The sequence below is a fragment of the Paenibacillus sp. 102 genome (assembly GCF_039549175.1).
Taxonomy (GTDB): Bacteria; Bacillota; Bacilli; order Bacillales; family Bacillaceae_G; genus Bacillus_A.
Map to the genome: position 1 here is coordinate 1 of NZ_JBCGHT010000003.1, position 55,976 is coordinate 55,976.

General features: G+C 34.5%; 64 protein-coding genes and 3 pseudogenes (1 of these 67 running past the window's edge). 46 read left to right on the forward strand and 21 right to left on the reverse strand.

The window, feature by feature from the left end; translation table 11 throughout:
* Positions 1–167, reverse strand: a 167-nt coding sequence (locus AAIE21_RS29575; RefSeq protein WP_481858675.1) for a transposase, incomplete at its 3' end; no start/stop codon positions are given.
* Between the two features lie 165 nt (positions 168–332).
* On the opposite strand from AAIE21_RS29575, the gene AAIE21_RS09120 reads away from it, so the two are divergent.
* Together AAIE21_RS09120 and AAIE21_RS09125 are read left to right on the forward strand one after the other, a co-directional pair.
* Complete coding sequence (locus tag AAIE21_RS09120) at positions 333–536, forward strand: DUF4083 domain-containing protein (RefSeq protein WP_343266486.1); 204 nt, start codon at positions 333–335, stop codon at positions 534–536.
* A 58-nt stretch (positions 537–594) separates the two neighbouring features.
* A pseudogene (locus AAIE21_RS09125) lies at positions 595–795 on the forward strand (zinc ribbon domain-containing protein); the annotation flags it as partial.
* A 251-nt stretch (positions 796–1,046) separates the two neighbouring features.
* Here the strand turns inward: AAIE21_RS09125 and nadE are convergent.
* Complete coding sequence (gene nadE, locus AAIE21_RS09130) at positions 1,047–1,865, reverse strand: ammonia-dependent NAD(+) synthetase (protein ID WP_343266987.1); 819 nt, start codon at positions 1,863–1,865, stop codon at positions 1,047–1,049.
* A 270-nt stretch (positions 1,866–2,135) separates the two neighbouring features.
* On the opposite strand from nadE, the gene AAIE21_RS09135 reads away from it, so the two are divergent.
* The 3 genes from AAIE21_RS09135 to AAIE21_RS09145 all read left to right on the forward strand — a co-directional run bounded on the left by AAIE21_RS09135 (position 2,136) and on the right by AAIE21_RS09145 (position 5,388).
* Complete coding sequence (locus AAIE21_RS09135) at positions 2,136–4,016, forward strand: ABC transporter permease (protein ID WP_343266487.1); 1,881 nt, start codon at positions 2,136–2,138, stop codon at positions 4,014–4,016.
* 43 nt (positions 4,017–4,059) lie between these two features.
* Positions 4,060–4,164 (forward strand): MMPL family transporter, encoded by a 105-nt coding sequence (locus tag AAIE21_RS09140; protein WP_343266488.1) that lies wholly within the window; start codon positions 4,060–4,062, stop codon positions 4,162–4,164.
* 273 nt (positions 4,165–4,437) lie between these two features.
* Complete coding sequence (locus tag AAIE21_RS09145) at positions 4,438–5,388, forward strand: S8 family peptidase (protein WP_343266489.1); 951 nt, start codon at positions 4,438–4,440, stop codon at positions 5,386–5,388.
* A 40-nt stretch (positions 5,389–5,428) separates the two neighbouring features.
* Here AAIE21_RS09145 and AAIE21_RS09150 read toward each other — a convergent pair whose 3' ends face one another.
* On the reverse strand, positions 5,429–5,737 hold the full coding sequence (locus tag AAIE21_RS09150; RefSeq protein ID WP_343266490.1) for an ArsR/SmtB family transcription factor: 309 nt from the start codon (positions 5,735–5,737) through the stop codon (positions 5,429–5,431).
* Between the two features lie 106 nt (positions 5,738–5,843).
* Here AAIE21_RS09150 and AAIE21_RS09155 point away from each other — a divergent pair, with 106 nt between their 5' ends.
* Positions 5,844–6,779 carry an aldo/keto reductase gene (locus AAIE21_RS09155; protein WP_343266491.1) on the forward strand — a complete coding sequence of 312 codons (936 nt, stop codon included), beginning with the start codon at positions 5,844–5,846 and terminating at the stop codon, positions 6,777–6,779.
* A gap of 58 nt (positions 6,780–6,837) precedes the next feature.
* Positions 6,838–8,022: an MFS transporter gene (locus AAIE21_RS09160; protein ID WP_343266492.1), complete on the forward strand. Its 1,185-nt coding sequence runs from the start codon at positions 6,838–6,840 to the stop codon at positions 8,020–8,022.
* A 63-nt stretch (positions 8,023–8,085) separates the two neighbouring features.
* Here the strand turns inward: AAIE21_RS09160 and AAIE21_RS09165 are convergent, their stop codons facing one another.
* Together AAIE21_RS09165 and AAIE21_RS09170 are read right to left on the reverse strand one after the other, a co-directional pair.
* Entirely contained in the window at positions 8,086–8,310 is a 225-nt protein-coding gene (locus AAIE21_RS09165) for a hypothetical protein (protein WP_343266493.1), read from the reverse strand.
* 85 nt (positions 8,311–8,395) lie between these two features.
* Positions 8,396–8,743, reverse strand: coding sequence for a DUF4257 domain-containing protein (locus AAIE21_RS09170; protein WP_343266494.1), 348 nt, complete (start codon positions 8,741–8,743; stop codon positions 8,396–8,398).
* A gap of 199 nt (positions 8,744–8,942) precedes the next feature.
* Here AAIE21_RS09170 and AAIE21_RS09175 point away from each other — a divergent pair, with 199 nt between their 5' ends.
* The 4 genes from AAIE21_RS09175 (at position 8,943) to AAIE21_RS09190 (ending at position 11,716) form a co-directional block, all read left to right on the forward strand.
* Positions 8,943–9,470 (forward strand): DinB family protein, encoded by a 528-nt coding sequence (locus tag AAIE21_RS09175; RefSeq protein WP_343266495.1) that lies wholly within the window; start codon positions 8,943–8,945, stop codon positions 9,468–9,470.
* A 179-nt stretch (positions 9,471–9,649) separates the two neighbouring features.
* Entirely contained in the window at positions 9,650–10,699 is a 1,050-nt protein-coding gene (gene rsgA, locus AAIE21_RS09180) for a ribosome small subunit-dependent GTPase A (RefSeq protein WP_343266496.1), read from the forward strand.
* A 150-nt stretch (positions 10,700–10,849) separates the two neighbouring features.
* Entirely contained in the window at positions 10,850–11,164 is a 315-nt protein-coding gene (locus tag AAIE21_RS09185) for a hypothetical protein (protein ID WP_343266497.1), read from the forward strand.
* 183 nt (positions 11,165–11,347) lie between these two features.
* Positions 11,348–11,716 (forward strand): DUF3979 family protein, encoded by a 369-nt coding sequence (locus tag AAIE21_RS09190; protein WP_343266498.1) that lies wholly within the window; start codon positions 11,348–11,350, stop codon positions 11,714–11,716.
* Between the two features lie 32 nt (positions 11,717–11,748).
* Here AAIE21_RS09190 and AAIE21_RS09195 read toward each other — a convergent pair whose 3' ends face one another.
* Entirely contained in the window at positions 11,749–12,789 is a 1,041-nt protein-coding gene (locus AAIE21_RS09195; RefSeq protein ID WP_343266499.1) for a YkvI family membrane protein, read from the reverse strand.
* Positions 12,790–13,030: 241 nt separating this feature from the next.
* Between AAIE21_RS09195 and AAIE21_RS09200 the strand changes: the two genes are divergently transcribed.
* The 3 genes from AAIE21_RS09200 to AAIE21_RS09210 all read left to right on the forward strand — a co-directional run bounded on the left by AAIE21_RS09200 (position 13,031) and on the right by AAIE21_RS09210 (position 15,283).
* Complete coding sequence (locus AAIE21_RS09200; RefSeq protein ID WP_343266500.1) at positions 13,031–13,474, forward strand: Dps family protein; 444 nt, start codon at positions 13,031–13,033, stop codon at positions 13,472–13,474.
* A 96-nt stretch (positions 13,475–13,570) separates the two neighbouring features.
* A complete protein-coding gene (locus tag AAIE21_RS09205) occupies positions 13,571–14,026 on the forward strand; it encodes a DUF3939 domain-containing protein (protein WP_343266501.1) in 456 nt (151 codons plus the stop codon).
* A gap of 306 nt (positions 14,027–14,332) precedes the next feature.
* On the forward strand, positions 14,333–15,283 hold the full coding sequence (locus tag AAIE21_RS09210; protein ID WP_343266502.1) for an alpha/beta hydrolase: 951 nt from the start codon (positions 14,333–14,335) through the stop codon (positions 15,281–15,283).
* Positions 15,284–15,339: 56 nt separating this feature from the next.
* Here AAIE21_RS09210 and AAIE21_RS09215 read toward each other — a convergent pair whose 3' ends face one another.
* Together AAIE21_RS09215 and AAIE21_RS09220 are read right to left on the reverse strand one after the other, a co-directional pair.
* Entirely contained in the window at positions 15,340–16,341 is a 1,002-nt protein-coding gene (locus AAIE21_RS09215) for an LLM class flavin-dependent oxidoreductase (protein ID WP_343266503.1), read from the reverse strand.
* 92 nt (positions 16,342–16,433) lie between these two features.
* A complete protein-coding gene (locus tag AAIE21_RS09220; protein ID WP_000831893.1) occupies positions 16,434–16,637 on the reverse strand; it encodes a DUF3896 family protein in 204 nt (67 codons plus the stop codon).
* 184 nt (positions 16,638–16,821) lie between these two features.
* On the opposite strand from AAIE21_RS09220, the gene AAIE21_RS09225 reads away from it, so the two are divergent.
* Positions 16,822–18,294 carry a flavin monoamine oxidase family protein gene (locus AAIE21_RS09225; protein ID WP_343266504.1) on the forward strand — a complete coding sequence of 491 codons (1,473 nt, stop codon included), beginning with the start codon at positions 16,822–16,824 and terminating at the stop codon, positions 18,292–18,294.
* A gap of 146 nt (positions 18,295–18,440) precedes the next feature.
* Positions 18,441–19,025: a GNAT family N-acetyltransferase gene (locus AAIE21_RS09230; protein ID WP_343266505.1), complete on the forward strand. Its 585-nt coding sequence runs from the start codon at positions 18,441–18,443 to the stop codon at positions 19,023–19,025.
* 37 nt (positions 19,026–19,062) lie between these two features.
* Here the strand turns inward: AAIE21_RS09230 and AAIE21_RS09235 are convergent, their stop codons facing one another.
* Positions 19,063–19,965 (reverse strand): aldo/keto reductase, encoded by a 903-nt coding sequence (locus AAIE21_RS09235; protein ID WP_343266506.1) that lies wholly within the window; start codon positions 19,963–19,965, stop codon positions 19,063–19,065.
* A gap of 258 nt (positions 19,966–20,223) precedes the next feature.
* On the opposite strand from AAIE21_RS09235, the gene AAIE21_RS09240 reads away from it, so the two are divergent.
* Positions 20,224–21,174, forward strand: a complete 951-nt coding sequence (locus AAIE21_RS09240; RefSeq protein WP_343266507.1) for a CobW family GTP-binding protein — start codon at positions 20,224–20,226, stop codon at positions 21,172–21,174.
* Between the two features lie 5 nt (positions 21,175–21,179).
* Here the strand turns inward: AAIE21_RS09240 and AAIE21_RS09245 are convergent, their stop codons facing one another.
* A complete protein-coding gene (locus AAIE21_RS09245; protein WP_343266508.1) occupies positions 21,180–21,656 on the reverse strand; it encodes a GNAT family N-acetyltransferase in 477 nt (158 codons plus the stop codon).
* A gap of 187 nt (positions 21,657–21,843) precedes the next feature.
* Entirely contained in the window at positions 21,844–22,794 is a 951-nt protein-coding gene (locus AAIE21_RS09250; RefSeq protein ID WP_343266509.1) for a metal ABC transporter substrate-binding protein, read from the reverse strand.
* Positions 22,795–23,341: 547 nt separating this feature from the next.
* Between AAIE21_RS09250 and AAIE21_RS09260 the strand changes: the two genes are divergently transcribed.
* Complete coding sequence (locus AAIE21_RS09260; RefSeq protein ID WP_343266510.1) at positions 23,342–24,001, forward strand: oxidoreductase; 660 nt, start codon at positions 23,342–23,344, stop codon at positions 23,999–24,001.
* A 41-nt stretch (positions 24,002–24,042) separates the two neighbouring features.
* Here the strand turns inward: AAIE21_RS09260 and namA are convergent, their stop codons facing one another.
* Complete coding sequence (gene namA, locus AAIE21_RS09265) at positions 24,043–25,083, reverse strand: NADPH dehydrogenase NamA (RefSeq protein ID WP_343266511.1); 1,041 nt, start codon at positions 25,081–25,083, stop codon at positions 24,043–24,045.
* Positions 25,084–25,215: 132 nt separating this feature from the next.
* Between namA and AAIE21_RS09270 the strand changes: the two genes are divergently transcribed.
* The 6 genes and pseudogenes from AAIE21_RS09270 (at position 25,216) to AAIE21_RS09295 (ending at position 29,817) form a co-directional block, all read left to right on the forward strand.
* Positions 25,216–25,668: a methylated-DNA--[protein]-cysteine S-methyltransferase gene (locus AAIE21_RS09270; RefSeq protein WP_343266512.1), complete on the forward strand. Its 453-nt coding sequence runs from the start codon at positions 25,216–25,218 to the stop codon at positions 25,666–25,668.
* A gap of 148 nt (positions 25,669–25,816) precedes the next feature.
* Entirely contained in the window at positions 25,817–26,761 is a 945-nt protein-coding gene (locus AAIE21_RS09275) for a DUF2628 domain-containing protein (RefSeq protein WP_343266513.1), read from the forward strand.
* A 147-nt stretch (positions 26,762–26,908) separates the two neighbouring features.
* Positions 26,909–28,570, forward strand: a complete 1,662-nt coding sequence (locus AAIE21_RS09280) for a peptide ABC transporter substrate-binding protein (protein WP_343266514.1) — start codon at positions 26,909–26,911, stop codon at positions 28,568–28,570.
* A gap of 54 nt (positions 28,571–28,624) precedes the next feature.
* The gene (fosB, locus tag AAIE21_RS09285) at positions 28,625–29,044 is read left to right on the forward strand and encodes a FosB/FosD family fosfomycin resistance bacillithiol transferase (RefSeq protein ID WP_481858668.1); all 420 of its coding nucleotides are present in this window, start codon (positions 28,625–28,627) and stop codon (positions 29,042–29,044) included.
* Positions 29,029–29,181 (forward strand): annotated as a pseudogene (locus AAIE21_RS09290) (short-chain dehydrogenase); the annotation flags it as partial. The gene fosB and the pseudogene AAIE21_RS09290, both read left to right, overlap by 16 nt.
* Positions 29,182–29,199: 18 nt before the next feature.
* Positions 29,200–29,817, forward strand: coding sequence for a phosphoserine phosphatase 1 (locus tag AAIE21_RS09295; protein WP_343266515.1), 618 nt, complete (start codon positions 29,200–29,202; stop codon positions 29,815–29,817).
* Between the two features lie 55 nt (positions 29,818–29,872).
* Here the strand turns inward: AAIE21_RS09295 and AAIE21_RS09300 are convergent, their stop codons facing one another.
* Positions 29,873–30,328, reverse strand: coding sequence for a CotG/ExsB N-terminal domain-containing protein (locus AAIE21_RS09300; protein WP_336453706.1), 456 nt, complete (start codon positions 30,326–30,328; stop codon positions 29,873–29,875).
* Between the two features lie 200 nt (positions 30,329–30,528).
* Here AAIE21_RS09300 and AAIE21_RS09305 point away from each other — a divergent pair, with 200 nt between their 5' ends.
* The 8 genes from AAIE21_RS09305 to AAIE21_RS09340 all read left to right on the forward strand — a co-directional run bounded on the left by AAIE21_RS09305 (position 30,529) and on the right by AAIE21_RS09340 (position 38,675).
* The gene (locus tag AAIE21_RS09305; RefSeq protein ID WP_343266516.1) at positions 30,529–31,605 is read left to right on the forward strand and encodes a CotH kinase family protein; all 1,077 of its coding nucleotides are present in this window, start codon (positions 30,529–30,531) and stop codon (positions 31,603–31,605) included.
* Between the two features lie 362 nt (positions 31,606–31,967).
* A complete protein-coding gene (locus tag AAIE21_RS09310) occupies positions 31,968–32,585 on the forward strand; it encodes an NUDIX hydrolase N-terminal domain-containing protein (protein WP_343266517.1) in 618 nt (205 codons plus the stop codon).
* A gap of 192 nt (positions 32,586–32,777) precedes the next feature.
* Positions 32,778–33,380: an undecaprenyl phosphate transporter UptA gene (gene uptA, locus AAIE21_RS09315; protein ID WP_343266518.1), complete on the forward strand. Its 603-nt coding sequence runs from the start codon at positions 32,778–32,780 to the stop codon at positions 33,378–33,380.
* Positions 33,381–33,476: 96 nt separating this feature from the next.
* Positions 33,477–34,856, forward strand: coding sequence for a putative polysaccharide biosynthesis protein (locus AAIE21_RS09320; protein ID WP_343266519.1), 1,380 nt, complete (start codon positions 33,477–33,479; stop codon positions 34,854–34,856).
* 184 nt (positions 34,857–35,040) lie between these two features.
* On the forward strand, positions 35,041–35,982 hold the full coding sequence (locus tag AAIE21_RS09325; protein WP_336453704.1) for a magnesium transporter CorA family protein: 942 nt from the start codon (positions 35,041–35,043) through the stop codon (positions 35,980–35,982).
* A 199-nt stretch (positions 35,983–36,181) separates the two neighbouring features.
* On the forward strand, positions 36,182–37,078 hold the full coding sequence (locus AAIE21_RS09330) for a permease (protein WP_343266520.1): 897 nt from the start codon (positions 36,182–36,184) through the stop codon (positions 37,076–37,078).
* A gap of 3 nt (positions 37,079–37,081) precedes the next feature.
* Positions 37,082–37,951 carry a TIGR03943 family putative permease subunit gene (locus tag AAIE21_RS09335; RefSeq protein WP_343266521.1) on the forward strand — a complete coding sequence of 290 codons (870 nt, stop codon included), beginning with the start codon at positions 37,082–37,084 and terminating at the stop codon, positions 37,949–37,951.
* Positions 37,952–38,168: 217 nt separating this feature from the next.
* Entirely contained in the window at positions 38,169–38,675 is a 507-nt protein-coding gene (locus AAIE21_RS09340) for an acyl-CoA thioesterase (protein ID WP_343266522.1), read from the forward strand.
* Between the two features lie 85 nt (positions 38,676–38,760).
* Here AAIE21_RS09340 and AAIE21_RS09345 read toward each other — a convergent pair whose 3' ends face one another.
* Positions 38,761–38,847 carry a YjcZ family sporulation protein gene (locus tag AAIE21_RS09345; RefSeq protein ID WP_343266989.1) on the reverse strand — a complete coding sequence of 29 codons (87 nt, stop codon included), beginning with the start codon at positions 38,845–38,847 and terminating at the stop codon, positions 38,761–38,763.
* A 160-nt stretch (positions 38,848–39,007) separates the two neighbouring features.
* On the opposite strand from AAIE21_RS09345, the gene cls reads away from it, so the two are divergent.
* Together cls and AAIE21_RS09355 are read left to right on the forward strand one after the other, a co-directional pair.
* Positions 39,008–40,192, forward strand: coding sequence for a cardiolipin synthase (gene cls, locus AAIE21_RS09350; RefSeq protein WP_343266523.1), 1,185 nt, complete (start codon positions 39,008–39,010; stop codon positions 40,190–40,192).
* 33 nt (positions 40,193–40,225) lie between these two features.
* Positions 40,226–40,684 (forward strand): spore coat protein, encoded by a 459-nt coding sequence (locus tag AAIE21_RS09355; RefSeq protein ID WP_343266524.1) that lies wholly within the window; start codon positions 40,226–40,228, stop codon positions 40,682–40,684.
* A gap of 46 nt (positions 40,685–40,730) precedes the next feature.
* Here the strand turns inward: AAIE21_RS09355 and AAIE21_RS09360 are convergent, their stop codons facing one another.
* Positions 40,731–41,516 (reverse strand): SDR family oxidoreductase, encoded by a 786-nt coding sequence (locus AAIE21_RS09360; RefSeq protein WP_343266525.1) that lies wholly within the window; start codon positions 41,514–41,516, stop codon positions 40,731–40,733.
* A 188-nt stretch (positions 41,517–41,704) separates the two neighbouring features.
* Between AAIE21_RS09360 and AAIE21_RS09365 the strand changes: the two genes are divergently transcribed.
* Positions 41,705–41,884 (forward strand): hypothetical protein, encoded by a 180-nt coding sequence (locus AAIE21_RS09365; protein WP_343266526.1) that lies wholly within the window; start codon positions 41,705–41,707, stop codon positions 41,882–41,884.
* A 111-nt stretch (positions 41,885–41,995) separates the two neighbouring features.
* A complete protein-coding gene (locus tag AAIE21_RS09370) occupies positions 41,996–42,616 on the forward strand; it encodes an NAD(P)-dependent oxidoreductase (RefSeq protein WP_343266527.1) in 621 nt (206 codons plus the stop codon).
* A gap of 24 nt (positions 42,617–42,640) precedes the next feature.
* Here AAIE21_RS09370 and AAIE21_RS09375 read toward each other — a convergent pair whose 3' ends face one another.
* From AAIE21_RS09375 to AAIE21_RS09385, 3 genes are all read right to left on the reverse strand, one after another.
* Entirely contained in the window at positions 42,641–43,123 is a 483-nt protein-coding gene (locus tag AAIE21_RS09375) for a DUF456 domain-containing protein (protein ID WP_343266528.1), read from the reverse strand.
* 1 nt (position 43,124) lies between these two features.
* A complete protein-coding gene (locus AAIE21_RS09380; protein ID WP_343266529.1) occupies positions 43,125–44,432 on the reverse strand; it encodes a hemolysin family protein in 1,308 nt (435 codons plus the stop codon).
* 277 nt (positions 44,433–44,709) lie between these two features.
* Positions 44,710–45,597, reverse strand: a complete 888-nt coding sequence (locus tag AAIE21_RS09385) for a hypothetical protein (RefSeq protein WP_343266530.1) — start codon at positions 45,595–45,597, stop codon at positions 44,710–44,712.
* Between the two features lie 422 nt (positions 45,598–46,019).
* Here AAIE21_RS09385 and cbpA point away from each other — a divergent pair, with 422 nt between their 5' ends.
* From cbpA to AAIE21_RS09405, 4 genes and pseudogenes are all read left to right on the forward strand, one after another.
* Positions 46,020–46,667: a cyclic di-AMP binding protein CbpA gene (gene cbpA, locus AAIE21_RS09390; RefSeq protein WP_343266531.1), complete on the forward strand. Its 648-nt coding sequence runs from the start codon at positions 46,020–46,022 to the stop codon at positions 46,665–46,667.
* A gap of 457 nt (positions 46,668–47,124) precedes the next feature.
* Positions 47,125–48,462 (forward strand): branched-chain amino acid transport system II carrier protein BrnQ4, encoded by a 1,338-nt coding sequence (gene brnQ4, locus AAIE21_RS09395; RefSeq protein ID WP_343266532.1) that lies wholly within the window; start codon positions 47,125–47,127, stop codon positions 48,460–48,462.
* Between the two features lie 67 nt (positions 48,463–48,529).
* Positions 48,530–48,700 (forward strand): annotated as a pseudogene (locus AAIE21_RS09400) (tRNA-binding protein); the annotation flags it as partial.
* Between the two features lie 89 nt (positions 48,701–48,789).
* Positions 48,790–49,305, forward strand: a complete 516-nt coding sequence (locus tag AAIE21_RS09405; protein WP_343266533.1) for a DUF1572 family protein — start codon at positions 48,790–48,792, stop codon at positions 49,303–49,305.
* On the opposite strand, the gene AAIE21_RS09410 is transcribed toward AAIE21_RS09405, so the two are convergent.
* Both AAIE21_RS09410 and AAIE21_RS09415 read right to left on the reverse strand, forming a co-directional pair.
* Positions 49,293–49,592: a permease gene (locus tag AAIE21_RS09410; RefSeq protein WP_343266534.1), complete on the reverse strand. Its 300-nt coding sequence runs from the start codon at positions 49,590–49,592 to the stop codon at positions 49,293–49,295. The genes AAIE21_RS09405 and AAIE21_RS09410 overlap by 13 nt on opposite strands.
* Positions 49,593–49,618: 26 nt before the next feature.
* Positions 49,619–49,912, reverse strand: a complete 294-nt coding sequence (locus AAIE21_RS09415) for a hypothetical protein (RefSeq protein ID WP_343266535.1) — start codon at positions 49,910–49,912, stop codon at positions 49,619–49,621.
* An 89-nt stretch (positions 49,913–50,001) separates the two neighbouring features.
* Here AAIE21_RS09415 and spoIIP point away from each other — a divergent pair, with 89 nt between their 5' ends.
* From spoIIP to AAIE21_RS09435, 4 genes are all read left to right on the forward strand, one after another.
* Entirely contained in the window at positions 50,002–51,156 is a 1,155-nt protein-coding gene (gene spoIIP, locus AAIE21_RS09420; RefSeq protein ID WP_343266536.1) for a stage II sporulation protein P, read from the forward strand.
* 212 nt (positions 51,157–51,368) lie between these two features.
* Positions 51,369–51,866 (forward strand): GNAT family N-acetyltransferase, encoded by a 498-nt coding sequence (locus tag AAIE21_RS09425; RefSeq protein WP_343266537.1) that lies wholly within the window; start codon positions 51,369–51,371, stop codon positions 51,864–51,866.
* Between the two features lie 11 nt (positions 51,867–51,877).
* On the forward strand, positions 51,878–52,618 hold the full coding sequence (locus AAIE21_RS09430) for a M15 family metallopeptidase (protein WP_343266538.1): 741 nt from the start codon (positions 51,878–51,880) through the stop codon (positions 52,616–52,618).
* 23 nt (positions 52,619–52,641) lie between these two features.
* Positions 52,642–53,088: an NUDIX hydrolase gene (locus AAIE21_RS09435; RefSeq protein WP_343266539.1), complete on the forward strand. Its 447-nt coding sequence runs from the start codon at positions 52,642–52,644 to the stop codon at positions 53,086–53,088.
* 114 nt (positions 53,089–53,202) lie between these two features.
* Here AAIE21_RS09435 and AAIE21_RS09440 read toward each other — a convergent pair whose 3' ends face one another.
* On the reverse strand, positions 53,203–54,420 hold the full coding sequence (locus tag AAIE21_RS09440) for an MFS transporter (RefSeq protein ID WP_343266540.1): 1,218 nt from the start codon (positions 54,418–54,420) through the stop codon (positions 53,203–53,205).
* Between the two features lie 277 nt (positions 54,421–54,697).
* On the opposite strand from AAIE21_RS09440, the gene AAIE21_RS09445 reads away from it, so the two are divergent.
* Positions 54,698–55,129, forward strand: coding sequence for an NfeD family protein (locus tag AAIE21_RS09445; protein ID WP_174102159.1), 432 nt, complete (start codon positions 54,698–54,700; stop codon positions 55,127–55,129).
* On the forward strand, positions 55,129–55,976 hold the 5' portion of the coding sequence (locus AAIE21_RS09450) for an SPFH domain-containing protein (RefSeq protein WP_343266541.1). Its footprint extends 121 nt past the window's final position; 848 of the gene's 969 nt are visible here — the first part of the coding sequence; the start codon lies at positions 55,129–55,131; its stop codon lies off the right edge, out of view. Before AAIE21_RS09445 ends, AAIE21_RS09450 begins: the two co-directional genes overlap by 1 nt.

Consider the following 55,976-nt stretch of genomic DNA (forward strand, 5'->3'; position numbering starts at 1 on the left):
TATGTCTTTTGAAGACCTGCCAATCCATGTTCCCGAAACTTAGCTACCCATTTTTTTAACATCGTCATATCTACACAATGCTTTTGAGCTATATCTTTAAAGGATTCTACACTGTTAAGATAATCGGCAACGGCAGATAACTTGGTTTCTAAAGAGTATTTCGTCATAAAAAACTACACCTCCAATTGTTAGACTGTGTCTAACAATTGGGGTGCAGTTCATAACAGGTGCTCTTTTTGTATTTGTGTGTGGACTGTTCGTGATGATTAGACAGGAATCAGTTATAGTTAAAATATGGTAAAATAATCAAAAACAAAAGGTGGGAGTGTTGAATGTCTTTGTTTGAAAATGATATATTTGCAATCGCTTACCTATGTGTGATAATCGGACTAATTGTTTTGTTTTGTATCTCATTGACTTTGTTTATAAAAAGGTTATTTTTAAACACGTCTATAAACAAAGGTCGTTCTAGAAATATAGAAGAAAAGCTTGATAAAATTATTGAATTACTTGAAAGAGACAAAGAACAACCATAAATAAGTTGGGGAGGAAGAAGATGGCTAATTATATTAAAGAAATACGAAAAAAGGTAAACACTACATCGTTGCGGATCCGTATTTTGCATCGAGTAAATTATGCAGTGCGTGTCATCACAAAAAAGATACATTGAAGTTGTCGGAAAGAATCTATACGTATGACAATTGTTGCACGAAAATCGATAGAGATTACAATGCGGGTCGGAATCTAAAATATTATGGCATTCGCGTTCTACAAGAACAAGGTTTACTCGCATAGTTTGTATCGATTTTAGTAGCGGTAGGGACGCCGCGAATATAAGGCTTTGGACATGAGCTAGTAGGCTTGTGGATGAATTAGCAATAAAAGAGAAAGTCTTTTGACTTTTGAAGCCCTCACTTCAAACAAACTGTAAGGTCGTTAAGTGATGGGTAGTTCACAGGAATAGTTTTATTAATGAGACATTAAGGTTTTAAGGAGGTCCGATAAAAAAGAAGCTAAATGATATTAGCTTCTTTTTTATCGGACTCTTATTTCCACCAATCATCAAACATCGATGCTGGAACATGTCTTTTATGTTCACTTACTGTATAACGTTTTTCGATTTTTTCGGCAACGTCTTCAGGAACTGTTTTTCCTTCTAAGTAATCATCTAGTTGATCGTATGTAATACCTAATTCTGTTTCGTCAGCTTGGCCTGGTTTTTCATCTAATAAATCAGCTGTTGGCATTTTTAAGTAAAGACGTTCTTCAGCACCTAATTCTTGTAATAAAGCACGTCCTTGACGTTTTGTTAAGCCTGTAAGCGGTAAAAGATCAGCGCCGCCATCTCCGAATTTTGTAAAGAAACCTGTTACAGCTTCAGCAGCGTGATCTGTTCCGATAACAAGTAAACCTTGTTGTCCCCCAATTGCATATTGTGTAACCATACGAATACGAGCTTTGACGTTTCCTTTATTGAAGTCTGTTAATGACTCTCCTAATAAATCTGTATATTGATTTGAAAAGGCATCGACTGTTGATGCGATATCAAAAGCGACAGATTGATCTGGTTTAATAAATTGAAGCGCTAATTGTGCATCAACTTCATCTTTTTGTACTTTATAAGGAAGACGTACAGCAATAAATGTTGCATTGTCTCCTTCATTGCGAACTTCTTCAACTGCAAGTTGTGCTAGTCGGCCAGCAAGCGTCGAATCTTGCCCACCACTAATTCCAAGTACGAATCCTTTTGCACCTGTTTTTATTAAATAGTCTTTTAAGAAGTCAATTCGCTTACGAATCTCTGTTTTTGGATCGATTACAGGTTGAACATGTAATGCTTTCATAATCTGTTCTTGTAATGTCATCATGTTTTCCTCCTATTCATTTTGAACAAGCAATACGTTTATATGTACTGATTCATATAGCTCCATCCTTATTATTTCGCAAAATTAACGAATATACAATAGGATGAACGTATGAATATGAATGTAGTCATTATAAAAAACCTACGTTGTTTAATCAATTTTTCTGTAACCTTTCAAAACTGTAAGGTTTTTGTCATTTGAATCGATGGAAGATATTTCTTCGCTTTATTATGATAGCGATATAGTTATTGAAAGAGCGGAGGGTGCAACATGAATATTAGAGAATTAGCGTTTCGAAATGTAACGCGAAATAGACGAACTTACTCAGCCTACTTTTTAAGTAGTGCATTTGCCATTATGGCGTTTTTTGTTTATTCATTTTTTGCGTTTCATCCAGCATTAAGTGCTAGTCAGTTAGGTCAATATGTGTTTGTAAGTATGTCGTTTGCACAAGTTATTATTTACCTCTTTACATTTTTCTTTATTTTATATTCAATGGGAATGTTTTTGAAAACAAGAAAGCGTGAATTAGGAATTTTGATGATGCTAGGTATGACAAAACTTCAATTAAGACGTCTTATCTTTTTTGAAAATGTGATGATTGGGATGGCGGCCATTATTACGGGTATTATTTGTGGAATGATATTTTCAGGAATATTGATTGTGGTGGCACCATTATTGTTAAAGCTAGATTTACCTTTATCATACTATGTACCAACGACAGCAATTGCTGTAACGAGCGTTATGTTTTGTATCTTATTTATTATCATTTCTTTCTTTAGTGCAGGATTAATTCGTAAAAATCAAATTATGAAATTATTTAGAGGTTCGGTAAAAGCAAAACCTGAACCCAAAGCATCTATTATTTCCTCAATAATAGCTGTATTATTGCTTGGTGCGGGATATATAGGTGCGTTAACTTCACATGGTGTCATGGTGTTCATTATGTTGATTCCTGTAACGACTGTTGTCATTATTGGCACATATTTACTGTATAAGCAGCTCAGCGTATTTATTGTTCGGGCTTGCAAGAAGAGTAAACGTTTCTATTGGACAAGAACAAATATTATTACTCTTTCAGATTTAGCGTATCGAATGAGGGATAATGCAAGAATGTTCTTTATTGTGACGATTATTTCAACTGTGGCATTTTCTGCTATTGGTACGTTAGTCGGCTTTGCTTCTATGACAAAGGGAATCATGAATCAACCAATTTCCTTTCAATATCACTCTAAACAAGGGAATGAAAATGAATCACAGCATGTACAAGCCATTGAGCAAACATTGAAGAAACATCATATATCTGCTGAAAAAATAGATATGGTATCAAAGCAAACTGAAAATAAACCACTAAGAGATGCTACGTTTATAAGAGAATCGGATTATAAAAAGTATGCAAAGTTAACGGGAGAGCCAGTTGATGTATTAACTGAAAATGCAGTACTATTTTTATCAATAGAAATACCCGGTCCACCGAAAAAAGAGAGAACAACAATTGAATTACCGAATGATAACAAATCGTTGCAAGTGAAAAAAGTAGATACATCTTCTCTAGGTAAAGTACTTACTGGGAATATATATGTAGTTTCAGAAGCTCAATATAATGTATTGCAAGATGAATTTAAAGAAGTGAAAAATTACATGTATAAAACAAAGAAAACAAAAAATGAAGTGGAAGCCGGAAAAGAACTTACAAATCAAATAAAACCTGATCAAGAACATTCAAGATTTAGTGCGGCAGAATATGATGAAAATCAGGCTTTACAATTTGCTGGACCTATCTTTTTTGTAGGATTCTTTATTGGTATTGTATTCTTTGTTTGTGCAGGTAGTTTTCTATATTTTCGTCTATTCTCTGATTTAGAAGAGGACTATCGTCTATTTGATTCCGTTCGAAAAGTAGGTTTAACAAGAGGGGAGTTATCAAAAGTAGTAACTATTCGATTGGCGTTATTATTTTTTGTTCCAATCGGTGTTGCAACGTTACATGGTGCGGTTGCGTTAACAGCTTTAGGACAAATGTTTGAGTATTCGCTTTTTGAAGAAAATACCATTGTACTCAGTATCTTTGTAGGGATTCAAATTGTATATTTCATTATGATACGATCTCGTTATTTAAAGCAATTGAAAGAAAGATTGAGAATGAACTAAACATAATATTAAAACGACCCCTTAGCATTTATCAGTGGAGATAGTGTTAGGGGTTATTATCGATACGTTTTTTGTACGGACATTACTTGTTCCAGCAATTATGCTTTTATTAAAGAAATGGAGTTTGTGGCCGCGAAAAATAAAGTAATATAACATTTATCCTGTATGAACAGATAGTAAGACTTTCACCTCAAGATTATAGGGAAACAAGTAAGATGGGTAGGAGGTAATTGCACGTACAGATCTGATTTCAATTTATCGACGTCTTTTTCTTCATTTTATTTGAAGAAAAAGACGTTTTTGTATTGAGAAAACTCTTGGAAGCAGGAAAATAAGACTGAGAAAACGAATGTTTTTATAGTGTAAGCGTATTCAACTTGAATCTTCAAGTAACCACAATATATTTTTAGGAGGGATTAAGATGAATAGTAGTACAGCGAATAAACAAAAAGGTATTCAATTAATTCCGTTTACGGTAGATAAAGTAGTTGAGCAAGTAAACGAAATTCCACCGGGTGTACAACTGATTCATGCTCCTGAGATTTGGGAAAAGAGTGTAAAAGGAAAAGATATTGTCGTGGCAGTATTAGATACAGGCTGTGATATAAATCATGTAGATTTAAAAGATCGGATTATTGGTGGGAGAAACTTCACTGAGGATTATGAAGGAAACCCAAATGTTTATCTTGATAATAATGGGCATGGTACCCACGTTGCAGGAACAATTGCTGCAACAGAAAATGGGGTTGGTGTTCTAGGCGTTGCACCGCTTGCTAAATTACTAGTATTAAAGGTGTTGTCTGGAGACGGTTCCGGGAACTATCAACATATTATTGAGGCGATTGATTATGCAGTGCGCTGGAGAGGACCTAACCAAGAACGAGTACGAATTATTTCGATGTCACTTGGAGGGCCACAAGATGTTCCGGAGTTACATGAGGTCATCCAACATGCAGTGAAACAAGATGTGCTTGTTGTATGCGCTGCAGGAAATAATGGGGATTGCAGTGATAAAACGGAAGAATTAGATTTTCCAGGTGCTTATTCAGAAGTAATTGAAGTAGGAGCTGTAAATTTAGAAAGGAAACTTGCTTGCTTTAGTAATTCAAATCAAGAAATTGATTTAGTTGCACCAGGAGAAGGGGTCCTCTCTACTTATCCAGAAGGAAAATATGCAGTATTAAGCGGAACATCGATGGCGACACCGCACATTGCCGGAGCATTAGCATTGCTTATTAAACAATGTGAGAGAGAGTACGGTAGAAAGTTAACAGAGCCAGAAATTTATGCACAGCTTATTAAGCGTACTGTACCTTTAGGATATGAGCGGACATCAGAAGGAAATGGTTTAATAGATTTATTAAAAGAATAGTTGGTACTAAAAAACATCTCATATTGATATGAGATGTTTTTTAGTAAGGTTCTGTTGCCTGCAAGACAGCATCTAATAATCCTGGAAATCTAGCATGTAAATCTTCTGTTCGAATCGAGATAAAGCGTTGTGTTCCTTCTAGACGAGTGTACATAACACCGGATTCTCGTAAAACTTTAAAATGATGGGATAAGGTAGATTTTGCAACAGGAATATTTAGTGAGCCACATGATTGTTCATTTTGTTCCATTAGCATGTTTACAATTTGTAAACGAATTTGGTCACTGAGAGCATATAAAACAGAAGAAAGTTGAATTTCTTCTCGATTTGGATGGTATAGTGTTCGCATCATTTCACCTACTTTTATAAGTTCTTTCAGTTGCACTATAACATATAAAGTGATATATTTCTATTGTTCGAATATATTAGAACAATAGAAATATAGGGGGATGAAAATGAATTATACAAAATTGCAAAAGGCAGGATTACAAGTTTCTCAAATTGGTTTAGGAACAAATGCAGTAGGGGGCCACAACTTATTTTCGAATGTGAATGAACAAGAAGGTATGAAAATGATTGAGGAAGCTATAAGGCAAGGAAGTACATTTATAGATACAGCGGATGCATATGGTTTTGGAAGATCTGAAGAATTAATAGGGGAAACAATTAAAGGAAAGCGACAAGATCTTGTACTTGCTACAAAAGGAGGAATACAGCCTTTATTTAAGGGATCTACTTGCATTAACAATGAACCCAATTATTTAAGAAGTGCAGTAGAAAATAGTTTGCAAAGACTACAGACAGATTATATAGATTTATATTATTTACATTTTACGAATCCAGAAACGATGTACATAGATTCGATTGGAGAACTTGTTCGTTTAAAAGAAGAAGGGAAAATTCGTTCAATCGGAATATCGAATGTAAATTTAACTCAGTTAAAAGAGGCAAATCAGTTTGGGGATATTGATGTACTCCAGTCACCCTATAATATGTTAGATCGTACAGCAGAGAAAGAACTTTTACCATATTGTATAGAAAAAGGGATTTCATTTATTCCATATGGACCTCTTGCTTTTGGAATTTTAGGTGGTAAATATACGGAAGATTTGAGGTTAGATGAAAAAGATTGGCGACACGGTGTTTCATTATTTGAAGAACATACATATAAGAAGAACTTTATGAAAGTTGAAAAATTAAAAGATTTTGCTAGAAAAAAAGATACAACGTTATCTAATATGGCACTAGCTTGGCTTCTCAATCAAAGAGGAATTGATACAGTCATTCCAGGTGGTAAACGTGCAGAGCAAGTAATAGAAAATGTTAAGGCAGTAGATGTCTCATTAAATAAGAGTGATTTGGAATATGTACAATCTATTTTAGAAGACTAATTTAATAAAGAGGGGTGAAACGTCTCCCCCTTCCTTACCATTTAAGGAGATAGAAACGATGAATAACGTTATGATTATATTTTTTGTCATCATGTTTATGATTGGAACAGATACTTTTTTGATTTCACCACTTTTACCAACATTACAAACGGTATACGGGGTTCCAACAGAAATTTCGGGATGGATGGTAAGTGCGTACGCATTAGGGTATGCTGTATTCGCACTTATTGCCGGCCCTATTTCTGATGGGTTAAATCGGAAGAGGGTAATGCTAGGAGGCATGAGCTTTTTTGCGATTAGTACGTTTTTATGTGGAGTAGCACCGAGTTTTTGGTGGATGCTAACATTTCGTTTTTGCGCAGGGGTAAGTGCAGCGTTTGTATCTCCGCAAGTGTGGGCATCTATTCCACTCCTTGTGCAAAAAAATCAAATTGTGAAATCAATTGGAATCGCAACGGCAGGATTGTCGTTAGCACAAGTGCTTGGTTTACCTATTGGAGCGTATTTAGCAACAATACACTATACAACACCTTTCTTTACAATTGGTATTTGCTCAGCAGTACTTGTAATTTTTATTTATGTTATACTGCCTGAAATACAACCACTACAAATAGAACAAAAGCATCAATCTATTATAAGTCGCTATCAACAACTATTGGGGAATTGGAAGGTTTCGCTTTCTTATTTTGCATATTTTCTCTTTCAAACTGGTAATTTTGCAGCATTCTCGTTCTTTGGAGTGTGGTTGGCCACTCAATTTGGATTACGAGTAAACGAAGTAGGGATCGCAATGCTTGTACTGGGATTAGGAAATTTAGTGGGGAATATTCTGGGGCCTAGACTTGTTAAAAAACTAGGGTATACTTCCGTTTTTTATGGTGGAATTCTTGTTATAGCAGGTTTATACGTTATTTTACCGCATTTGAAACAAATTCTATTGGTGGAGTTATTTTTCTTTATCTTATTTTTTATTACAGGAATTTTATTTGTATTAATGATGAGTCATTTGCAAGAGATGTCTAGCGCAGCTAGAGGAACAGGAGCAGCATTAGCAAACGCTTCTATGTATATTGGGCAAACGATTGGAGCAGCAGTAGCAGGGATGTTATTTGCAGCGTTTCATAGTTTTACATCAATTGGATATTTTACAGCCTTTATATATATAGTTGCACTATTAGTGTTTAGAAAAAGTGATCGACATATAAAGAAAGAAATAAGAGAAAGGCAGAGTGCTGTTTCATAGTTTAATAAATCATAAAAATATTATGTAAACAAAATAACAAAAAGCACTGTTTTAGACACATTACTAAAACAGTGCTTTTCGTTTAGCTTGAACGGTTGCAGCATTTTCATCCTTTATTCCTGCTTCTTCAATAATTCGCTTTTTCGCTTTATCTAATAGGTGATTTACAGATTCACCAAAATGGTTAGCTTCGCGCTTTGTGCGGGCTGCTCGTAAACATTTGTAGTTTTCTATCAGTTCCTCTTTTTCAGAGTCTGTTAAGAAATCTTCTATTTTCTTTTTTGTCATACGAAACACCCTTTCTTCTGACAGAGGACACCATTCAGAAAGATTTATTTTTCATTATAGCAATATTTTATAAAGAAAGTATAGATTAACGGCGTAATAATTTGTCAATTTCTTGAATTTTCTCATCCGCTTTACCAATCTGTGTATTTTTTGCTTGTTCACCGCCGAGGGCTTGATGAAGTAAGAAAGTTTGCCCAGAAATGGCAGTGACAATGGAAACTTTAATAATCTCTTTTATTGTTACCGCATCAAATAAAACGAGACCTAGAAGTGCAGCAAGACTACCAGTTAATATATCAGTGAAAAATCCAAGATGAAAAAATGTTTTTAAGCGGCGTGGAAGCAATAACTTGCCTTGGTTATTGATCAGATGGGAAACGAAACCAGTAACGCCACCAACGAGAACAGCAGTTAGCCATTGATACATCTCCATCAAATCCACTCCTTTTAGTGAATAAGATTCGTTTCATTACATATGTATCCCTTTTTCAATTTTATATAAGCATATTGAGAAAATTTGTTTTGGCTACATGCATGTTCATTTTTATTATAACAGAAAATTCTGGTATATTTTAGTCTATTATATCACGTTCCTTTTCATTATCATAAATCTAGAGAAGGAGGATGAGAAAATGCAAATAGATTACCGAATAAGCATTGTAGAGAATTATACGCCCAATATTGGACAACTTGTTAGTATGCTTGAGCATACAAGAGCGGTTACATTGCAAGAAATAAAAGATTTAACAGTAGAACATTTAGATTTTATCCTGGTCAATGGTGGCAATTCTATCGGCGCCTTATTAAAACATATTGCTGCAATAGAAAAAGTTCATCAGCTTATTTCCTTCCAAAATCGTGATTTTACAAAAGAGGAGTTGAAGGTCTGGAATGATGCTCTTTTCTTAGGAGAAGCAGGAAGAGAAATTTATGGGCATGAAGTACAATACTACGTACAACTTTTAAATAAAGTTCGAGAAGAATCGTTGCGATACTTAAAAGAACAAGATGATGATTGGTTAATGTCAGAAGGACGATGGGAAAACGGAGTTGTATATAATCAGTACTATTTGTGGTTCCATGTACTAGAAGATGAGATCAGCCATCGTGGACAAATAAGAATGATAAAAAAATATATGTCTGAAAATTTAGTTAAATAAAGTAGCTTTTCAAAATAATATTTCATATAATGAGATTAACTAAAAGAAGAACGGAGTGATGTATTATGGCGATGATTTATATAGATGTTAAAGCGAATACAAAGGTGGACGGAAAGAGCGAGACTTTGTAAGGAATCGCGCTATCCTTCCACTGGGCTCAAAATAGGGAGGATATAAATTTGAACCAAAATTATTTAGAATTATTTGGATGGGATTCTTTTTTTGAGGAACAATCGTTAGAAAAGTATGAGATAGGTCGAATTTTACTTGAACATAAGCACATGTATCGTATTATTTGTGATGATGGTGAATATATAGCAGAGCTATCTGGAAAGTTTCGTCATGAAGCTTTCGTTAAAAGTGATTATCCAGCAGTTGGCGATTGGGTGCATATAAAGAAAATAGAAGAGGAAAGCAAGGCAATAATTCATCGTGTGTTTCAAAGAAGAAGTTCCTTTTCTAGACAAGCAGCTGGCGAAAGAACGGATGAACAAATTGTGGCAGCGAACGTTGATTATTTATTCTTAGTAAATGCGCTTAATCATGATTTTAACGTAAGGAGAATCGAACGTTATTTATTATTAGCTTATGAAAGTGGGGCAATGCCTGTTATTGTTTTGACGAAAAGTGGTCTATGTGAAGATGTGGAGCAAAAGATATTGGAAACAGAGGCGGTAGCTATTGGTGTTCCAATCTTTGCAGTGGATAGTCTGCAGCAAGCGGGAATTGAATCCTTGCAACAATTTGTCGCTCTTGGTAAAACGATTGCTCTTGTTGGTTCATCTGGTGCGGGGAAATCCACTTTGCTAAATGCATTAATAGGAAGTGAAGTTGCAAAAACAGGTGGTATTCGCGAAGAGGATAGTAAAGGAAGACATACTACGACTCATCGTGAGTTGTTCCAGTTACCGAGTGGTGGTTTAGTGATTGATACGCCAGGAATGAGAGAGCTTCAACTGTGGGAAGGAAGCGAAGCGATCCATGCTACGTTTTCTGATATTGAGAAAATTGCGGAAGAGTGCCGTTTCCGTGATTGTGAGCATGAAAATGAACCTGGATGTGCAGTTCAAGCCGCCATTGATGAAGGCATTTTAGCAGCAAACCGTTTGCGGAATTATAAAAAGCTGCAAAAAGAGATTGCATATGCAATGAGAAAACAAGACCCAGTGCTTGCACGTGCTGAGCGGGGGAAATGGAAAAAAATAACGAAACAGAATCGGAAAAAGTAGAATAGTATGAAAAACCAAAAGCCAATAGAATGCTTTTGGTTTTTTGTCGTATATTCTATAAAAAACAGGGGATTATAGTCGAAAAATAAAGGGATTTGTTATATGTGTGTATAATTATTGAAAAGTAGACTATTTATAAAGGAGAAGCGTATGGGAGTGTATTGGGGAACAAAAAGGCATTCTTGGCTGAGTTATGTTTCATTTTGGGTAAGTATTTCATTTTTTCTTATCTTTTTAATTGAAGTGTTTGTATTTAGAACACTTTTTAATAGCTCGAGTGGTACAATGCAAATTATTAAATATTTTTATTTCATATTTGTGCCATTAAATATCATTATTAGTTTAAGACTATTGTTTAAAAAGAATGAAAAGAAAACATTACCAATTTTTAGTTTTATTATATCATTACTCTTTGCAAGTTTAATAGCGGTATTAGCTTTAGCTGCGACAGGAAAAGTATTTTAATGGAAAACAGGGATGATAAACGTCATTCCTGTTTTGTTTTTGTGAATTCCTATTATAGCGGGAAAGTTATTAGGCAGATGAATAAGGAAAGAGAAGAGATGTATGGTACAATAACCTTGATAGTGATAGAGAAAAAGGGTATATAAAATACTCATTGTTTTTTAGTAAGAGAGGGGTTATCTTATGCTATACGAGGATTTGATGTCATTATTTCAAGCTGCTCCAATGGAAGATGGAAAAAATGGCTGGAAATATATAATCCAAGAAGAAGATGGTAAGTATTCAATTGTTAATAGTGTATCAACAGAACATATGAGTGTAGAATTATTTTTTAATGAATATGACGAGTTACGAATTACTTTATATAAAGAGGGTCAACCAATTACAACCATACAACGAATCGCAATTTTAAAAAACGAGTTAGAAGAAGATGAAGACGGAATTCAATTTATTTTAGAGCGTATGCCGAGTCGAATGATTCGATTACAATTAAAACCATTTCTCGCAGTAGAAATGGGTCTATATTGGGAAGTCTGCGAAGATTGTGAGTGAAAAAGCATCCGTTATGTACGGATGCTTTTTCACTATGTTTTTTCTAGTTGTTTATATGCGATTATTGGAAGCAGAATGATACTCACCCATCCGATTATTGGATACAAGATGTGAAGAAGTTCACTGTAACCAATATAGCTAAAACAATAGCTAATTAGTAAAATAAAATAAATAATATTGTTGTTCTTCCAACCGGTGATAGATTGCATTTGTTTTGTCATCCCAAATACATTTCCAACTAAAGTTGTAAATACTTCTCCAAAAATAATAAGAACAAAGAAGAAATGGAAAGTAGCATTAAATCTTCTTACTACTTCAGCCATAGGGATGTTATATTGATAAAATTGATCAACAGATAAAATGGCTAAATGGCTACATAATAAAATAAAACATAGTCCAGCTCCTCCTAAAATTCCACCCCATAGAATGGCTTTTCGATCTTTTACTTCACTTGCTAGTGGTACGAGAACACTTTGGGCGAGAGAAAGATTTAAGGCGACATATGTAAGTGGGCTTGTTACCCATTTCATATTCCAATTTTCTGTAGGAACAGTGTTAAGGATAGGTGTTGTGCCGTGGATAAAAGTTGTAATGGCAAGTCCGATAATGAAAATCATCATAATTGGTACGACAAGTGTATTCACTTCAAATACACCTTGTAATCCTCGGCTACCAATAATAATACATGCGATAATTGTAATGAAAATACCGAGTTGTCGCGGTAGACGAAGTTGTTCTTCGAATACAGCACCAGCACCTGATAGCATAACACTGGTTACACCAAAAAGTACGAGTAATAACAAAGTGTTTATCACATTTCCAAATACATCACCAAACAAATATCTGTTAAATTCCTGAGCAGAAAATGCACCAATTTGTGAAGATAGTAACATCATCTTTGTACCTAGCCAAATAAAAAAAATTCCACTTATACATATTCCGATTGTTCCATATAATCCGTTAATCGTAAAAAATTCAACAATTTCGCGCCCTGTTGCAAATCCAGCCCCGACGACAGTCCCGATATAAGTAGCAGCAACTTTTTTAGCTACTTGCCATTGTTGATTATCCATGTAACCCCTCTTTCTACTAGGATGAGCTTGACTTACTATTATGCATATGTATGAGCTTGGACAATTAGACATATGAAGTAAAAGAAAGGAGGCATGGATTTTTCAACATTTGGGAATGATTAAAGTTGTTGCAACTTTGTTACATATAAACGGATGGTTTGGATGAGTAGGGAATTTATGGTACAATAAGAATGTGTTATTAAAAGAGAATAATTCTAAAATAGTAAGAGGAGTGGATTGAATGAGTACGAAAACAAATGTTGTTGCAGTATTAAACAAGCAGGTAGCAAACTGGAATGTGTTATATGTAAAGCTCCATAACTATCACTGGTATGTGACAGGCCCACACTTCTTTACATTACATGAAAAATTTGAAGAATTTTATAATGAAGCAGCAACGTATATTGATGAACTAGCAGAGCGAATTTTGGCGTTAGAAGGAAAACCATTAGCAACAATGAAAGAGTACTTAGAAACATCGACAGTACATGAAGGTTCAAGTAAGGAATCAGCTGAAGAAATGGTACAAACATTAGTAAATGATTTTTCAGCAATTATTCAAGAATTAAAAGAAGGTATGGAAGTAGCGGATGAAGCTGGTGATGAAACATCAGCAGATATGCTATTAGCGATTCATACAACATTAGAACAACACGTTTGGATGTTAAGTGCATTCTTAAAATAAGATATCAAAAACCTATTGAAAATTCTTTCAATAGGTTTTTTTATGATTTTTAGGTATTTTTTTTATGGTATAATATAGTAAAAAGGAGGCGGTGCAATGTTTCGCTTTTTTAAAAGTGGAAAAGAGGAGAGGTCAATTACGAAAGATGAATTAGAGCAGGCGATGGCTCAATTTCTAGAAAAAAATGCAAATATTGTTTATACAGTATTAGTTAATGAAGACTATACAGTGAATTATGATTTGTTAAAGCCGTATTTACCAGCATTTCCTACAAATACGTTCATTATAACGAAGGAAACACTTGAGGTATTTGATCATACAGTAGAAAATTTGGAGCTTGTAAAAGAGATTGATCTTGTGCAAAGAGCAGTGGATCAATATGTGACAGAAAAGGAAATGTTTCCGATCGTAGAAAAAGATGATGATCGTCTCATATGTGGATTGAAACTAGCACCATATTTAGATCATGTATTAAAAAGAAATTTATATATTTCAGAGAAACATTATTTAGTTTCAAGTAAACCAGATAAGAGTAAAAAGAATATTGTTTAACATGAAAACAACAATGTATATATTGTTGTCTTTTTTTGTTTTTAAGAAATTCAAATGGAATTATATACCGATAAAAAGATTGAACATTCTGTTAAATGATGATTAAATGATAAGGGAGTAGCAGAAAGGAGTGATGTGTAATGAAAAATTATAATCTAATTAACAAATGGTGCCCTAAGGATGGGGAGGGTTACTATTAATAGATAGCTAGACTATAATAGTGCTCATCTGCTGAAACCTTAGGATGATAAGAAAGCTTTTAGAGAAGTTTATATTCTTAAAAAAGGTTACGGGAGGTAATGATGGATGAGTAACATTACTTATATTAGTTTGTTAAATGGAACATTAGAATGTTATGCAAAGAATGGTAGTTTGGAAGCGTATCATTATATTACAAAAAATGCTGAAAATGTAGTTGGGAATCAAGCTCAAATATATAATTTTAAATATGCATTAGCAAGCGCATCTGGGCTTGAGAAAGAAGCTTTACATATAATGAAAGAAGCGATTGTAGAAAATGAGTTTTGGTATGGTTATGAGTATTTAATGACAGATGATGATTTGAAACCCCTTCATAGATATGAAGAATTTCATCAGATGATTCGGCTATGTAAAAAAAGAGAAGAAGTAGCAAAGAAATCTGAACAAGTTCATTTGAAAGTTATACAAGGAAATAGTGGTAGTCATAACAAGTTAATCCTTGCATTGCATGGAGATCAAGAAAATATGAAGATAGCAGAACCATATTGGGAATCGGTTGTGTCTCAAGGTTATTTGTTAGCATTACCGCAATCTTCTCAAATTCAATTTTCAGAAGGATATGTATGGGATAATATAGAAAAGGGATCCCGTGAGTTAAAGGAACACTATGAAAGTATTGTAGCTAGTAACCATGGTGATATAGAGCATGTAATTATTGGAGGGTTTTCCGCTGGAGCAAGAGTTGCATTACATGCAATCTTAAACGAACATATTATTGTAAAAGGCTTTGTTTTTGTAGCACCATGGATTCCTGAGATTGAAGAGTGGGAAGACTTGCTGAATCAATTGAAGGATAAAGGCATGAAGGGATATATTGTTTGTGGAGATCAGGATGAAGATTGCTTTGAATGTACACAGAAGTTTGTGAAGCTATTGGAAACGAAAAATATAAATTATGAGTATAAAGTTATATCTAACTTAAATCATGATTACCCTGAAAACTTCGAAGAAATATTACAAGAAGCAGTTGAATATATTGCAGATACAGATTTATAAAAAAAGATAAGATAAGAAAAGAGTGCATCACATAGGATGATACACTCTTTTTTGTATTACAAATGAAAAGCTTCTGCTAATAAACGATACGATTTTAATTTATCCGCAAATTGATGGGTGATGGTTACAATCATAAATTCTTCAGTATTATATACCTTACTAAGTTTTAAAATCTGCTCTTTCACGTGTGTCTGATCTCCAACAATCATACGTTGCCGATTTTCTTTAATTCGGAATCGATCATAGGTGCTATAGGCATAATTTTGTGCTGTTTCAATGGAAGGAGTACCAGTTGTGCGTTTTCCTTGTTCTAATAATAGAATTGATAAATCTAGACTAGATGCGATTTTCTCAGCTTCTTCAGTTGTTTCTCCACAAACAACAAAAATGGAAACAATTGATTTTGGTTTGTCCCCTAAGAAAGATGGCTGGAATTGTTCTTGATAAGCTTTCATCACCTCAGGGCCACCATAGCCGTTAATAAACTGAGCGAAAGCAAAGGCTGTTCCTTGTTTTGCTGCAACCATGGCGCTTTCTCCGCTTGATCCAAGCATCCATATTTCAGGTGCAGTAGGAATAACAGGTGAGGCCTTTAGGTTAGCATATTGATGATTTTCAGGTACTTTGTCATATAGGTACATTGCCACATCTTGAATTTGTTCAGGATATTGATCGAGCGAAACTAGTTTTCCTTCTTGTAACGCACGAGTTGCAATAGGCATACCGCCAGGTGCTCTGCCTACTCCAAGATCGATTCGATTTGGATAAAGTGCTTCTAGCACACGGAAATTCTCAGCTACTTTGTATGAGCTATAGTGAGGAAGCATAACGCCACCAGAGCCAACACGGATACGATTTGTTTTTGCTGCAATATGAGATATGAGCACTTCCGGGCTTGAACCAGCTAAACTTATAGAATTATGATGTTCAGATACCCAAAAACGAGTGAAACCTAGCTTTTCCACTTCTTGAGCAAGCGTTACAGTATTGGAAAAAGCTTCAGTTGCTGTACTGCCATCAGAAATAGGTGATTGATCTAATACGCTTAATTTTATCATAGAATATACCTCTCTATCTTAATGTACATTCTATTATATATTTACTTACGAAAAATGCGTAAAGAAATGCTCAAAGAAACAAGCGAATGTTTTCACATCCGCTTGTTATGAGAAATTCCTCGTTCATAATGATTCATGTCCACTAAAGTTAAAATATAGTCGTAGTTATCGATCTCCATCTTAATTTGATTTCGATCCTCTTCAGTTAAATTTACATTTAATAATTTTTTACATAATAGTTGTTTTTTCAATTCTAAATGTTTTTTTGTTTCAAGATAGTCGTAAGTACGTTTCATTTGAATCAATCCTTTCCTTACATTTCCTATCTATATTTTCATTATATGATAAGAAAGATGGAATGAGAGCAAATCTCTGTGAATTATTAGTGAATATTCAGAAATATAATGTGTTGTTCTACTATGCTTGTGAATACAATTCAGAGAATCACTGTTTTGTATTTTTAAAGTAAGGGGTGGAATGATGCGAGTGCATACACAATCCCATGTTGTAACTGATGAAATGCTGAAAATTATTGATAAAGGACTACCGAAAACAGTAGAGCCAAAACAAATCATTATAATTGGTGCTGGAATGGCTGGTTTAGTATCAGCATCGTTACTTGAGAGTGCAGGACATCATGTGAAAATCTTAGAAGCGAATAATCGTATAGGAGGCCGAATTGAGACTATTAGAATGGAGGATACTGGGTTATATTTAGATGTTGGAGCAATGCGTATTCCTTATATACATACACTAACGATGGCTTATATAAGAAAATTCGGACTACAAGTAACTCCTTTTATTAATCGAAATGAGACAGATATTATTTATGTGAATGGTAGAAAAACAACATTAAGACAGTATGAAAAGACCCCTAGTGTATTACGTTATCCGGTAGCAATGAATGAGGAAGGAAAAACATCTGAGGAATTATTATTACTAGCAGTGCAGCCGATTATTGACTTCATTAAAAGAAATCCAGATAAAAACTGGGGAATTGTTGAAAAAGACTTTGGGAAGTATTCAACAGCACAGTTTTTAAAGTATCATCCTTATCAGTATAATACGTACTTTTCACCAGTAACAATTGAGATGATTGGTGTACTTTTAGATTTAGAAGGATTTTTAGAAAGATCATTTGTTGAAACATTACGTTTTATATATATATTGCAGGAAGAAAGCGGTTTTTGTGAAATTACAGGGGGCAATGATCAACTCCCGAAAGCATTTTTACCTCAGTTACAGGATGATATTATATACAATCAAAAATTGATGAAGCTTCATCAGCATGAAAAAGGAGTAACAGCTTATTGTAGGCATGAAGAAACGTTTGAATATAGTAGCATAACAGGTGATTTAGTTATTACGACAATTCCATTTTCCACAATGCGCTTTGTTGAAATTGATCCTTTCGATTCTGTATCACATGAAAAGTGGAAAGCAATTCGTGAACTACATTATATGGCGGCTACGAAAATAGGAATTCAATTTAAAAGCCGTTTTTGGGAAGAGCAGGGTCAATTAGGAGGGAGGATTATTACAGATTTACCAATCCGCTATGCGTATTATCCGAGCTATGGTATTGGGACTAAGGGACCTGCTATGATGCTCGGAAGCTATACATGGTCATACGATGCATTATTATGGGACGGATTATCAAAAGGTGATCGTATTTATTATACATTACAAAACTTAGCGACTATATTAGGTGGTCAAGTGTATGATGAATTTATGTCAGGAGTAGCGAAAAACTGGACATTGGACCCATATGCATTAGGGGGATTTGCAATTTTTCAAGCGGGTCAAGAAACAGAACTGCAACCAGCTATTGTAAAACCTGAGGGGAAAATATATTTTGCAGGAGATCATACAACACTTTATCATGGGTGGATACAAGGAGCAATTGAGTCTGGAATACGTACAGCGGTAGAAGTAAACCAATTGATTGTATGAGTAGTAGGAAAAGATTTTGATGCCTATGAATTAGGAAAGGGATATGTAATTAGATTTGAAAATAATTAAAATTCCGAAAAAACTATTTACTGTATAGTTTTAATTAAATATTATTATATATAAAAGAAAAATAGGGAGTGTTTGTAATGAATCCATTATTACTTGATGTTCCTTCTGAGTTTTACACTGATAGACTTCTTATTCGTATGCCGAAACCAGGGGATGGAAAAGCTGTATATGAAGCGATTCGAGCATCAATAGAAGAATTAAAACCTTGGATGGTTTTTGCCCAAAAAGAGCAAACGGAAGAAGAAGTAGAAGCGAGTATAAGAAAATCGCATATTCAATTTCTACAACGTGAAGATTTGAGATTACTAGTATTTTTAAAAGAAACTGGCGAATTTGTAGCCTCAGCTGGATTGCATCGTATTGATTGGGAAATACCAAAATTTGAAATTGGATATTGGATAGATTCTCGCTTTGGTGGAAAAGGCTATATGACGGAGGCGGCGAAAGGGATTATGGATTATGCTTTTTCAGAGTTAAGGGCAAACCGGGTAGAGATTCGCTGTGATTCACGAAATGTCAAAAGTAGAGCGATACCTGAGAGATTAGGTTTTAAATTAGAGGGTATTTTAGAAAGTGGCGGTGTAGCAGTAGATGGTAGCGGACTCAGGGATACATGTGTGTTTGCTATGACAAGAAGTAGTTATGAAAAAGCAGAGCTGTAATGTATTAGCTCTGCTTTTTCATGAAATTATTTACGCATCACGGTACAGGATGCCCATTCGAACTTTCAAAGATGGTAAACCATTGTTGGCGATCTAATGTAAGTTTTGTAGCTTCGATTGCCGTTTTCACGCGCTCTAACTTACCAGAACCAACGATTGGCATCATGTTTGCTGGATGAGCAAGTAGCCATGCATACATGACAATATCGATGTTATCAACATTTAGTTCATTCGCGATCTTTTGTAAAGTTTTGCGTAAGCGTACAGTACGTTCATTTTGTCCTGTAAAGATTTCTCCACCAGCAAGAGGAGACCAAATCATAGGTGCGATTCTTTTTTCTTGGCATAGGTCAATTGTACCTTTTTCGAAATGTTCAAGATGCATCGCGGATACTTCAATTTGGTTTGTAATGAGCGGGAAATCTAAATATGAGCTAAGCATATGAAATTGAGAAGGTAAAAAATTAGATACACCAAAATGACGTACTTTTCCCTCTTGTTTTAAACGTGTGAAACCTTCTGCAACTTCACTTGGGTCCATAAATGGATCGGGACGATGAATCAGTAACAAATCAATATAATCAGTATGTAAGTTTTGCAGTGATTGCTCCGCGCTTTTCACAATATGTTCAGCACTAGTATTATAGTGAGCAACGTAACGCTCTGGAAATTTCGGTGATGGGGGAGCGATTCCACATTTAGTAACAATTTGCATATTTTCACGTAAAGAAGGTTGTAATTGTAATGCTTCTCCAAATAATGATTCACACGTATATCCCCCGTAAATATCGGCGTGATCAAAAGTTGTAATCCCCATATCCATACAATTTTGGATAAAAGAAAGTAATTCTTGTTTTGACATATTCCATTCTGCTAAACGCCAAAACCCTTGAATGATACGAGAAAATTCAAGGTTATTAGCCATCTGAATTCGTTCCATTTTGAGTAGACCCCCTTGATGAATGATAATATTTTTGAAAAGGCTTTCTTATTCGGTATTATTATATAGTTATTGGACTGTACTTACAATGATTATGTCTTTGCTGTAAAAAACGATTTCACCCTGTATTATCTGCCCTTAAAAGCCCGATTTATTTAACTTCCATCAGTGAAGGGTGAAGAAAGCCCAACTGATGGAAGTCTCACTTTATCTGTATGGTATAATGTAAGAAGATATAGCTATAAGGAGATGTACGAAATGATTCCAGTAACAATTTTAACGGGTTTTCTTGGTTCTGGGAAAACTACATTATTAAATCGTATCTTGTCAGAAGAACATGGTAAGAAACTAGCGGTAATTGTAAATGAAATAGGTCAAATTGGTATCGATAATCAATTGATTATGAATGTAGAAGAAGAAATTATAGAGATGACAAATGGTTGTTTATGCTGTACAGTGCGTGAAGACCTACTTGTTGCTTTAAAACAATTACTAGATGTAAAAGCAGAAGGGAAAATGGATTTTGATGGTTTATTGATTGAAACGACAGGTCTTGCAAACCCAGGGCCGATTATCCAAACGTTCTTTTTAGATCCAGTTATTCAATCAGCATACAAAATTAATGGTGTTGTGACAGTGGTAGATAGTTATCATATACATAAACATTTTGACAAAGGATTAGAAGCGAAAGAGCAGATTGCCTTTGCTGATATGATTTTAGTAAATAAAGTAGATTTAATTGAAGAAGCGAAAAAGGAAGAACTTCTTACCGAGTTACAAGGGATTAATCCGACGGCAAAATTAATTCCAACGACAAATTGTGAAGTAGATATTCCTGCCTTGTTAGAAATTCAAACGTTTAAAACGCGTGATACATTAGAAATTTATCCGCATAAAGAGCACCATCATTTAGAAGGTGTGAAATCATTTGTATTACGTGAAGAGCGTCCACTTGATTTGCAAAAGTTAAACGAATGGATGTCAGCTGTTGTTCAAGAGTTAGGAGAGTATTTATATCGATATAAAGGAATTCTTTCGATTGATGGAGTAGATCGTCGTATTGTTTTCCAAGGTGTTCATACATTATTTGCTGCTTCTTACGATAGAGAGTGGAAAGAGGGAGAAGAGCGAGTGAGTGAAGTGGTCTTTATTGGGAAAGACATTAATAAAGAATGGTTCCAAGAACATTTTGAAGAATGTGTAAAATAAGCCTGCTAATTTAGCAGGCTTGTTTTTTTATCTATAAGCAATTCCATCACAACACCAACAACGGGCCCATCATCATCAATAGCACCAGTTAAATGAAAACCGAAAGACTCATACAGTTTCATTGCTAGTTTGTTTTCTGGATGAAGACTTAAATAAATTTTTTCACATTGAAATTTTTGTTGCAAATACTGGATGAGTAGGTGAAGAAAACGTTTCGCATAGCCATTTCCTTGAAAATGGTGATCAATCATAAAACGATCTAACCATACGCTATCATCTTTTGCTGAATACCAACCGTACATTGCGTATCCAATAAGTGTTTCTCCATCATATAAGCCTACTGACGTTCCATTTTCTTCATATAGAGATTCGGCTAAAGAAAACGCATTACTTTCAATGAATTGCTGCTGCTCCTTTGCTACGTCTAAAGCAGCGACTGAACGCCAATTATTTGCTGTTACTTCACAAATGTGAAGATTCATAGTTCCAACTCGCTTTCATAAAATGTTATATCTTTAAAGCTAACATGGATAATTTTACTTGTTCTTTCGTTTAAGTCAAGCTTATGTATATGAAAAAGACAGCCGAATATGTATCAGCTGTCTAAAAGGAAATATAAAATGAAACTGTAATCAGTGGGAGCTTACTGCCCGTTAATGCGGGATAAATTTAGTTTGTAGCTTCTTTTAAAGCATTCACGTTTTCTTCCATTAACGTAAAGTAATCTTTGTTTTTCTTTGCATCATCTTCAGAAATAGTAGCAAGGTGATTCAAACGTAAAATCTTCGTACCTGTTTCTTTTTGAATCACTTCTGCTACTTTTGGAGTGGAGAATGTTTCAAATAGAATATATTTCAAATCATGCTCTTTTGCTGTTTTTGTAATGTTAGCAAGTTCTTTTTGTGATGGTTCATCGGAAGCGGAGATGCCAGCAACTGGTATTTGTTTTAAGCCGTAGCGTTTCTCCCAGTACCCATATGCAGCGTGAGAAACTAAAATATCTTTCGTTTTTGCATCTGAAACAACAGATTTAAAATGATCATCTAAATCAGTGAACTTTGTTTGCAGGGCAGCGAAGTTTTTCTCGAATTCTTTTTTATGATCTGGTTGCAATTCTACGAGTGCATCTTTAATTTTTTCAGCTTGCTTCATCGCAAGTGTAGGATCTAGCCATACGTGTGGATCTTTGTCATGATGGTGATGTTCTTCCTCTTTATGACCTTCTTCGTGCTCATGTTCTTCTTCTGATGAAGCGATAAGATCGAAGTCTTTAGATGCATTAACAATTTTTACGTTCTCTTTTTTTAATGTTTTTTCCATTTTTTCTGCAAACGGTTCTAATTCTGCGCCGTTATATACGAAAAGGTCTGCCTTCGCAACTTGTACCGTTTGTTTTTGAGTTGGCTCATATGTATGAGAGTCAGCGCCAGGTGGATAAATTGTTTCAACAGTTACATAGTCACCACCGATTTTTTTAGCAAAATCAGCAAGTGGAAAAATGGTTGTATATACAGAAAGTTTTCCGTCTTTTTTGGCCACTCCTTCTTTTTTGCTGGAACATCCAGCGAAAATTAATGTGAAAATAAGTATAAAAGAAAATACCATTAACCTTTTATTCATGTAATTCTCCTCTTTTCTTTCTTCTCCAATTTTATTTTCTCCAAAAGTAAGAGAAAAAATATCTTTTTGATGCAAAACGTAATAATTCCGTTTTAAGTTGCGAACTTAGTATAATACATCTCTACGAAAGTTGCAATAAATAATAATCATTCCGATTTGATTTTGTTATAAAGTTGTCAAAAAGAATAGTATTAATTTTTATAAATGTCGCATATGCGACAACACTTCTTTCATATATTGAGGTAGAGGGTATGAAAAGGGGATGAGAGGTTGGATTACTTCATGGAAGCAATCTTATTGATATTAGCGATAGTTTTACCATTAACATGTGTTTTGATTTTCCTCAAGACACTAATAAGTAATCTAGGCGACTCTACAATAATAACAAAGCGAAAAGCAGAGGGAAAAAGAGAGGAGAGTAAGTAAAGCACTTGCATCACGCATAGTGCTTTACTTATGATAGAATAAGTAAAAGGAAACTCCTAGAAATGGGATTTGTACTGCCTGTTTGGACGGTATAAAATTAGATAAAGAGGTATAAAGATAAATGAATAAAAGAACAGCCTTAGTACTCGGCGCAAGTGGTTTAGTTGGACAAGAAGTGACGCAGCTATTGCTTGACTCAGATTACTATGATTCGGTTATGGTTTTGGTCAGAAAACCGCTGCAATGGGAACATGAAAAGTTACAACAGAAACAAGTCGATTTCTCTATATTAGAAGAGTATAAAGAATTTTTTGCTGTTGATGATGTCTTTAGCTGTCTTGGGACAACAATTAAGAAAGCAAAAACGAAAGTGAATTTTAAAAAGGTAGACTATGAATATACATTACGAGCAGCTTGTTTAGCAGAAAAGCAAGGTGTGCAAAATTTTCTTGTTATTTCTTCTATGGGGGCCAATCCAAAATCACTTTTCTTTTATTCACAAGTAAAAGGAAAGATGGAGGAAGAACTTCAAAAGTTGGTGATTGGTGGGATTCATATATTTAGACCATCACTACTACTTGGGGATCGAGAAGAATTTCGTTTTGGAGAAAGAATGGCTGAGAAGATATTTGGCGTCTTACCATTTGTATTTAATGGTACTTTAAAAAAGTATAAGCCGATTACAGCTGAGCAGGTTGCAAAAGGGATGTATTTAGCAGCATTACGTGAAGAATCTGGTGTTCATATTTATAATTCCACAGAGATTACAATGATGAAATAATGAGAACGAGAAGGGGGATTCCTTCTCGTTTTTATGTCGTATTAGCGGTGAGTCGGGGCTATTTTACCACGAGCACGTTGATATTGGTGTGGCTCTTGTAATTCAAATCCAAGTTCATTGGCTGCTGTTCTTGGAAAATATGGATTACGAAGTAACTCGCGACCAATAAAGATTAAGTCTGCCTCACTAGTTGCTAAAATTTCTTCTGCTTGTATACCACTTGTAATGAGTCCTACTGCACCTGTCGCGATGTCCACTTGTTCTTTTATATGACTTGCATATTTTACTTGATAGCTAGGGTAAACGTCGATGTGAGCAGGGACAACTGCACCAGAGCTACAATCAATTACATCTACGCCTTGTTCTTTCATCCATTTTGCAAACTGAACATAGTCATGGACTGTTAATCCTTCAGGATGATAGTCATTTGCAGAAATACGGATGAATAAAGGGCCATCCCAAACTTCATTTACAGCATCAATGATTTCTCTTAAGAAACGGTAACGGTTTTCAGGTGATCCGCCATATTCATCAGTTCGTTTGTTTGATAATGGAGAAAGAAATTCATTAATGAGATAGCCGTGAGCCGCGTGTAGTTCAATAATGTCGAATCCTACTTGTTTAGAACGGTATGCGGCATCTTGAAAAGCGGCGATTGTTTCTTGAATTAGTTGTTTATTCATTTCTAGTGGAACTTTCATTGTATTATTAAATGCAATAGCTGAGGGTGCTACAGCATCTGTATGTAAATCAGCTTTTCGTCCAGCATGTGCTAACTGAATAGCTGATTTTGCGCCATTTTCATGGATGAGTGACACCGTTTTTTGTAACCCTGGAATATGATCATTATTCCATATACCTAAATCTTTATTAGAAATACGTCCCTCAGGTACAACAGCTGTAGCTTCAAGCATAACAAGGCCTACTTGACCAGCTGCTCGAGACGCATAATGGATATGATGGAAATTTGTGACCTTTCCATCTTCGTTTTCTGAAGAGTACATACACATCGGTGACATAACAATACGATTTTTTAATGTAATATCTTTAATCGTATAAGGTGAAAAAAGGTGATAATCCATATTTATTCCCCCTCATTGCAGTTTCCTTAATTGTATCATCATCATTTTTGTTTCCATAATGAAATGCTTATTCTCGAAATTTGGTACATATATGTTACAATTATTGAAATGAATTAAATTGGGGGATAGGGCATGTACCGAGCTTATTATGAAAGCGAAATAGGTTTGCTTGAGATTACTGCAAATGATGAAGGGATTACTTCTGTTATTTTTGTAGAGGAACGGAAAGAAGAGAATAGAAGTCAAATTGTAGAACAGTGTCTCACTGAATTAGATGAATATTTTAATCAAAAGAGAACGGAATTTACAGTACCACTGTCAGCGGTTGGAACACCATTTCAAAAAGGTGTTTGGGATGCGCTTTATACGATTCCGTATGGAATGAGTGCTTCTTATCTAGATATTGCAGAAAAAGTTGGTAACACAAAGGCGGTGCGTGCGATAGGCGGAGCGAATAGTCGCAATCCGATTTCTATTGTTGTTCCATGTCATCGTGTAATTGGAAAAAGTGGAAAGTTAGTTGGCTATGCAGGGGGCCTATGGCGAAAAGAATGGTTATTGAAACATGAGGGGATTTTGAAATAATGGTGAAACTCTTTGTTTTAATATGAATGGTTTAAACTGTTACTTATGAGGACCATCGTATGAAAATCTCTTTTTTTGAATAACTAAGTTTTTAGGATGTTGGACAAGAAGTATAAGTAGGGGATAAATCACGGAAAGAGGGATTATTTTGCGTTGTATAAATTGTGGGAATCCTTGTGCTGACGGTCAATTCAATTGTGAAGATTGTCAGCAAGTTTTACATAATAGAACAAAAGAGGAAATCTCACCTATAGAAAAAGATATGGAACAATATGTGGGAGCGCACTATCCATATTATAAAAGAAAATGGGACAAAGAAAAGAAACGAATAGCAAGATGGAGCTGGAATGGATGGGCTGCTATTTTCAATATTGGATGGTTTGGGTATCGAAAGTATTACTTACCTGTTTGTTTATTTGTAACCTTATTAGTAGCTTGTGATGCATTCTCGTATTATATGGGATTCAATGTTGCACTTCCAATCATTAATATGGTTCCGCTTACTTTTTTATTACTCATTTTAATGATGATAGGAATGGGGATTTTTGCTAATGGGTTATATTATCGATTTGCTGAACGGAAAATATATCGGTTAAAAGCAAGAGGGATACAGAATGAAGCTGTTGAGAGTTATCTCATCCGGGATAGTGGCGGAACAAGCAAAATTGGAGCAGCTGTTGTTACAATTTTGACAGCTGCTAGTATATTTATGAGTCATTTTTTCTTTCCGACAGATCAAGATGTCATTCGAAAAGTACGAACAAGTTCCCTTTATGAGTATCCTTTCTTCTCTATCGGAGAATCGTTTGAACAGCATTTTCAGCAACCAAACTGGGTTTATTACCGTGGGGGAGATGGATTGGAATTAGTAGAATTTCATGGATATAATCGTGGTATGACAAGACAGAAAGTTGTCATTCAATTTGTAGTCGATTACAGGTTGCATGAAATTGAACCATATTCTCTTACAGTTAACGGTGAGCTACAAGGTGAAAAAGAATTTTTAAAAATGATGGAAGATGTGTTTCGTACGCAAGATCTTTTTGACTTGGATGATGGATTACAAAAAGGGGATAAAAAAGAAATGTTATAAGAAATGAATGTAAAAGCAGATGGAGTAGCTTTTACATTCATTTCTTTTTTTATTTTAGTAAAGAAAAATATTTAAAATAATCAGAATTTTTTGTATAATAATATCATACATGCTTTATTGTATACATACAGATTGGGGGAAGGAAGAATGAAGAAAAAAGTTTCAACGCTTGCGGCACTTGCATTATCAACAAGTATATTCGTTGCAGGTTGCGGGAATGGGGAGAAAGCATCGACAACGAAGAAAGAAACGAATAAGGGAATGGCCGACAAACAAGTGCTCAATTTACTAGAAGCAGCAGAAATTCCTTCGATGGATACGTCAAAATCAACAGATTCCGTATCATTCCGAGTATTTGTCAATGCAATGGAAGGTTTATATCGGTTAGATAAAGACAATAAACCAACTCCAGGTATGGCAAAAGATGTGAAAATTAGTGAGGATAAGAAAACATACACGTTTGAATTACGAGATGCAAAATGGTCGAATGGTGAGCCGGTTCGTGCGCAAGACTTTGTATATGGTTGGCAGCGTGCTCTTGATAAAGCAACAGCTGCTGAATATGCATTTATTTTATTTGATGTGAAAAACGCACAAAAAGTAAATAAAGGAGAGTTACCATTAGATCAATTAGGTGTTAAAGCAAAAGACGATAAAACATTAGTAGTTGAACTAGAGCAACCAGCACCGTACTTTCTTGAACTTACATCTTTCCCAACATTCTTCCCTTTAAATGAGAAGTTTGTCAAAGAGCAAGGGACAAATTTTGCATTAGAAGCTGATAAAATTTTATATAATGGGCCATTTACTTTAAGTGAATGGAAGCATGAACAAAGTTATCAATTAAAGAAAAATCCAAACTATTGGGATAAAGACACTGTAAAACTAGAAGAGATTAATGTTGGTATTGTAAAGGAAACGAGCACAGGTGTGAACCTGTATGATAGTGATCAAGCAGATCGTGTCATTTTAACTTCTGAGTTTGTAGATAAATATAAAAAGAGCAAAGCAGATGAGTTTAAAACGAAACTAGACCCACGTATGTATTTCTTACGTTTTAATCAGCAAAATCCAACTTTTAAAAACCAAAAGGTGAGAGAAGCGATTGATTTAGCTTATGACAAAAAAGGGATTGCGAATGTCATTTTAAATAATGGTTCATTACCAGCATATTTCCTAGTACCCGAAAAATTTACAACTGGTCCAGATGGGAAGGATTTCCGTACAGTTAATAAAAATTTCCGTGACAGCAAAGATAATGTAGAAAAAGCGAAAAAGTTATGGGAAGAAGCGAAAAAAGAATTGGGACAAGATACAATTACAGTTGAATTACTAAACGATGATGATGGTAGTCGGAAAAAAGTTGGCGATTTTATTAAAGAAGAGCTTGAGAAAAATTTACCTGGAATTAAAGTGAATTTAAAACAACAACCATATAAACAAAAATTAGATTTAGAGAAAAAATTACAGTATGAGTTTTCTTTATCTGCATGGAGTCCGGATTATCCAGATCCAATGACGTATATTGACATGTTTGTGACAGGAAGTTCATTTAATGAAATGGCGTACTCAAATCCAAAATATGATGACTTAGTTGCTAAATCGAAAGGTGAGTTGTTAAAAGACGATGCTGCACGCTGGAAAGCACTAGCCGAAGCTGAAAAAATCTTAATTGGGGAAGATGTTGCAATTTCACCTACTTATCAGCAAAGTACCGCATATTTAGAAAAACCATATGTAAAAGGAATTGCAAACCATACATTCGGTGGCGATTTTAGTTATAAATGGGCATATGTTACAAAAAAATAGTATAATAAGAGATGAGTGAATATTCGCTCATCTCTTATTTTGTAAGGAGGATTTATGTTGATAAATAGCCTTAATCATCTTTGTTTTTCCGTTTCAGATTTAGAAGAGTCTATTCAATTTTATGAAACGGTATTAGAGGGAAAGTTATTAGTAAAAGGAAGAAAATTCGCATATTTTGATATATGCGGAGTTTGGGTAGCACTCAATGAAGAAGTAGGTATTCCAAGAAGCGAAATTCATCAATCGTATACACATATTGCGTTTTCTGTTGAACAAGAGGACTTTGATAAGCTACTACAGCGATTAAAAGAAAATGAAGTTCATATTTTAGAAGGAAGAGAACGTGATGTAAGAGATTGTCAGTCTATTTATTTTACCGATCCAGATGGACATAAGTTTGAGTTTCATTCGGGTACATTGCAGGATCGCTTAAATTATTATAAGGAAGCAAAACCACATATGAAATTTTATTAGGATTTATTTTACAAGGTGAACATTCAAGATGGTTGACTCATGAAGAGATTGCTGAAGGAGTTATAGCGGGAATTCAAAGCAAACAAAGTGATTGTATTGTAGGAACATTAGAGCCATGGAGATTACGGCCAATTTAATGAGGAGGAAGGAAACGCATGAAGACGACTTTATATGTAACACGTCATGGAGAAACAGAGTGGAATGTGGCAAAGCGGATGCAAGGGAGAAAGAACTCGAATTTAACTGAGAAAGGCATGCTACAAGCAAAACAGTTAGGGGAACGTATAAAGGATATACCACTTCATGCAATATATAGTAGTCCAAGTGGAAGAACAATGCATACGGCAGAGCTAATAAACGGGGAGCGGAATATTCCAATTATAGCTGATGAACACTTTTATGAGATAAATATGGGGGTCTGGGAAGGACAAATGATTGCAGATTTAGAAATGCAGTTTCCAGAGGAAGTACATACGTTTTGGAATGAACCTCATCGCTTTTGTTCGACATCAAGCGAAAATTTTTATGATGTGCATAGTAGGGTGATGGAAGGAGTAAACCTTCTTTTAGAAAAACATGAAGGGCAAAATATTTTAATTGTATCACATGCAGCAGCGGCAAAATTGCTGGTAGGGCACTTCGCTGGTCTTTCTGTTGAAAAAGTGTGGGATGATCCATTTATGCATAGTGCGAGCCTAAGTATTATTGAATTTGAAGAGAAAAAGGCTAGTGTTCAACAGTTTGCCGATATCAGTCATTTCCAGCAAGCATAAAAAGACCGCGAGAGCGGTCTTTTTACATTTATTTTTAACAAGAAGGTATAAAGAATTAGCAATTACGCTTTTTATACCAGAAGTGATCGAATTTTTTTCTTTTGCGGGATGAATGTTTACTGTCATCGCATTCATGGCATCTTGTATGACAGTCGTCATCACAAGATGAATGTTTACGATGATCACAATCATGATCACGATAAAATACAGTTTTTTTACAGAATGATCGTTTAGTCCAGAAAAATTTCTTTTCAAAACGAACACATTTCGTAATGAGCTTACATTTTTTTACACGTGTAATTTTTGTAACAAATGTACATTTTTTTACACGCGTAACTTTTGTAACAAATGTCCATTTTTTTATATGAGTACATTTTGTTCTTGGACATCCGCAATCTTCTTTTGAATGACAATCATCATCACAATCAAAAGTACTTGGATCCTGATGTAAAAACTCCTCCATCCCTGCACTTTTGATTTCTTCAACAGCTTTTCGAATATCACGTTTCATAGAAATCCTCCTTATCACTAATTAAAACGAAAAAGTGGCCTTTTGTGGCCTTTTACATTAATCATGATATGAAAGTGTTTATCACCCTGTATGTGACAAGAGTTTAATTTTCATAGAAAATAGATATATAGCGGATGTATGGACAAAATTATGAGCATACATTGAATGAAGGGAAAGAGAAAAAGAAGGGATGGGAGAACATGTTGCCTTCTTATGACTTTTTTATTCATCCAATGTATCTTGTTGAACTAAAAAAGGACATTTGGTCTAATAATCCAGTGCCTGCTAAGTTAACGTACGGAAAAAGAAAGTATGATATTGACATTGTATATCGGGGAGCGCATATTCGAGAATTTGATAAAAAATCATATCAAGTTATGTTCTATAAACCAAAACAATTTCAAGGGGTAAAAGAGTTTCATTTGAATTCAGAGTTCAAGGATCCGTCACTTATAAGAAATAAATTATCACTTGACTTCTTTAGTGATATTGGTGTGCTCTCGCCAAAATCTAAGCATGTTTTTATCAAAATGAATGGTCAAATTCAAGGCGTATATTTACAATTAGAATCTGTTGATGAAAACTTCTTGAAAAGTCGTAAATTACCGAGTGGGTCAATTTATTATGCAATTGATGATGATGCGAATTTTTCTTTAATAAGTGAGCGCGAGAAGGATGTTAAAACAAATCTATCTGCAGGTTACGAGTTTAAATGTGCAAATGAACATAGCGAAGAACAGCTTAGTGAATTTGTTTATCAGGCCAATGTGCTATCACGAGAAAAATATGAGAAAGGAATTGTAAATTATCTTGATGTTGAAAAATATTTACGGTGGTTAGCAGGTGTCATTTTGACTCAAAACTTTGATGGCTTTGTTCATAACTATGCGTTATATCATAATGATGAAACGAGTTTATTTGAAGTAATCCCATGGGATTATGATGCTACATGGGGGCGTGATGTAGAGGGAAGGCCGCTTAACCATGAATACATTCGAATCCAAGGATATAACACGTTGAGCGCCAGGATTCTTGATATACCGGTATTTCGAATACAATATCGCAATATTCTTGAAGAAATTTTGGAAGAAAAATTTACAATTCCTTTTATAAAGCCGAAAGTAGAGGGGATGTGTGAAGCGATTCGACCATATCTTATGCAAGATCCCTATATGAAAGATAAAATAGATATTTTTGATCAAGAAGCAGATCTTATTTTTCAATATATAAACAATCGGCGTGAATATATACATGAACATTTAGATGAGTTGTCATAAAACAAGAAAGAGATTGATACATTTTCAATCTCTTTCTTGTTTATAGAAATGTAAATGAAAAACGACATAGCCTCTTTCTTTTTAGGTGGGAGAGAGCTTTTGGCCATACATAGAAGTGGTCAAATCCTCTTCCTGTCTCATGAGTGAAAACAGAGAGAAGGTGAGTGTAAGTCACCTTTTAATCTTCATAGTAGCAACTTATATGTCGGAAAATCAAAATAGAGTAGTATATTTCATTATAAAAAATACTAGACTATTATAAAAACATTTGATTTCTTTTAAATTTTGTGTGAATAGGATACTATTTGTGTAGGTGAGATAAATAAATGAAAACATTATATTATTTATAGGATGGTGAGAATATGGAAGTGAAATGGATCGATTGGGTAAAACAAATACAAGCCATCGCCCAGGCTGGTTTAACGTATTCAAAAGATGTGTATGATATTGAACGTTTCGGGCAATTACGAGATCTTTCAGTTACTATGATGTCTCATTATACAAGGGCAGATTGGGAAGTGGTAGAGAAATTATTTGCGAGTGAAACAGGTTATCAAACACCTAAAGTAGATATTCGAGCTGTTGTGTACCAGGATGATAAATTATTATTTGTAAAAGAAAAAAGTGATGGGAAATGGGCTCTTCCAGGTGGATGGGCAGATGTTGGCTATACGCCAACAGAAGTGGCAGCAAAAGAGGTATGGGAAGAAACGGGTTATAAAGTTGACCATTTCCGATTATTAGCAGTATTCGATAAAGAAAAGCATCATCCATTACCATCGGCAACACATGTATATAAAATATTTATTGGCTGTGAAATTGTTGGGGGAGAAAAACAAACAAGTATTGAAACAGAGGAAGTAAACTTTTTTGGTGAAAAAGAAATCCCAGAATTATCGACTGCTAGAAATACAGAGTGGCAAATTAGAGAAATGTTTGCTCATATGAAAGATAGGAATAAAAAATCCTTACTTGATTAAGAAAACAGAGGTATAAAGATAAGATCTAAGACATTTCACCATGTATAAATCTCTTTTTCTTTCTATTCGTTCCTGGTATATTTATAATGGACTGTACATATTTTGGGTAGAGAATGAGGAATATATTGGCATGCATAAATCTTTGTGGGATAATAAGAAGGTACGTGAGCAGAAAAGGAGATAGGAAAGCAAATGTTAGCGAATTTAATAGAGCAGTTGTTGCAATTTTTTGCAAGTTTAGGATACTTTGGTGTTGCCTTAGGATTAATGATTGAAATCATTCCGAGTGAGATCGTCCTTTCTTATGCTGGCTTTTTAGTCGCACAAGGTAAAATAAGTTTTATTGGTGCAGTAATCGCCGGTACAATTGGTGGTACTTTAGCGCAAATCTTTTTATACTGGTTAGGGTATTACGGAGGACGTCCAGTAGTTGAAAAGTATGGTAAATATTTATTGATTAACAAGCATCACTTAGATGTAGCTGAAAGTTGGTTTAAACGTTATGGTGCGGGAGTAATCTTCTCTGCTCGCTTTATCCCGATTGTACGTCATGCCATTTCAATACCAGCAGGATTAGCGAAAATGCCGTTAAAACTTTTTACAGGATATACAGTAGTTGCCATTATTCCATGGTCTATTCTCTTTATTTATTTAGGAGAAAAACTAGGTGGGAACTGGCGTCATATTAAAGAATATGCAGCTGATTATACGCATTACATAATTATTGGAGCAGTACTCTTTATAGCACTTTATTTCGGTTTAAAAGTTTTGAAAAAGAGAAAAACAGTTCGTTAAAGTCAATGATTCCATTGGCTTTTTTTCATGTGTTTTAGTTCTAAAATAAAGAAGTTGTCCATAATGTGTAATAATAAAGCGTAGCGGAGGAATGAAATGAAAGGATCACCGTTTTTACGTGGAACATTATTTTTAACGATGGCAACGATGATATCTAAAATGCTTGGGTTTATATATGTTATTCCGTTTACCGCAATGGTTGGTACAAGCGGATATGTATTATATACGTACGCATATCGGCCATATACAATTATGTTAAGTATTGCAACGATGGGATTGCCACTTGCTGTTTCTAAAATGGTTTCAAAATATGATCAGCTAAATGACTATCATACGGTAAAACGGGTGTTGAAAAGTGGACTGTTTTTTATGATTTTTATGGGAATAGTCTCATTTCTAGTTCTTTATATGTTAGCTCCATATCTTGCAAAGCTAGTGATTGATGGAAGTGATCAAACTGGTAATAGTATGACTGCTGTTACTTATAATATTCAAATTGTTAGTTTTGCATTATTGATTGTACCGGTGATGAGTTTATTACGTGGTTTTTTTCAAGGATTTCAATCAATGGGACCTTCGGCATCTAGTGTAGTTGTGGAACAGTTTTTTCGTGTGTTAACAATTTTAATAGGAAGCTTTGTTGTTTTGCATGTTTTGAAAGCGTCTGTTTCGTTAGCCGTTGGAGTTTCAACTTTTGGGGCATTTATGGGAGCGGTAGCGGGATTAACTGTTTTGATTGGGTTTTATATGAGAAGGCGGAAATACTTAAAACGAAAAGAAATTGCAAGTATTCCGCAAACAACGAAGTCTTTTTTTGTTTTATATAAAGAGTTATTTACGTATTCAATTCCATTTGTTGCTGTTGGACTAGCGATTCCGTTGTATCAAACAATTGATACGTTTACAATCAATAAACTATTAATAGAGATAGGGTATGTACAAAGCGAAGCAGAAAAAATAAATGCGATCATTGGGCTTGTCCAAATGGTTGTATTGATTCCTGTATCTGTTGCAACGGCTTTTAGTATGTCTCTCGTTCCTGAGATGACGAAAGCTTATACAGCTGGAAATGAGCAACTATTATATAAGCATTTTACAAAAACGAATTTACTTGTTGTAGGAATTACCATTCCAGCAGCAATTGGAATGATGGTGCTAGCTAAACCTATATACACTCTTTTATTTGGACTAGGAAATGACCCGAGTGTAGGAAGTGTCATTTTACAGTACTATGCACCAGCGTGTATATTATTTTCATTGTTTACAGTTACTGCTGCGATGTTACAGGGGATTGATCAGCAACAAAAAACAGTTCTAGGTTTAAGCTTAGGAATTATAATAAAGGTTGTGCTAAATATTGTATTATTACCGTACTGTGACTATACCAGTTTTATTATCTCAACATATGCAGGCTACACCGTTTCAGTGACGTTTAACTTGTGGATGCTTTCTAAATATGTTATAAAGGCAACATGAGCTTTCGAAAAGGCAGAGCAATCTCTGTCTTTTTCTATTTTGAAAGAAATTGTGAAGAAAAGCGTTTTCAAAATAATTTTCTATTGAAATTTGAACGTTTGTTTCATATGCTGAAAATAGCGGTTCAAAAACTGTTGTTTAAGTGAGGTAGATTCCCACATGTAAAAAGAATCGGGGTGATAGTATGTTAAATATTTATTTAACAGACCGAAACGGAAAACTACAAGAAATAGAGGAAATTCAAAAAGGTTGTTGGATTAATGTACTCCATCCAACAGAGGAAGAAATTCAATTTCTTGTGCAAACATTGAATGTAGAATTGGATTTTATTAAAGACCCTTTGGATGATGAAGAACGATCAAGGATTGAGAAAGAGGACGATAATGCATTAATTATCGTTGATATTCCAACAGTAAGGCACGATGAAGAAGGAAATTCAATATACGACACAATCCCAATTGGTATGATTGTAATGCCGGAATGTTTCGTTACAATCTGTTTGGAAGAAAATCCAATTTTCGAGCGATTTATTAATCAACGGATTAAAGAATTTTATACTTTTAAAAAGACTCGTTTTGCACTGCAGCTCTTATATACGATTTCTACTTATTATTTACGATATTTAAAACAAATTAATCGAAAAACAATCGACTTAGAGCACGAGTTAAATAAGTCGATGAAAAATAAAGAGATTTTTACATTACTAGGTCTTGAAAAGAGTTTAGTGTATTTTACAACATCTTTAAAAGCAAACAAAATTGTTATTCAAAAGTTAATGCGCAATAATACGTTTATTAAAATGTATGAAGATGATCAAGATTTATTAGAAGATGTATTAATTGAAAATAAACAGGCCATTGAGATGGCTGAAATATATAGTAATATTTTAAGTGGTATGATGAATACGTTTAGCTCAGTTATTTCAAATAACTTAAACAGTGTCATGAAGCTCTTAACTTCCATTACCATTATCTTGTCACTACCGACGATGGTTTCGAGTTTTTTCGGAATGAACGTAGAAATCCCACTGGGTAATAATCCGCATGGTTTTATAATTGTAATGATTATATGTGCAACATTATCTTGCACTTTAGCGTTTATTTTTTGGAAAAAACGTTATTTTTAACGTTCAAGAAAGCTGCTCTAGCATAGTTGTGAAACTGCGCTAGAGCAGCTTTTTTGCTATAATAAAGTTTTTTTATATAAGAAATATGTACAAAGGGCAGGCGCTGTATTTTTATTATTAAATTTGTATAGGACTTGTTCAAATAATGAATTGAGGTTAAAATTACATATTGTTAATGAAAAGATGGAGGAAATACATCATGGAATTGTTTCAGTTACCGAAAGCATTCCTGCAAATGAATACGATTTTTATCTCAATTTTAATTGAAGCACTACCATTTGTGCTAATTGGTGTATTTATTTCAGGATTCATTCAAATGTTTGTGACAGAAGATATGGTGGCAAAATGGATGCCTAAAAATCGATTTCTGTCTGTATTATTGGCTACTTTTCTTGGCATGATGTTTCCAGGTTGTGAATGTGGAATCGTTCCGATTGTAAGACGTTTAATTGGGAAAGGTGTCCCGCCATATGCTGGAATTGCATTTATGTTAACAGGGCCAATTATTAACCCGGTCGTATTATTTGCAACGTATGTTGCGTTCGGAAGTAGTATGCATATGGTATGGTACCGTTCAATTGTGGCTATTGTTGTCGCAATTATAGTTGGACTTATATTATCATTTATGTTTAAAAATCATCAATTACGTGATGAACATTTCCCGGAGGTTAATCATAAGCGTCCGCTGCGTAAAAAAATGTGGGATGTTTGTACACATGCGGTTGAAGAGTTTTTCTCAATGGGAAAATATTTAGTAATAGGAGCGTTAATTGCTGCTGCAGTTCAAACATTTGTACAAACGTCAACGCTACTTGCGATCGGACAAGGTCCATTTTCCTCACCAGCGGTTATGATGGGGCTTGCGTATATTTTATCACTATGTTCAGAAGCGGATGCTTTTATTGCTTCTTCGTTCCAAAGTACATTTTCAACAGCTTCACTTGTCGCGTTCCTCGTATATGGACCGATGGTGGATATTAAAAATATGTTTATGATGCTTGCGACATTTAAAACGCGATTTGTAATTGTTGTGACTGTTACCGTCACACTCGTTGTTTATGCAAGCTCACTACTCATTTATGCGATGGGGTGGTAGGTTATGTTTCGAGCATATATTTTACTTGGATTTACAATCTTAATTGCACAGCTTCATATTTCAGGTAATATAACAAAGTATATAAATATGAAGTATGCATATTTATCAATAACTGCTGCAATTATTTTAGGTTTTTTAACAATTATTCAAATCATTGTTGTTTTCCAAAGGGAACACCAAAAAGAAAAAGATCAGCATAGTTGTGGTTGTGATCATAGTCATTGTGGACATGATCATTCAAAAGATGAAAACACATGGTGGAAACGAACCTTTGCCTATTCATTATTTTGTTTTCCTATTATTTCAGGTTTATTCTTTCCGATTGCGACGTTAGATTCGGATATTGTGAAAGCGAAAGGGTTTCATTTTCCGGTCTCACAGCCGGATAGCCAAGATCCCTTTATGAGAAGACAATTTTTAAGACCGGATACGAGCATTTATTATGCGAAAGAAGGATACAGAGATGTAATGGAAAAAGGGAAAAAACAATTTGTAAATAAAGATAAAGTTGCTTTAAATGATGAGAACTTCTTAAAAGGAATGGAAACAATCTATAATTACCCTGGAGAATTTACAGGGAAGAAACTTTCTTTTAAAGGATTTGTCTTCCGCGACGATTCTGCGAAGAAAGAACAATATTTCTTATTCCGCTTTGGTATTATACATTGCGTAGCCGATTCAGGTGTATATGGTATGCTTGTGAAAAAGCCAGAGGGAGTAGAATGGAAAAATGATGATTGGATCGAAGTAGAAGGTGAAATCTCAACTGAGTTTTATCAACCATTCCACGCAAACATTCCCGTTTTAGAAATAACAAAGTGGAATAAAGTAGAGCAGCCGAAAGAACAATATGTATTTAGAGGAGCCGATTAATTATAATCGGTTCTTTTTTATAGACGTAAAGTTATGAAAATTGTTAATATATAATATATAGTTCATCTGGTGTAATATCTTGTATGTGAGATGAACAAAAGAATATAGAGTAGTTCCGATATTTTTGTATTAGCTAATATGTAGGGTGGGACTATAAGGATTTAGGGAATCTTTATGTAGTTGCAATGTTTATGAATGAATTAAAGAGGTGAAGGAAATGGAAGAAACAAAGGGGAAAACAGTTAATGAATCACGAGTTTTTAAAACAAGTCGTGTCTTTCCGACAGATTTAAATGATCATAATACATTATTTGGGGGTAAGATATTAGCTGAGATGGATATGATTGCATCTATCTCAGCAACGAGGCATTCACGAATGGAATGTGTAACGGCATCAATGGACTGGGTAGATTTTTTACATCCAGTTCGTTCAACGGATTGTGTTAGCTATGAATCGTTTGTTATTTGGACCGGGAGAACATCGATGGAAGTATTTGTAAAAGTGGTGGCGGAAGATTTGATTTCTGGTGAAAAACGAATTGCAGCAACATCTTTTGTCACATTTGTAGCACTTGGGAAAGAAAATAATCCAGTTCCTGTTCCGCGTGTCATTCCGGAAACAGAAGGAGAGAAAAAACTACATGAGATTGCTGTTTTACGTGCGCAGCAACGTCATATTCGAAAAGCAGAAAGTAAGAAAATTGCAACGTTATTAACTTTATAAGTGACCTGAAATGAAAAGCGGACACCTAAATTTAGGTGTCCGCTTTTATAGTTTTTTCATCTACATATCGCCTTAGAAGAGCTAACTAGCAAAAGCAAGCTGCACCGACGATAATTAAGAGGATGAATAGTACGACAAGTAACGAAAAACCATTGCCACATGCGAATCCCATTGTTATTTCCTCCTTTTATTGTAAGATACAACATACAATATGCAAATTCACTTTTGTTTGACAGGGACACATATCACGAAATTATGGATTTTTCTTGTATGTTAACTTGGGAAAAAGGAAAGATATAGAAATAACGGCTTTTGAAGAAAGGGTTTTATCCATGAAAAAATGTATAGCCATTTTGTTATGCATCGTAGGGATATTCATATGGATGAACATCGATCTAGAAATGGGGAAGAAAATGGCGAATCAACTTGAAATATCACAAATTCGGCAGGGGAGTTTCCAGTCATTTGCGAATGGGGAAGATTTATACCGGAATATGTTTGAAGATATCAATCGTGCTAAAAAATTTATTTATCTTCATTTTTATATTGTAGGTAAGGATAAAGTCAGTCGTGAATTTTTAGAACTATTAGAGAAGAAAGCATCGAGTGGTGTGGATGTGAAATTATCGGTGGACCGAATTGGTGGCTATAAAATTAAGAAAAAAGTGATTCAACGGTTAAAAGAAAAGGGTGTTAAGTTTACTTTTAGTAAAAAGCCTAAATTGAAAAATCTTTTTTATTCATTACATCAACGTAATCATCGCCGAATTGCAGTGATTGACGGGAAAATTTCTTATGTCGGTGGTTTTAATATTGGAGAGGAGTATCTCGGGAAGGATCCTAAATTCGGGAGATGGCGTGATTATCAACTGCGCATTGAAGGAGATGGCGCAATTGATATGGAGCGGAAATTTGCAGAAGATTGGCATGCAGATACTGGTGAAAAGCTTTCTTTATATAAAGGGGCTTCTGCGGAAGGTAGTGCAAAATATCGGTATGTATTTTCTGATGGGAAAGGATTTTGGAAAGAGTATAGTGCACTACTGAAGCGAGCTAAAAAGTCAATTATCATTGCAACGCCATATTTTGTACCAGGAAAAGAAATGATGAGCGTTTTGCAAGAGGCATTGCAGCGTGGAGTTGCTGTAAAGATTCTAGTTCCTTTTAAAAGTGATGCTCTGTTATTAAAACAAGCTGCTTATCCACATTTAAAAAAGATGCTAGATGCTGGAGCGGAAATTTATCAATACCGAGATGGTTTTTTTCATGGAAAGGTGACAATCATTGATGATATAACCGCTGATGTAGGGACAGCAAATTTTGATATGCGTAGTTTTTATATAAATACAGAGTCAGATTGTTTTATCTATGATGAAGCAGTCGTTGCTCAAGTATGGGGGAAATTACAAAAGGATTTTCATGATTCTAAACGATTAACGGATAAAGATTTCGACAAAATAAATAGTTGGGATTGGTTTCTAGCAAAGATAGCAAATGTTCTGGCTTTCTATTTATAGGCATATATTTAGGAGAAAGGGGGGAGCTATAATATGAGATGTATGGAAGAATTAATGAAGTGTAGTTATGAAGTGATTCATATGATTGGTGAGTGTATGAATAAGGTGAATGATGAAGAACTAGGAGATATATTAAAACAACATTTGCCCTATATTTTACAAGCTTACAATGAACAGGTGAATTTTCAAGAGGGTGAAAATGTACAGCATATAATTTGTGAACAACTGGGTTCTCCCCTTATACAAAATAACATACCAATGAAAAATACTAGTAAAAGCGATACCGAAATTGCTATTGCCTATATTTCAAATTTAAAAAGATTAGCACTTAGGTTTGCTCAAGTTGCAGTAGAAGTTGCGAATCCAGAATTTCGTTCTTTTTTGGAAAGTTGCTTCGTTAAAATGAATCGTTATGCATATAGTGTGTGGCAATATGTTGTGAAGAAAGAATATAAGATTGAACATATATATGAAGATGAAAAATTTGCATAGAAAAAACAAGACGGAATAGTGGCCGTCTTGTTTTTTTGTATAAGAATTATAAACTTTTTACCATTCCACCATCAACAAGGAATGATTGCCCAGTCATATAAGTATTTGCATCAGATGCAAGGAATGTAGCAAATGTAGCGAACTCATTAGGACGACCATATCTTCCAAGAGGGATAATTGATTCATATTGTTTTTGAACGTCTTCTACGGCAATTCCGCGCTTTTCAGCAGCTGTTTCATCGAGAGAAGCGATGCGGTCTGTAGCAATACGTCCTGGAGCAATCGTATTAATTAAAATGTTGTATGGAGCAAGTTCAGATGCTAACGTTTTTGCTAACCCTGTAATGCCCACGCGGAATGTATTTGATAATAGTAATCCAGGAATCGGCTCTTTAATAGAAGACGAAGCGATGTTAATAATTTTTCCGCCTTGCTGTTTCATATATGGAAGTACTTCACGAATCATACGAACGTAACTTAATAAATTAAGTTCAAATGAATTGTACCAATCTTCGTCTGTTAATTGTTCAAATGTACCGGGCTTAGGACCACCTGCATTATTTACTAAAATATCAATTGTACCAAAAGTTTGTACAGTATATTCTACCGCCTGTTTTATGCTTTCTTTATTTGTAACATCACAAACTGTATACATGGCAGTACCTTTATTAAGGGCAATCAATTCTGTTTGTAAAGATGCTAGCTTTTCCTCATTACGACTCAGTAGCATAACGTTTGTTCCTTCTTTTATGAGCTCCGTAGCAATTGCTTTTCCTAACCCTTGACTAGAAGCGACAACTAGAGCAGTTTTTCCAGCTAATCCAAGTTCCATATGTATCAACCTTTCTGTTTTATAGTACTTTTATTATATGTGAAAACACTGCGAAATTAAAAAAATAAGATTGGTGTTATCAGAAAATTTACAAACATTTACCGTATCTTTACTCTTTTCTCATATTTCCTTCAAAAAAGAGAAGTAATATGAGATTGTACATATTCTATCAAAAGGGGGATAAGCAAATGAATAAATGGGTTAAATCTTTAACTGTAATGGCACTTGCGAGCTCTTTATTTCTGGTAGGTTGTAATAATAATGGTGATGAAGAGAAGAAAGATGAAGAAACAACACAGCAAGACGAAAAGAAAGATCAAGAAACGAGTAAGGATAGTAATTCTTCAGATTCAAAGGAAAAAAAATAATAGCATATTATGTATAGTGGAGCTTCCTCAGGTGATGAGGAAGTTTTTTTAGTTGTATATTTTTCGTTTTTGAGAAAAAATAGAGAGAAATAGAGAGCAAGGAGAAGAAAAATGAAAATATGTATATTTGGAGCAACTGGAAGAGTTGGATCACAGGTAATGAAACTAGCTTTACAAGATTCAAATGATGTTACAGTATTAGTTCGTGATCAAAATAAGCTTGTAGTAAAACATAACAATCTACATATAGTAGAAGGGGATGTATTACAGGAAAATGATGTGAAGAAAGCTTTAAAGGGGGCTGATATCGTTTTAAGTGCTCTTGGAACTGATGGAAATGGAACCTTATCGGACAGCATGCCTAGTATTATAAAACATATGAAAGAAGATAAGATAACAAGGATTATTACAATAGGAACTGCTGGCATTTTACAAGCGCGAACAAATCTGAAGATATATCGGTTTCAATCGGATGAATCAAAAAGAAGAAGTACCATAGCTGCTGAGGATCATTTATCAGCTTATATAGCATTAAAAAATAGTGGGCTATGCTGGACGATTGTTTGTCCTACACATTTAGTTGATGGTGAAGAAACAGGTACGTACCGGACAGAGACGAATATGTTACCACTGGATGGATCGAAAATTACGGTAGGAGATACGGCGCGTTTTGCGTGGTCTTTAACCAAAGAAGAAGTATATGAAAATAGCCGCATAGGTATTGCGTATTAAAAAACCATCCCTTATAAGGGATGGTTAAAAAAGAATGTAACATACAAAAATGATAATCATAATAATTTGTAAAATCGCTTTTGCCACTGTACTGCTTAAAAAGCCGACAACTGTAGCAATTCCGACCATAAACGCTTCGTGCGGTGTCTTTTTATGCATTATTTCTGTCACGAAAACAGATAGAAATGGAATGATAATGAGTCCAAATGGTGGGAAGAAAAAGGAACCGATAATAATAGAAATCATTCCTACACGTTCGCTCCATTTGGTACTCCCATATTTCTTCAAGAAGTATCCATTTGCAATAAAATCAGCAACGAAAATAATGATGGTAAAAATGATTTGAATGATCCAAAAACTTGTTGTTAGCTCCCCGCCATTTATACCAAAATGATAAATGATATATCCAGCCCACAGTGCAAGTATGCCAGGGATGATTGGATAGATAAACGCAATAAATGATACGATAAAACAAGCAATTATACAAAGGGTTAATAAAACAGTCAATTTATATCTCCTTTTTACTATCTAGTTTATGTACAGCAACTTTCTTAATTTGATGCCCGTCAAGCTCTAACGCTTTAAATTGGAAACCGGCATATTCAATCGAATAGCCAACTTCGATATTTAAATCAGCGGATTGGGATAGAAGCCAGCCACCAATTGTATCTAAATCACTTTCATCAATATGTAAACCAAACATATCATTTACTTCTGAAATGAGTACTTTGCCATCCAGTACAGTGAGTTTTGGTGTGCGTTTTTCAATCATTGGTGATTCATCTGCATCAAACTCATCTTGAATTTCACCAATAATTTCTTCAATAATATCTTCCATTGTTAATAGTCCAGCTGTCCCGCCATATTCATCCATTACAATTGCCATTTGCACACGGTTCTTTTGAAGATGAATTAATGTTTTACGGATTGGTACTGTTTCAAATACAGTTAAGACCGGATGTATATACGCTTCTAAAGGTTTGTGAATTCCCTTTGTTTGATCGTGAAAAATTTCTTTTGTATTTAGCATCCCGATAATATCATCTTTATCTTTTTCAATAATTGGATAACGTGTATATTTTTCAGATGCCACGATGTCCATATTTTCTTCTAATGTATTTTCGGTAGATAGACAAACCATTTCTGTACGAGGAACCATAATTTCTTTGGCAACACGATCATCAAATTCGAAAATATTATTAACATATTTATATTCAGTTTGATTAATTTCACCGCTTTTAAAGCTTTCACCTAAAATAAGTCGTAATTCTTCTTCTGAGTGAGCAAGTTCATTTTCTTTTGCTGGTTCTAAGCCGAATAGTTTTGTAAAGAATACGGCTGTACTATTAAGTAACCAAATGAAAGGGTACATGATTCTATCAAACCAAATGAGTGGTTTAGCAAATTTTAATGCAATTGCTTCAGCTTTTTGAATTGCAAAAGATTTTGGAACAAGTTCGCCCAATACAACATGGAAAAAAGTAATGATACTAAAAGCAATGATAAACGATAGTGTGTTAGCCATTGTTCCAGTAATATTTATTTTTTCGAATAATGGACGTAGTAAATGTTCAACAGTTGGTTCACCAAGCCAACCAAGTCCTAAAGAAGTGATGGTAATACCAAGCTGACAGGCTGATAAATATACATCTAAGTTAGATACAACGCTTCTGGCAGCTAATGCTTGCTTATTCCCTTCATTGGCAAGCTGGTCAATTCGACTCTTCCGTACTTTTACAACTGCAAATTCAGATGCGACGAAAAAGCCGGAAATGAGAATAAGTAAAAAAATGAGAAAAATATTTAATATGTCCAAGTGTGTTCTTTACTCCAAAGTGGGAATAAAGATGTCACCTCCTGCAAGTATGTTATACTTTTATAATAAATCGAAATGAAAATAATAGTCAAAGGAAATGAGTAAATATTGGAATGTTTTTCTAATCATTCGTGAATTTGTTGGTATTTTACCCGGAATGAAAGGGGAATAACCCTAGTTAAAAAATCTAATTAAAACTATTTATGTTTTATAGTTTTTTATTAATTATTTAAAAACTGTTGCAACCTCCGTTTTTAAAAGGAGGGAGATAGTTTAATTATTTAATCATCGTTTTTGAAATAGCGTAAGTCTGATGTTTAGATTGGTTTGTTGTCCATATGGATTGAAGAAAGGAAAGAATAATGTACGGAATATAAATGAGTAGCAGTCCAAGTGTGACAACAGTTGGTGAACTTCCTCCGAATTGAATAATAAGTTGTAGTAATCCTTTCGTATGAAAAATACATTCCATATAAAAGAATGACAAAATAATGGAACTTAAAACAGACTTATGATTTGAAACGATTGCCATAAATAACGTATTAATGAGAAAAGATGAATCATGTATATTATGTTCTTCAGTTTTATTTAAAAATGGAATCCACTTTTTGATTGCCTGTATAACGATAATCATTGATGTACTACAGATGATAATAAAGGAAGAAAGGAATGGAATTGTTATGTACTTTGCAATGTATAAAGAAATTAAGATAATAGCACATTGTAATAAGGCAGTACTGAATGAGTATGGAATCCAGCGCAATATTGAAGTGTACTTTTTTAATTGTTTTGGTGCCTTTAAGAATAAACGCCCAATTGCTAGGCTAATGAAAAAACCAATTGTGAGTGTAAATGTAAAGCGAACAATCGATAAAAAGTATACTTCCCACATGTAGGGAAATAGAAGTGTAGATTGTCCTGGAACATGTAACGCCGTAGTTGAATTTATAATAGGTTGTGATGAAAAAAGAATGGATTCATGCATCCAATCAATCATTGGGATAGAAATGGACGGGAAATGAGCAAAATTATGAAAAATCCCAAGTAAACTTTTTAAATAAGAAGATTCATGTGTTAATAATATAGCGGGAAGAGGGCTTATGATGAGAATGATTAGGAAACCAGCTACAAAGCGATATGTGTAAGAACGAAATAATGGAGACATAATTACTCACCTACTCTTTGAATATTCAGAAAATTCTTATTCTTATTCTAGCGCTTTTTTGGATAAGTTACAATATCTTTTTCTTTACATATGGGTATAAGTTGCGATACTAAGTAATTTATTTACAGCCAGTCTGTCGTTATTTGTAAAGGGTAATATAGTGATAAAAAGTAAAAATTCATTTATAAAGTGAAACTTCCATTAGTAGGGGGCTTCCTGCACGGTAATGTGGAATGAATTTTTTAGTCAGCAATTAGGTACAGAATGAAACTCTATTAAATTTCTTAAAAGTGAATCATTCATGAACAAATCATGACAACAATATGAAAAGTTTTCAGAAAAGTAAAATAAAATATTTATTTTTTTCTGAAAATATAATATAGTTATGGCACAGAAAGTATTTTAACATAAGGAGGCTCTTTATGAGGATAAAAGGAAATTATGTGCCTAAAAAAGAAGTATTATTTTGTTCGGATTCAATTACAGTTGGAGAAGCACTGGATCATTTAAATAAAACGGGTTATCGTTGTGTACCAGTTTTAGATGAAAAGCAAGAGAAATTTCTAGGGAATGTGTACAAAGTAGATATTTTAGAATATAAAGGATCGTTAGAAGATGATTTATCAGAATTATTAAACGATAAAGATGGATATGTGAGAGAAGATTCTTCTTTCTTTAAAGTGTTCTTTACAATTAAAAAGCTACCATATTTGTCCGTTATTGATGAGAAAGGAACATTTCTTGGAATTCTAACTCATAAAAAGGTGTTTGAGCTATTAGAGGATGCATGGGGAGTTCATTCTAGCAAGTATTCCGTTATGGTAGGAACTCAAGATTATAATGGAGCGATTCAAAAACTATCTACAGTTTTGAAAAAATATAGTGGTATTCAAAGTTTAATGACATTTGATAATGATGCGTTATTAGTACGCAGAATTATGTTTACATTGGGTGAAGAGTTTAAAGAAGAAGGGTTAGAGACTTTACTAAAGGATTTAGAAGATTACGGATTTCGTGTTGTATACGTGGAAGAAATGAAAAATCCACGTGAAGTGGAAACGATAGAGTAGAAGTTGAAAGGCCATCTGTATGATTTAGATGGCTTTTCATTATATGTAAGAAGAAAAAATGTCGTTATTTTAAAATAATAAAATGAATGATTACTTATTTATTTATAAAATATTTTCCTAAAAGAATAATAGATGAAAAAGGTTTGCATACTATTTAGTTTTTCAAAAAATTCCCTATAAAAAATATGTTTTTATTTTTCAACTAAATGTGTTACTATATGTGTGACAAAAGCAAAGAGGTCTGACTTATTAACTCTGTGATATAACACTCTGATGTTTTGAATATTCAAAAAAATCAAAATTCATTGATTGGAGTAAGAAAAAGGGGAAATGGAGAAATTATGGGGAAAGACATTGCTTTTTGAGGGGCATATATAATCAACATGGATAGAGAGGAGGATGCATAGCATATTGTGAAAGAGATAAAAACAATAGAGACATGCTATGCAAAAGAGAGATGAAGGGACGATTAAGGCCAGGAGATACAATAGCGATCGGTTTAATGTTGTTTGCATTATTTTTAGGAGCAGGAAATTTAATTTTCCCACCAGTATTAGGTCAACAAGCAGGAGAAAATGTTTGGATTGCCACAATCGGATTCCTTGTAACAGGAGTCGGACTCCCTCTATTAGCCGTAACAGCTGTCGCTTTTGTAGAAGGGGACTTGAAAGCGTTATCCTCTAGAGTACATCCTATATTTGCATTTATTTTTCCACTGATTAGTTATTTAGCAATTGGACCATTCTTTGCCATCCCACGTACAGGAGCGGTTTCTTTTGAAATGGGAATGAAACCATTTTTAACAGAAGCAACGGCTTCAGAATGGTACATGTTGTTTCTCTACACAGTAATTTTCTTTGGTATTACGTGGTACTTATCACTAAACCCATCAAAATTGATTGATTGGTTTGGAAAGTTTCTTACTCCGTTATTAGTATTAATTGTTGCTGTAATTGTTGGGAAAGCCATTATCGATCCAATTGGGGCGCCCGCTGCACCTGTAGAAGCATATAAAGAGAATGCGTTTTTTGGTGGATTTATTCAAGGGTACTTAACAATGGATGCCATTAGTGCACTTGTGTTTGGCATCGTTGTTGTACAAGTTATTCGTTCAAAAGGAATAAAAGAGAGCGGACAAATTGCAAAAACAACAATTGTATCCGGAATTATTGCTGTATTAGGTTTAACATTAATTTATTTATCACTTGCTTATCTTGGTTCGACAAGTACATCACTTGGTGTTTCTGATAATGGAGGTCTTATTTTAACGAAAGTTGTAAATGAGCTATATGGAACAAGTGGCAAAGTATTGTTAGGCCTTGTTATTACACTTGCTTGTTTAACAACGTCAGTTGGGCTTGCATCAGCATGTGCGGGATTCTTTACAAACTTATTCCCAAAAGTATCACATAAAATGGTTGTAACATTGGTATGTGTGTTTAGTTTAGTTGTATCAAACTTAGGGTTAACACAGCTTATTGCTGTAACATTACCAGTATTGATGATTATTTACCCTGTTGCAATCGTATTAATTGTACTGTCATATTTCCATAAATGGATTGGACAGCGAAATACAATATATATCGGTGCGATTTTGGGTGCGTTAGTAATCAGTGTATTTAACGGTTTAGAAAGCGCGAATATTAAGTTTGACGCCATAACAAATGTCCTGCAAATGCTTCCTTTATACAAGGAAGGAATTGGGTGGTTACTACCATCATGTATTGGTGGAGTCATTGGTTACTTCTTATATAGACCAAGTGAATCAAGTGAGTTACAAAAGAAAGGTGCTTAGGCATCTTTCTTTTTTTAGAGGGAATTCATATGTTTTGTCTAAATATTAGCTTGGAAGGAATGATAAAATGGCTAATTTTGAAGACTTTTTACAGTTAGATTTACGCGTTGGAATGATAAAAAAAGCAGAAGAGTTTAAAGAAGCGCGTGTACCTGCGATTAAGCTGGAAATTGACTTTGGTGAACTTGGTATGAGGCAGTCCAGTGCTCAAATTACAGAATTGGTGAGCGGGAAAGACCATGTACTTTAGCCGTGGGAGTGGTCAATGCAGCCAGATATAGAAATCCCTAATGGAACACTAATTAGTTAATAGGGAGAGGATTAGAAATGGATATTGGAAAGATCTATTTAGAATGTGCAATTTCAAACTTTAAGGCGATGCAAAAGCAAGGAGAACGGACACTTTCACAGTTATCATATGAACAAATAAGTTGGACACCTCATGAAGAAGCAAACAGTATTGCGATTATAATCAAACATTTACATGGGAATATGCGCTCAAGATGGACAGATTTTTTAACGGCAGATGGTGAAAAATTAGATCGCAATCGTGATGGTGAATTTGAGGGGAGTTATGCTTCGAAAGAAGAGACGCTAATAGCATGGCAAGAAGGCTGGGATTATGTTTTTCAAGCGCTGCAATCATTAACTTCAAAAGACCTCTTAACACTCGTCCATATTCGAGGTGAAGCACATAGTGTTATGCAAGCAATTGAGAGACAAATTGCTCATTACGCTTTACATGTTGGACAAATCATTTATGTTGGCAAAATGTTAAAGAAAGAAGAGTGGGAGTGTTTGAGTATTCCTAAAGGACAGTCTAATCGTTATCAACGAAAGTGACGTTCAATATAATAGTAAGAAATTAAACGGCATAAAGCAGGTGTTAAAAAGAAAATCCAAATAACTGATGGCTCAGTTATGGTTAAAATACTCCCTACAACGAGGGTATACAAAATAAAATATATTCCAAATAGCGTATTAATAGGAAGAAAACTAGAAAAGAAAAATTGTTGGCCAAAACACGTATTGTGAAATAAGTAGATGCGTATGTAAAACATTGTGGTAATAAGATCTTGCTTTCTGATAATTTTTTTCTGGCATTTATGACATATAAAAGTGGTTCTCATTTTTACACTCCATTTACAAATAAGTATTATGTCCTTCTTAAACTTGTTACTAGTTTATAAATAAGTAGATATAAAAAATATACTCCTACATAGGCCCCGGTGATGAGAAATAATGGATTCAATAAAATACCGTGGATGGTCGTCATAAATACTAAGCCGTGAAGCACAACATCATATATGTTAAAAGCAATTAGTATACCAAGTATATATAATGAAAGGTACGCGCAAATATCTAAGAAAGCACGGGCTTTAGGGTGTGCTGCAAATAATAAAAAAACACATGATAAAACAATAGGAATGATACCGATTATTAGCTTCAATTCATTTCACCTCTATGACAATATAGCCGAAATTTAGGCGGTCTATTCTCTATAGCTTGTACATAAGTTGGAACAGAGAGGGTGATGTTATGAATCGAGGCTTTTTTTATGTGAAATTAACAAGTGTACGTAAGCTTATTTTATTTGTTGTCCTTATGATGTTAGCGACTTTTTTTCTTATTAGTATGATGGTGACTTCATTGAAAGAAACAAAGTCAGCATATTTATATAGTTGGTTGAATGAGTTATCAATGAATGGGTATATGTATGTGATTGGAAAGGAAAATCATTATTTTACACAAGAATATCGGAATTTAAATCAAGATTTTTCGATTTCATCTTTTCTTTTTTCAACAGCGACAAATATTCGTTTTGATGATGTGCGTAGTTTCGTCGGAAAAGAACTTCCTGGGTTTGGAAAATATGATACAGAAATTGTCATTGCCGGTGAAGGGACTGATTATTCTAATTTACCGATAGAATCAAGTGTTCCGCTTGAAGAATTGGTGAAGGAAAGAACGGGAGAAACTGGACAGGTTCCGAAACCGGATACGAATAAAGAAAAAAAACAGCCCTCCCAAACGACGGGGAAAAGACAAGTTGCATTTATCTATCATTCTCACAGTTGGGAGTCTTATTTGCCGTTATTAAATTTGACAAATAATCCAAACGCAAATAAAGCGACGAGTTCTGTGACGAATATTTCTATTTTCGGAGATAGATTCCGTGAACAATTAGAAAATGAAGGAATAGGAGCAGTTCTTGATAAAACAGATGTTGGGAAGAGACTGATTAGTAGAGGGTTGAATGATACGAGTTCTTACAAAATGTCTCGGGAAATTGTACAGGAGGCAATGGCAGGAAATAAAGAGTTACAATACTTTTTTGATTTGCACCGAGATAGTGCCCGTAAAAATGTCACGACAAAAGCAATTGGAGATAAATCGTATGCAAAGCTTGCTTTTGTCATTGGAAAAGGGAATAAAAATTACGCCAAAAACTTACAATTAGCAACTGCACTACATGAAGCGATTAATAAGGAATATCCTGGGATAAGTCGAGGGGTTATACAAAAGGGGTTTCAAACAGGGAACGGTGTTTATAATCAGGACTTGTCAGGACAAGCAATTTTAATTGAAGTAGGAGGTGTAGATAACACATCTGAAGAATTAAATCGTTCCATTGATGTATTGGCAAAAGCATTTAGTGAATATTTTTGGCAAGCGGAAAAGGTGAATGGATGAACGTAAGCGAAATGCTTACGTTTTTTGTGTTCAAAAAGAAGAGAGAAATAGGAACCAAGGTCTTTTTATAAAAAGAATTTCATCTTCATTATACTAATATCGAAATTTGTCTATTTCCCCTATAAAAAATAGAAAGGTATTTCGTAAAAAAATATCGAAATTCTCTTTATAGATAAAAACTTTCACATCATAAAATCGACAGGGTGATAGAGATGATACGAGAAATTCAAGTAGACGACGCAGCGACATTTTTACAGTTAGGAAAACAATTGGATGAAGAAACTTCTTATATGTTATTGGAACCAGGTGAACGGGATACAACAGTGGAGCAACAAAAAAATATGCTCAAACGCTTTATCGAAAATTATAATTCTACAATATTTGTAGCAGTAGAAGAGGAACAATTAGTTGGATTTATTTTAGCTAATGGTGGTGATGTGCAAAGAAATACGCATGCAGCAGCCATTGTGATTGGGATTTTACAAGAATATAGCGGAAAAGGAATTGGGAGAGCTTTGTTTAAAGAGGTAGAAATATGGGCAAGATTACATGATGTATGGCGTTTAGAGTTAACAGTAATGGCCCATAATACGCGAGCACAAGCACTATATAAAAAAGTAGGATTTGAACAAGAGGGTATCAAAAAAGCTTCTCTTATCGTTGATGGGAAAAATATCGATGAGTATTATATGGCCAAATTATTAAAATAAGAGGTCGTTTTATGAAAAAAAGATGGACACTACTTAGTGTCGTAGTAGTTGCAATTTTGATTGGAGTAGCAGGCATTAATTATAAAATGTATAAAGATAAACAGGCACAAGAGGTAAATAGTAGCGTTGTATTTCCAAGAGTGCAAGAAACGATTGCGAAAATGGAAGGGGATCTTGCGGTTGTGAATAACCCAGATTCTGTACTTGTGCTTGTAAATAAAAGTAGAAGGCTACCAGATCGTTATAAGCCACAAGATTTAGTTATTCCAAAAGTACGTTATTCGAGTGAAGGTGATCAAGAGAAAAAGAAGATGAGGAAAGAAGCCGCGCAGGCACTTGAAAACATGTTCAAGCAAGGTGATCAAGAAAGAATTTTTCTCTTTGCAGTCTCTGGATTCAGGTCTTTTGATCGGCAAAAAGCACTCAATACAATGTATAAGATTCAAGATGGGGAAGCAAAAACAGCGATGTCGAGTGCGATTCCAGGAACAAGTGAACATCAAACGGGACTTGCGATGGATATTACATCACAATCTGCTAAATTTCAATTAGAGTCTGTTTTTGGAGATACAAAGGAAGGGAAATGGCTTGCTGAAAATGCACATAAGTTTGGCTTTGTCATCCGATATACAAAAGAGAAGGAATCGATTACGGGTTATCGGTATGAACCATGGCACGTTCGCTATGTAGGGAATCCGCAAGCTACCTATTTGTATGAAAATCAACTCACATTAGAAGAAGCCATGAAATAATCAATTAAGGGGAGACGGCCGAGATGACGATGTTATATAAGAAAAAGGTATATGCATACATTACGAGGGAGAAAGAAGGGATTATGCAATTGCTTGTTTGTAAACATCGTGATATGCCAGAAGCTGGTATACAGGTCCCAGGTGGAACAGTGGATGAAGGAGAGAAATTAGAAGCAGCAGTACTGCGTGAAGTGCTAGAAGCGTCAGGACTTCGGCATTTATGTATAGAACGTTTCATTGATGATTATATCATCCATGTGAAAGAAAAACAGGAATATCAAAAACGCCACTTTTTTCATATGTCTTTAATAACAGACGTTAAGGATACATGGGAACATATCGTAAGTGCAGGAGAGGAAGATGAGGGCCTAACATTTTGTTATGAATGGGTTGATATAACAAAATGTCCTGTATTAGCAGGAAATCAAGGTGAGTTTGTACATTTACTAGAAGAGATGTATGTGAAATAAAAAAGTTTGTTCATGCACTAAAAACGTTTTAGACGGATTTCGTTCGTCTAAAACGTTTTTTTATTTCCTCCTTTTTCTATTCTCTAAAGTTTTATATGATAAAAAATAGCAAAATCAAAGAGAAACGTCCTTTTCTTGCTGCTTCGTATGTTTCAATAACATAAAAGATAAACAAGCGGAACATAAAATGAGAAAAGCAGCGATGATATAGATAGTGCGAACACCGAACATATCGGTAATAATACCAACGCTTAGTATAGAAAGTCCTGAAACAGCTGAAGTAAGTGTGCCGTGAGCTGTATACATTTTTGATAATAGAGATGGTGGTACACTTGATTGTAAAACGGTTGTTTGAGAAATATCTCTAATTTGATAAGCAGGTCCCATTAGAAGACAAAGAAACAGTGCAATAAAGCCGTTGCTTGTTATGCCATATAAGAAAGTGAGTACGCTAAATAGAAGTGATCCTAAAGCCATTGAGCGTATCAAGTTATTTTGAATATACGTACTCATTCGCCAGGCTAATACTCCGCCAATTAATGTTCCGATATAGTAGCTTGTATTAATATATCCCCACCATTCTTCTCCTTTATGAAGAGCGGTTGTTACATAAGCCATCGTGATACCGCCAATCCAAATCGTCCCAGCAAATGCTTCAATTAGGTCCATATATGTAACGGTACGGAGCGCGGGATGTTGGAATAAAAGTTTCCAGCCTTCTAGTAATGCAGCAGATTTTGAAGGTGATTTCTCTGCTCTTTGCTCAGTTTGTATAGCATGTAATGAAACATATAATGTGGTACATCCAAAAATCATTAATATGTTATTTATTATAAGTGTAGAAGTAGCACCAATTAAAAGGACAACTACACTTGTGAATGAATAAGCAGCAGCTTGAACAATTTGTGTTGAAAAGGAAAAGACACTATTTACCTTTACTAATTTTTCTTGTGGTGCGAGACGCGGAATAACAGCGTATAATAAAGGAGAACTCCATCCACTGCATAATGAAACAAGAATAATAAACGTAAGAAGAATAGCAATATTAGATGATAACAAAGGGAATAACATGGTTAAAAGAATTAAAAGGAAAGTCTTAATCCCTTGTAATGTAAAAAGTAATGAATAAGAAGGGAAACGGTTCATTAAAAGTGGTGCAGATGTACTTGCAATAAGACTCGCGATAACTCCCAATAATGGAAAAAGGGCAGTGATGGTAGCTGATTTTGTTGTCATATAAATATGAGTAGTAAGAATCATTACGTAAATAACATCAGCGAGAGTGATACACATTTTAGAAATCCAATAAAAGGATAGTGATTGCCGAGGCAATATGGATACCTCCATCTTATAAATAATTGTTTTTTCTATATTCATCTTAATCTGTGAAATGATTTTTTGAAAGAATTTTATTTTTTGTAACTTTTATACAGGGATTTTCATGTATAATAAAGAATATATTAATATACTATTTTAATAATACTCATTGTAACAGTGAATGTGTATAGTAACTTCTGTTGAAACGTCCTATATTCATGAGGGGGACGTGATAAACAATTCTTTTTTTTCATATACATATAGAAAATAAAAAAGAAAGTGAGGGTTGCATATGGCTGGATGGGTAATTTGGTTTATTATAGCTGGTATTTTATTTATTGCAGAAATGTTATCGATTACCTTTTACATGTTATGGCTTGGAATTGGAGCGGTTGTCGGAGGTCTAATTGCAATATTTGCCCCAGAAGCGCTATTCTTACAAGTTATTGTAGGGGCAATTGTAAGTTTAACATTGACTTTCTTTACGAAACGAATCTCTAAAAATTTTCGAGAGGCAAAAGGGTTTACCGATACTGTCGATAAACTTGCTGGTAAAAAAGGAATTATCATGCAAGCGATTACAAGTGAAGAGAATGGAATTGTGAAAGTGGATGGAGATACTTGGACTGCTATTTCAGATGTCCCCATTTCCGCTGGAGAAAAAGTCATTGTTATAAAGAGGAGCAGTACAGTTTTACATGTAAAAAAGGAGAGTGAATCATAATGGTAGGATTAACATTAACGATTATTTTTGCATTAATTGTTGTTGTATTTGTAGCCTTAACAATTAAAATCATTTCGCAGCAAAAGGTGGCAGTTATTGAAAGGTTTGGTAAATTCCAACGCATCATGCATCCGGGGTTAAATATTTTAATTCCTATTGTAGATCGCGTTCGTGTATACCATGATTTACGTATTCAACAAACGAATGTGCCACCGCAAAAAGTTATTACGAAAGATAATGTACAAGTGGAAATTGATACGATTATTTTCTATCAAATCGTGGAACCAGAACTTGCGACATACGGTATTTCAAATTATGAATATGGTGTTCGTAATATTACATCTGCAACAATGCGTCAAATTATCGGTAAGATGGAACTGGATGAAACGTTATCAGGGCGTGAAAAAATTTCAACAGAAATTCGTTTAGCACTTGATGAAGCGACAGAAAAATGGGGCGTTCGTATTGAACGTGTAGAAGTTGTTGATATTAATCCGCCAAAAGATGTGCAAGCATCCATGGAAAAACAAATGAAAGCAGAGCGTAATAAGCGTGCGATTATTCTAGAGGCAGAAGCTGCAAAACAAGATAAAGTCCTTCGCGCTGAAGGGGAAAAACAAAGTAAAATCTTGATGGCTGAAGGGGATAAAGAAGCGCGTATTCGCGAAGCTGAAGGTGTACGAGAAGCGAAAGAACTAGAAGCACAAGGGGAAGCAAGAGCAATTGAAACAATTGCGAAAGCAGAACAAAACCGAATTGAATTAATACGTGAAGCTGGCTTAGATGAACGCGTTCTTGCATATAAATCATTTGAGTCATTGGCTGAAGTGGCAAAAGGACCAGCTAA

What these genes read in the sequence shown, in the direction of transcription:
- nadE (WP_343266987.1), bottom strand. Translation starts at nt 1,865, where the DNA reads ATGACATTACAAGAACAGATTATGAAAGCATTACATGTTCAACCTGTA.
- AAIE21_RS09165 (WP_343266493.1), bottom strand. Translation starts at nt 8,310, where the DNA reads ATGACAAAAAAGAAAATAGAAGATTTCTTAACAGACTCTGAAAAAGAG.
- AAIE21_RS09330 (WP_343266520.1), top strand. Translation starts at nt 36,182, where the DNA reads ATGGAATTGTTTCAGTTACCGAAAGCATTCCTGCAAATGAATACGATT.
- AAIE21_RS09365 (WP_343266526.1), top strand. Translation starts at nt 41,705, where the DNA reads ATGAATAAATGGGTTAAATCTTTAACTGTAATGGCACTTGCGAGCTCT.
- AAIE21_RS09385 (WP_343266530.1), bottom strand. Translation starts at nt 45,597, where the DNA reads ATGTCTCCATTATTTCGTTCTTACACATATCGCTTTGTAGCTGGTTTC.
- namA (WP_343266511.1), bottom strand. Translation starts at nt 25,083, where the DNA reads ATGGATTATCACCTTTTTTCACCTTATACGATTAAAGATATTACATTA.
- AAIE21_RS09295 (WP_343266515.1), top strand. Translation starts at nt 29,200, where the DNA reads ATGAAGACGACTTTATATGTAACACGTCATGGAGAAACAGAGTGGAAT.
- AAIE21_RS09370 (WP_343266527.1), top strand. Translation starts at nt 41,996, where the DNA reads ATGAAAATATGTATATTTGGAGCAACTGGAAGAGTTGGATCACAGGTA.
- AAIE21_RS09325 (WP_336453704.1), top strand. Translation starts at nt 35,041, where the DNA reads ATGTTAAATATTTATTTAACAGACCGAAACGGAAAACTACAAGAAATA.
- AAIE21_RS09230 (WP_343266505.1), top strand. Translation starts at nt 18,441, where the DNA reads ATGAATCCATTATTACTTGATGTTCCTTCTGAGTTTTACACTGATAGA.
- AAIE21_RS09425 (WP_343266537.1), top strand. Translation starts at nt 51,369, where the DNA reads ATGATACGAGAAATTCAAGTAGACGACGCAGCGACATTTTTACAGTTA.
- cbpA (WP_343266531.1), top strand. Translation starts at nt 46,020, where the DNA reads ATGAGGATAAAAGGAAATTATGTGCCTAAAAAAGAAGTATTATTTTGT.
- AAIE21_RS09410 (WP_343266534.1), bottom strand. Translation starts at nt 49,592, where the DNA reads ATGAGAACCACTTTTATATGTCATAAATGCCAGAAAAAAATTATCAGA.
- spoIIP (WP_343266536.1), top strand. Translation starts at nt 50,002, where the DNA reads ATGAATCGAGGCTTTTTTTATGTGAAATTAACAAGTGTACGTAAGCTT.
- AAIE21_RS09170 (WP_343266494.1), bottom strand. Translation starts at nt 8,743, where the DNA reads ATGGAGATGTATCAATGGCTAACTGCTGTTCTCGTTGGTGGCGTTACT.
- AAIE21_RS09245 (WP_343266508.1), bottom strand. Translation starts at nt 21,656, where the DNA reads ATGAATCTTCACATTTGTGAAGTAACAGCAAATAATTGGCGTTCAGTC.
- AAIE21_RS09320 (WP_343266519.1), top strand. Translation starts at nt 33,477, where the DNA reads ATGAAAGGATCACCGTTTTTACGTGGAACATTATTTTTAACGATGGCA.
- AAIE21_RS09235 (WP_343266506.1), bottom strand. Translation starts at nt 19,965, where the DNA reads ATGGAACGAATTCAGATGGCTAATAACCTTGAATTTTCTCGTATCATT.
- AAIE21_RS09250 (WP_343266509.1), bottom strand. Translation starts at nt 22,794, where the DNA reads ATGAATAAAAGGTTAATGGTATTTTCTTTTATACTTATTTTCACATTA.
- AAIE21_RS09305 (WP_343266516.1), top strand. Translation starts at nt 30,529, where the DNA reads ATGTTGCCTTCTTATGACTTTTTTATTCATCCAATGTATCTTGTTGAA.
- AAIE21_RS09210 (WP_343266502.1), top strand. Translation starts at nt 14,333, where the DNA reads ATGAGTAACATTACTTATATTAGTTTGTTAAATGGAACATTAGAATGT.
- AAIE21_RS09160 (WP_343266492.1), top strand. Translation starts at nt 6,838, where the DNA reads ATGAATAACGTTATGATTATATTTTTTGTCATCATGTTTATGATTGGA.
- AAIE21_RS09185 (WP_343266497.1), top strand. Translation starts at nt 10,850, where the DNA reads ATGGGAGTGTATTGGGGAACAAAAAGGCATTCTTGGCTGAGTTATGTT.
- AAIE21_RS09310 (WP_343266517.1), top strand. Translation starts at nt 31,968, where the DNA reads ATGGAAGTGAAATGGATCGATTGGGTAAAACAAATACAAGCCATCGCC.
- AAIE21_RS09205 (WP_343266501.1), top strand. Translation starts at nt 13,571, where the DNA reads ATGTTTCGCTTTTTTAAAAGTGGAAAAGAGGAGAGGTCAATTACGAAA.
- AAIE21_RS09145 (WP_343266489.1), top strand. Translation starts at nt 4,438, where the DNA reads ATGAATAGTAGTACAGCGAATAAACAAAAAGGTATTCAATTAATTCCG.
- uptA (WP_343266518.1), top strand. Translation starts at nt 32,778, where the DNA reads ATGTTAGCGAATTTAATAGAGCAGTTGTTGCAATTTTTTGCAAGTTTA.
- AAIE21_RS09355 (WP_343266524.1), top strand. Translation starts at nt 40,226, where the DNA reads ATGAGATGTATGGAAGAATTAATGAAGTGTAGTTATGAAGTGATTCAT.
- fosB (WP_481858668.1), top strand. Translation starts at nt 28,625, where the DNA reads ATGTTGATAAATAGCCTTAATCATCTTTGTTTTTCCGTTTCAGATTTA.
- AAIE21_RS09215 (WP_343266503.1), bottom strand. Translation starts at nt 16,341, where the DNA reads ATGATAAAATTAAGCGTATTAGATCAATCACCTATTTCTGATGGCAGT.
- AAIE21_RS09190 (WP_343266498.1), top strand. Translation starts at nt 11,348, where the DNA reads ATGCTATACGAGGATTTGATGTCATTATTTCAAGCTGCTCCAATGGAA.
- AAIE21_RS09220 (WP_000831893.1), bottom strand. Translation starts at nt 16,637, where the DNA reads ATGAAACGTACTTACGACTATCTTGAAACAAAAAAACATTTAGAATTG.
- cls (WP_343266523.1), top strand. Translation starts at nt 39,008, where the DNA reads ATGAAAAAATGTATAGCCATTTTGTTATGCATCGTAGGGATATTCATA.
- AAIE21_RS09135 (WP_343266487.1), top strand. Translation starts at nt 2,136, where the DNA reads ATGAATATTAGAGAATTAGCGTTTCGAAATGTAACGCGAAATAGACGA.
- AAIE21_RS09335 (WP_343266521.1), top strand. Translation starts at nt 37,082, where the DNA reads ATGTTTCGAGCATATATTTTACTTGGATTTACAATCTTAATTGCACAG.
- AAIE21_RS09340 (WP_343266522.1), top strand. Translation starts at nt 38,169, where the DNA reads ATGGAAGAAACAAAGGGGAAAACAGTTAATGAATCACGAGTTTTTAAA.
- AAIE21_RS09175 (WP_343266495.1), top strand. Translation starts at nt 8,943, where the DNA reads ATGCAAATAGATTACCGAATAAGCATTGTAGAGAATTATACGCCCAAT.
- AAIE21_RS09155 (WP_343266491.1), top strand. Translation starts at nt 5,844, where the DNA reads ATGAATTATACAAAATTGCAAAAGGCAGGATTACAAGTTTCTCAAATT.
- brnQ4 (WP_343266532.1), top strand. Translation starts at nt 47,125, where the DNA reads ATGAAGGGACGATTAAGGCCAGGAGATACAATAGCGATCGGTTTAATG.
- AAIE21_RS09435 (WP_343266539.1), top strand. Translation starts at nt 52,642, where the DNA reads ATGACGATGTTATATAAGAAAAAGGTATATGCATACATTACGAGGGAG.
- AAIE21_RS09195 (WP_343266499.1), bottom strand. Translation starts at nt 12,789, where the DNA reads ATGGATAATCAACAATGGCAAGTAGCTAAAAAAGTTGCTGCTACTTAT.
- AAIE21_RS09150 (WP_343266490.1), bottom strand. Translation starts at nt 5,737, where the DNA reads ATGCGAACACTATACCATCCAAATCGAGAAGAAATTCAACTTTCTTCT.
- AAIE21_RS09345 (WP_343266989.1), bottom strand. Translation starts at nt 38,847, where the DNA reads ATGGGATTCGCATGTGGCAATGGTTTTTCGTTACTTGTCGTACTATTC.
- AAIE21_RS09225 (WP_343266504.1), top strand. Translation starts at nt 16,822, where the DNA reads ATGCGAGTGCATACACAATCCCATGTTGTAACTGATGAAATGCTGAAA.
- AAIE21_RS09120 (WP_343266486.1), top strand. Translation starts at nt 333, where the DNA reads ATGTCTTTGTTTGAAAATGATATATTTGCAATCGCTTACCTATGTGTG.
- AAIE21_RS09200 (WP_343266500.1), top strand. Translation starts at nt 13,031, where the DNA reads ATGAGTACGAAAACAAATGTTGTTGCAGTATTAAACAAGCAGGTAGCA.
- AAIE21_RS09430 (WP_343266538.1), top strand. Translation starts at nt 51,878, where the DNA reads ATGAAAAAAAGATGGACACTACTTAGTGTCGTAGTAGTTGCAATTTTG.
- AAIE21_RS09260 (WP_343266510.1), top strand. Translation starts at nt 23,342, where the DNA reads ATGAATAAAAGAACAGCCTTAGTACTCGGCGCAAGTGGTTTAGTTGGA.
- AAIE21_RS09280 (WP_343266514.1), top strand. Translation starts at nt 26,909, where the DNA reads ATGAAGAAAAAAGTTTCAACGCTTGCGGCACTTGCATTATCAACAAGT.
- AAIE21_RS09360 (WP_343266525.1), bottom strand. Translation starts at nt 41,516, where the DNA reads ATGGAACTTGGATTAGCTGGAAAAACTGCTCTAGTTGTCGCTTCTAGT.
- AAIE21_RS09270 (WP_343266512.1), top strand. Translation starts at nt 25,216, where the DNA reads ATGTACCGAGCTTATTATGAAAGCGAAATAGGTTTGCTTGAGATTACT.
- AAIE21_RS09405 (WP_343266533.1), top strand. Translation starts at nt 48,790, where the DNA reads ATGGATATTGGAAAGATCTATTTAGAATGTGCAATTTCAAACTTTAAG.
- AAIE21_RS09300 (WP_336453706.1), bottom strand. Translation starts at nt 30,328, where the DNA reads ATGAAACGTGATATTCGAAAAGCTGTTGAAGAAATCAAAAGTGCAGGG.
- AAIE21_RS09445 (WP_174102159.1), top strand. Translation starts at nt 54,698, where the DNA reads ATGGCTGGATGGGTAATTTGGTTTATTATAGCTGGTATTTTATTTATT.
- AAIE21_RS09240 (WP_343266507.1), top strand. Translation starts at nt 20,224, where the DNA reads ATGATTCCAGTAACAATTTTAACGGGTTTTCTTGGTTCTGGGAAAACT.